The following is a 57,671-nucleotide window of genomic DNA, read 5'->3' as shown; positions in this document are numbered from 1 at the left end:
GCGTCAAGCTGGCTCCTGCCGTGGTGGCTGCATCCGCAGCGGCGGCCACGGCCGCTGAACAGGCGCCGGTAGAGCCTGCGCCGAAAGCCGTTGAGCCGAAGCCAGTGGTGAAGGCTGCTCCAGTGGTTGAGGATGAGCCAGAGTTGGTCGCTGAGCCCGAAATTGTGGCTGAGCCAGTAGACCCCCTGTTGGCTGAGGTTGACTTGAGCATTGCGCGTGGTCGTTTGAACCATGCTGCCGAGTTGCTTGAACCAGCGGTTGAGCAAGCGCCGCAGCGCAGCGATCTGCGTTTGAAGTTGATGGAGGTCTACGCGCGCCAAGGTGATCGCGATGCCTTTACCGGTCATGAGCGTCAACTGATCGCCACGGGGCAGAATCACGCCGATGTTGAAGCGCTGAAGAGCCGCTTCCCGGCGATGGTCGCCCTTGCAGGTGGTGCGGCTGCCCTTGCTGCAGAACTGGACGCACAGTACGTCAAGGAACTGCTCCAGGATGAGTCACCGGCCGAGGTTGCGCCGCAGGTGCCTGAGGATGACCTGGGTGATGCCTTTGACCTGAGCCTGGATGATCTGGAGGGGTTGGACCTGGCGGATGCCACGGGTGTCGAAGAGGCCGTTGTGCCGGAGTTGACCGAGCAGGTAGCTGCGCACACTGAAGATGATCTGAGCTTTGATTCGGTGCTGCAGGAGCAGGTGGCCGCACCGCAGGTACCTGAACCAACGCCGCAGCCTGAGCCGGAGCCTGCAGCAGTGCCTGAAGTGGTTGTCGAAGCTGAACCCGAGCCCGAGCCCGAGCCACTGGATGACCTGGCTGATTTCGACCTGGATGTGGGTGATCAGCCATCGCCTTCGGTCGCCCAGGCGCCTCGGGATATCGAGGCTGAACTGGCGGCATTTGATGAGTCGCTAGGGCTTGAAGCCGACCTGCCAGAGCTTTCAGGCTTGGGTGATCTGGACTTCCCTGATGATTTCGACCTGAGCGTGTCGGGGGATTCGGATGCGGCTTCCGCCAGCTTTGCGTCCGAGCTGGAGGACGTCAATGCCGAGCTCGACAAGCTGTCGCAGGGTTTCGAGCTGCCGCCGGTCGCGCCGCGGTTTACCGCTGAAGATGCCGCCAGTCTGAATGACGAACCCGAGTTCGACTACCTGGCTGGCACCGATGAGGTAGCGACCAAGCTGGATCTGGCTCGGGCGTATATCGACATGGGCGACAATGAAGGTGCTCGCGATATTCTTGATGAAGTGGTCAAGGAGGGTGATCAGGAGCAGCGCCGCGAAGCCAGCGAAATGCGTTCGCGACTGGCCTGAGTCTTTTCCTGCAAGTCCAACGGCAGCCCTGGTGGCTGCCGTTGTCGTTATACTCCCCGCCATTGCGTAAATCGACAGGTTGTATCCCCTTGGACATCATTGATAACGCGGCCGCCGAAGCAGCGGCCGAAGGCTTTTTCAGAATTGCCCTGGGCGTCGAGTACAAAGGCTCGCGCTATCACGGCTGGCAGCGTCAGCGAAGCGGCGTATTGAGCGTGCAGCAAACGCTTGAGGAAGCCCTGTCGAAGGTGGCGGACTCACCGGTTTCCCTGGTCTGTGCAGGACGTACCGATGCCGGCGTACATGGTTGCGGCCAGGTTGTGCACTTCGACACTCAGGTCGTGCGCAGTAGCAAGGCCTGGGTCATGGGCGCCAACATCAACTTGCCCCATGACATCAGCGTTGCCTGGTCGCAGGAGATGCCGGCGCATTTTCATGCGCGCTTCAAGGCCACGGCCCGGCGCTATCGCTATGTGATCTACAACGATCAGATCCGTCCGGCCCACCTGGGGCAGGAAGTGACCTGGAACCATCGTCCGCTGGATGTTCAGCGTATGGCCGAGGCGGCTGCGTACCTGGTCGGGACGCATGACTTCAGCGCGTTTCGTGCGGGGCAGTGCCAAGCCAAGTCGCCGATCAAGGAAATCCATCATTTGCGCGTGACCCGTCACGGCAAGATGATTGTGCTGGATATTCGCGCCAGTGCCTTCCTGCACCATATGGTTCGGAATATTGCAGGCGTGCTGATGACCATTGGCGCGGGCGAACGCCCGGTGGCCTGGGCGCGAGACGTGCTGGAAAGTCGTGACCGCCGTAGTGCGGGCGTTACGGCCCATCCTTACGGGTTGTACCTGGTACAGGTCGAGTACCCCGAAGAGTTCGCCTTGCCTGAGCGTTTTATCGGTCCGCACTTCCTGACCGGCTTCGAAGCATTGGCGGCTGACGACCGGCAAGTCATTTGCTAACATCCGGTGCTTTCCGGTTCAGCTGAGGTTTTACCGAGTATGTCAGCAGTTCGCAGCAAAATCTGCGGGATTACCCGTGTAGAAGATGCGCTGGCAGCGGCCGAGGCGGGCGCTGACGCCATTGGGCTGGTCTTTTACGCGAAGAGTCCGCGGGCGGTTGATGTGCATCAGGCGCGAGCGATCATTGCCGCGTTGCCACCGTTTGTTACCACGGTGGGCTTGTTCGTCAACGCCAGCCGCTGTGAACTCAACGAAATTCTCGACGCCGTACCGCTGGACCTGTTGCAGTTTCATGGTGATGAAACGCCTGAGCAGTGCGAGGGATTCAATCGGCCCTGGATCAAGGCACTGCGGGTGCGCCCGGGGGACGACCTGGAAGCCAGTTGCCGCCGGTATCACAACGCTAGCGGGGTTCTGCTTGATACCTACGTGGCGGGCGTACCGGGTGGTACGGGTGAGTCTTTCGACTGGTCGTTGGTGCCGGCGAAATTGAGCAAGCCGGTGATCCTGGCCGGCGGCCTGACGGCAGACAACGTGGCATCGGCCATTGCCCAGGTTCGGCCTTATGCGGTGGATGTCAGTGGCGGGGTCGAGCAGGCCAAGGGGATCAAGGACCCGGCCCGTATCGAAGCGTTTTTACGTGCGGTGCGTCAGGCGTGATACGCGGATGTGACGGTTGGCGGCGGGCCATCGTCCATAGCTATCGCAGCCTGATGCTGCCTGGCTGTGCCGCAAGGCCGGTCGAAATTACCGGGTGGTGCCTGTGGCATCGCCTGTAAAGAGTGAATGGGGTGCGGGATCGACGCGAGACCTCGCGGGTCCGCGCCACCTTCTTATAAACACGAATTGGCTCAAGGGCATACGCGTGACCCGACAGTGCGCTGTCTGCGGTCGCCGCTACTGGAGAAAGAAAGCATGAGCAACTGGTTGGTAGACAAACTGATCCCTTCGATCATGCGTTCCGAGGTGAAGAAAAGTTCCGTGCCTGAAGGGCTGTGGCACAAGTGCCCATCCTGCGAAGCGGTGCTTTATCGTCCGGAGCTGGAAAAGACCCTGGATGTCTGCCCGAAGTGTAATCACCACATGCGTATCGGTGCGCGGGCGCGCCTGGACATTTTCCTCGACGCCGAAGGCCGTGCCGAGCTGGGCGCCGACCTGGAGCCGGTGGACCGTCTGAAGTTCCGTGATGGCAAGAAGTACAAGGACCGCCTGAGCGGTGCGCAGAAGCAGACTGGCGAAAAAGACGCGCTGATCTCCATGAGCGGCACCCTGTTTGGCATGCCGATTGTGGTCAGTGCTTTCGAGTTCTCCTTCATGGGTGGCTCGATGGGTGCCATCGTCGGTGAGCGTTTTGTTCGTGCGGCCAACTATGCCCTGGAAAACCGTTGCCCAATGGTCTGCTTCTCGGCTTCCGGTGGTGCGCGCATGCAGGAAGCGCTGATCTCGCTGATGCAGATGGCCAAGACCTCGGCCGTGCTGGCGCGTCTGCGTGAAGAAGGCATTCCGTTCATTTCGGTGCTGACCGACCCGGTGTATGGCGGCGTCTCTGCCAGCCTGGCAATGCTGGGGGATGTGATCGTTGGTGAGCCCAAGGCGCTGATCGGTTTCGCCGGCCCGCGTGTCATCGAGCAAACCGTACGTGAGAAGCTGCCAGAAGGCTTCCAGCGCAGCGAGTTCCTCCTTGAGCACGGCGCCATCGACATGATCATTCCGCGTCAGGAGTTGCGTGCACGTCTGGGCACGCTGCTGGCCCAGATGATGGGGCTGCCGACGCCGAAGATCGTTGCTGCGGTTGCCGAGCCTGTGGTTGTTCCGCCGGCGCCAGCCACGGTATGACCTCGCGTACCCTTGGCGACTGGCTTGCCTACCTGGAGCAGTTGCATCCGTCGGCCATCGACATGGGCCTGGAGCGCTCGCAACAGGTTGCGGCGCGGCTCGGGTTGGGCAAGCCGGCGCCACGGGTAATCACCGTGACCGGCACCAACGGCAAGGGTTCGACCTGCGCCTTCGTGGCGGCACTGTTGCAGGCGCAGGGGCTCAAGGTGGGTGTCTACAGCTCGCCGCACCTGCTGCGTTACAACGAGCGCGTGCAGATCGACGGTGTCGAGGCCAGCGATGCGCAGTTGTGCGAGGCGTTCGTGGCGGTCGAGGCCGCCCGTGGCGATATTTCCCTGACCTACTTCGAGATGGGTACGCTGGCGGCGTTCTGGCTGTTCCGGCAGTCGGCGCTGGATGCCGTTGTGCTAGAAGTCGGGTTGGGCGGTCGGCTGGATGCTGTCAATCTGGTCGATGCCGACCTTGCTGTTGTCACCAGTATTGGTGTCGATCATGCCGACTGGCTGGGCGATACCCGCGAATCGGTCGCCTTTGAAAAGGCCGGGATCTTCCGCCAGGGCAAGCCGGCCTTGTGTGGTGATCTCAATCCGCCACAGCCCTTGCTGGATAAGGCGCGTGAGTTGGCCTGTCCGTTTTTCCTGCGTGGTCGTGACTTCGATCTGTCCAGTACTGACCTGTATTGGCAGTGGCGCGGCGTTGATGCGCGCGGCAATGCAGTCGAGTTGCAGGACTTGCCGTTGCTTGACCTGCCGATGGAAAACGCGGCGCTGGCCTTGCAGGCTTACCTGTTGCTGGATTTGCCATGGAATGCCGGGCAGATCATCGCTGCCTTGAAGGCTACCCGGATCGTCGGTCGCCTGGACCGTCGGCAGTTTACCTGGCAGGGCAAGCGTCTGAGTATTCTGCTGGACGTGGGGCACAACCCTCATGCAGCGCAATACCTGGCTCAGCGCCTGGCGGCGCGAGCACCTGAAGGCAAGCGCCTGGCGGTGTTTGGCCTGCTCAGTGACAAAGACCTGGCGGGCGTTATCGAACCGTTGTGCAAGCAGGTTCACGGCTGGGCAGTGGCGCCGCTGCAGAGCGCCCGTAGCCGACCGGCTGTCGAGTTGCAGGTAGCGCTAGAGAATCTTGGTGCGAACGTGCAGTCTTATCCAAGTGTCGCAGCGGCCCTTGAAGGGCAGTGTGCGCACGCAACGGCAGATGATGAAATCCTGCTGTTCGGATCATTTTTCTGTGTCGGTGAAGCCCTTGAGTGGCTCGCTCGGCAGGCCAAGGAGGACGAGGTAGATGGCGTCGCTGGATAAGGTCGTCAAGCAACGTATGGTCGGCGCATTGGTGTTGGTTGCGCTGGCGGTAATCTTCCTGCCCATGTTGTTCTCGCGTGAGGATGAGTTGCGTCAGGTGCGGGTCGAGGCGCCGGAAGCGCCTGGCATGCCGAATTTGCCGCAGGTTCAGGTTGAACCGGTGCAGGTGCCCGAGCCGCAGCCGTTGCCTGAGGAGCCGGTTGTGGTGCAGCAAGTGCCTGCGTTATCGGCCCCGAGTACGCCGGTCGCACAGGTAGCAACGCCTGTTCCAGCGCCCGCTCCCGCGCCGGCCACCACGCCTGTGCCGGTGCCTGCGGCGGCCAAGCCGGTCGCGCCAGCGGCAGCGCCGGTGAGTAAGCCAGCGCCGACGACTGCTCCGGTTGCGGCTGTTGCAGCGGCCAAGCCGGTTGCGCCGAGCAAGGTCGATGTCAACGGCCTGCCGGTCAGCTGGTCGGTGCAGTTGGCCAGCCTGTCCAACCGTGCCAGTGCCGATACCTTGCAGAAAACCCTTCGTAGCCAGGGCTATAATGCTTACATTCGTTCGTCCGACGGCATGAATCGGGTGTTTGTCGGGCCGTTGATCGAGCGTGCCGAGGCTGAGCGCTTGCGTGATCTGCTGGGGCGTCAGCACAAGCTCAAGGGCTTTGTCGTTCGTTTTCAGCCAGAACGCAGCTAAGCCTTGCCGTCCGGTCGTTACCGGACGGCAAATCACCGCTTACCGATAGCGCATCGCTCTGGTAAAATGCGCCGCCTTATCCGTTTGCAGGCAGCACCGTGGCATTTACCTGGGTCGACTGGGCGATCATCGCGATTATCGCCATTTCCTCGCTGATCAGTTTGAAGCGCGGCTTTGTCAAAGAAGCCTTGTCGCTGCTTACCTGGATCATCGCCGGGGCTGTGGCCTGGATGTTTGGCGGCGGTGTATCGCAATACCTGGAAAGCTATATCCAGACGCCGTCGGCCCGCGTCATCGCCGGCTGCGCCATTCTTTTCGTCGCCACCTTGCTGGTGGGGGCAATGATCAACTTTATTATCGGCGAGCTGATTCGTGTCACCGGGTTGTCCGGGACCGATCGTTTCCTCGGCATGGCCTTCGGCGCCGCGCGGGGTGGCTTGCTGGTTGTCGTGGCGGTCGGGCTGCTGAGCCTGGGGCCGGTACAACAGGATCCGTGGTGGCAGGAGTCCCGGCTTTTGCCACAATTTCTATTGGTCGCTGACTGGTCGAAAAACCTTATTCTGGGGTTTACCAGCCAGTGGCTCGCCAGCGGGATCAGCGCACCGGTTGATCTCCCGTTCAAGGAGCAGCTCCTGGGGCCCAAGACGCCTTGAGTGCTGTTCAGTCCAGTTTCATTAAGTAGGGGTTGCGTCGCATGTGTGGCATCGTCGGTATCGTCGGTAAGTCGAACGTCAATCAGGCGCTGTATGACGCGCTAACCGTCCTCCAGCACCGCGGCCAGGACGCTGCCGGTATTGTGACCAGCCATGATGGCCGGTTATTTCTGCGCAAGGACAATGGCCTGGTGCGTGATGTGTTCCAGCAGCGCCACATGCAGCGCCTGGTGGGGCATATGGGTATTGGTCATGTGCGCTACCCGACTGCGGGCAGCTCGACCTCGGCCGAGGCTCAGCCGTTCTATGTCAACTCGCCTTACGGCATTACGCTGGCGCACAACGGTAACCTGACCAACGTCGAGCAGTTGGCCAAGGAAATCTACGAATCCGATCTGCGTCATGTCAACACCAGTTCCGATTCGGAAGTGCTGCTGAACGTCTTCGCCCATGAGTTGGCGGTGCGTGGCAAGTTGCAGCCGACTGAAGAAGACGTCTTCGCTGCCGTCACCGACGTTCACAATCGCTGCCGTGGTGGCTACGCCGTAGTGGCCATGATCACCGGTTACGGGATTGTCGGCTTCCGCGACCCGAACGCCATCCGTCCGATTGTCTTCGGTCAGCGTCATACCGACGAAGGCGTCGAGTACATGATCGCCTCCGAAAGCGTTTCGCTGGACGTACTGGGTTTCACCCTGATTCGTGACCTGGCGCCGGGCGAAGCGGTGTACATCACCGAAGATGGCCAGTTGCACACCCGTCAGTGCGCGACCAATCCGAAATACTCGCCGTGCATTTTCGAGCACGTTTACCTGGCGCGTCCTGACTCGATCATCGACGGCGTTTCGGTCTACAAGGCTCGCCTGCGCATGGGTGAGAAGCTCGCCGAGAAGATCCAGCGCGAGCGCCCGAATCACGACATCGATGTGGTCATCCCGATTCCCGACACCAGCCGTACCGCTGCGCTGGAACTGGCCAACCACCTGGGCGTCAAGTTCCGCGAAGGTTTCGTCAAGAACCGCTACATCGGTCGTACCTTCATCATGCCCGGCCAGGCCGCGCGCAAGAAGTCGGTTCGGCAGAAGCTCAACGCCATCGAGCTCGAGTTCCGTGGCAAGAACGTCATGCTGGTCGATGACTCGATCGTGCGCGGCACCACCTGCAAGCAGATCATTCAGATGGCCCGTGAAGCGGGTGCGAAGAATGTCTACTTCTGCTCGGCGGCGCCAGCGGTACGTTACCCTAACGTCTACGGCATCGACATGCCGAGCGCTCATGAGTTGATCGCACACAACCGCACCACTCAGGACGTCGCTGACCTGATCGGCGCCGACTGGCTGGTCTACCAGGACCTGTCGGACCTGATCGACGCAGTGGGCGGCGGCAAGATCAAGATCGAGAATTTCGACTGCGCGGTGTTCGATGGCCAGTACGTGACCGGCGATATCGACGAAGCCTACCTCGAGAAGATCGAGCAGGCGCGTAACGACGCCTCCAAGGTCAAGAATCAAGCGGTCAGCGCGATCATCGACCTCTACAACAACTGAGTGGGAGCAGCGGCATGACACAGGAATGGGATGCCGGGCGCCTCGACAGCGACCTTGAAGGGGTTGCGTTCGATACCCTGGCCGTACGTGCCGGTCAGCATCGCACGCCGGAAGGTGAACACAGCGACCCGCTGTTCTTCACCTCCAGCTATGTGTTCCGTACGGCGGCTGATGCCGCCGCGCGGTTCGCGGGTGATGTGCCGGGCAACGTCTATTCGCGCTACACCAACCCGACCGTTCGGGCTTTCGAGGAGCGCATCGCCGCCCTTGAAGGCGCCGAGCAGGCGGTTGCGACGTCGACGGGTATGTCGGCCATTCTCTCGACGGTGATGGCCCTGTGCAGCGCTGGCGATCATGTGCTGGTGTCGCAGAGTGTGTTCGGTTCGACCATCAGCCTGTTCGAGAAGTACTTCAAGCGCTTCGGTGTGCAGGTTGACTATGTGCCGTTGACGGATCTGGCTGCCTGGGAATCGGCGATCAAGGCCAATACCAAGCTGCTGTTCGTCGAGTCGCCGTCTAACCCGCTGGCCGAGTTGGTGGATATCGCCGCGTTGGCCAGCGTGGCCCATGCCAAGGGCGCGCAACTGGTGGTCGACAACTGCTTCAGCACGCCGGCCTTGCAGCAGCCGCTGAAGCTGGGCGCCGACATTGTCGTGCACTCGGCGACCAAGTTCATCGACGGCCAGGGTCGTTGCATGGGCGGTGTGGTTGCAGGTCGCGCCGAGCAGATGAAGGAAGTGGTGGGTTTTCTGCGTACGGCAGGCCCGTCGCTGAGCCCCTTCAATGCCTGGATCTTCCTCAAGGGCCTGGAAACCCTCAACCTGCGGATGCGTGCCCATTGTGCCAACGCACAGGCACTGGCCGAATGGCTGGAGCAGCAGGATGGCATCGAGAAGGTTCACTATGCCGGGCTCAAGAGCCATCCGCAGCATGAACTGGCCGAGCGTCAGATGAAGGGCTTCGGTGCGGTGGTGAGCTTTGAGGTCAAGGGCGGCAAGGAAGGAGCCTGGCGCTTCATCGATGCCACCCGCTTGATTTCGATCACCGCGAACCTGGGCGACAGCAAGACCACCATCACGCACCCGGGCACCACCTCGCACGGCCGTCTGTCGCCGCAGGAGCGTGAGGCGGCGGGTATCCGCGACAGTCTGATCCGTGTTGCGGTCGGCCTGGAAGATGTGGCTGACCTCAAGGCCGATCTGGCCCGCGGGTTGGCGGCGCTGTGATCGACTGGTCAACCCCCGAAAGCAGCCATAACGGTCGTGTCGCACTGGTCACCGGTGCGGCACGGGGGATTGGCCTTGGCATTGCTGCCTGGCTGATCTGTGAAGGCTGGCAGGTGGTGCTGACCGACCTTGACCGTGCGCGTGGCTCCATGGCCGCCAAAGTGCTGGGTGACAATGCCTGGTTCGTTGCCATGGATGTCGCCGATGAGGCCCAGGTCGCCGTCGGTGTGGCCGAGGTGCTGGGCCAGTTCGGCCGGCTTGATGCCTTGGTGTGCAATGCCGCCATTGCCGACCCTCACAATACGACCCTGGAAAGCCTCAGCCTTGCGCACTGGAACCGTGTGCTGGCGGTCAACCTGGGTGGACCGATGCTGCTGGCCAAGCATTGTGCGCCTTACCTGCGTGCGCATTGTGGCGCTATCGTGAACCTGGCTTCGACCCGGGCGGCGCAGTCCGAGCCTGATACCGAAGCCTATGCCGCGAGCAAGGGCGGTTTGCTGGCCTTGACCCACGCCCTGGCGGTGAGCCTTGGCCCGGAGATCCGGGTCAATGCCGTCAGCCCGGGCTGGATCGATGCCCGTGACCCCTCCCAGCGCCGTGCCGAACCGCTGACTGAATCCGACCATGCTCAGCACCCGGCGGGCAGGGTAGGGACGGTAGAGGATGTGGCGGCTATGGTGGCCTGGCTGTTGTCGAAGAATTCCGGCTTTGTTACTGGGCAGGAGTTCGTGGTCGACGGTGGCATGACCAAGAAGATGATTTACCAGTAACAGGTTTTACGCTGGGCGCTTCATGAGGTACACGGCGGTTTCTGCTTTTGCGGGCAGCTTGTCGCTTAAGGGTGAAGCAACTTTTTTGCGGTTTTTTAAAAAAACTTCAACAGGGGTATTGACTTAGGTTCGATACCTGCGTAAATTTCGCCACCTCAGCGAAGCACACGGGTGATTAGCTCAGCCGGGAGAGCATCTGCCTTACAAGCAGAGGGTCGGCGGTTCGATCCCGTCATCACCCACCACTTCCTGAGATGTTCCTGACCCAGGCGCTTTTGAAAGAAGGCACCTAATTGAGAGGAACAGGACGCAAGTCCATATGCGCAGCGGTAGTTCAGTCGGTTAGAATACCGGCCTGTCACGCCGGGGGTCGCGGGTTCGAGTCCCGTCCGCTGCGCCACTTTTCTCCAGATCGGTTTAACAGCCGGTTTGAGGTCGGAAGGTACCGAAACCTTCAGGCCAGATCCCAGTTTCAAACGGACGAAAGTCTGTGCGATACGCAGCGGTAGTTCAGTCGGTTAGAATACCGGCCTGTCACGCCGGGGGTCGCGGGTTCGAGTCCCGTCCGCTGCGCCATATCCGCTTCGAGGCCCTTGAACTCCTCGAAGCAACAGAGAAAGCGACCTTAGGGTCGCTTTTTTTGTTTGGGTCACTGCTTCAATCTCGAAAGGCGTCTCCGGGCAATTTACCGCCCAATCTTGCCTCGACACTTCAGTGATGCGCCGATGTGTAGCACAATAGGCGCCGAACGTTCTCCCCAGGATTTGCAATGTCAAAGTCAACCGTCTTTGGTGCGCTCGGGCTGGCCCTAGTGCTGGCGGGTGTTTCCGGCTGCTCCTCGAAAAAAGCCGCCATTTACGAACACGAGAATTTCGACGATTCGGGCACCTTCTCGCGCAGCTTTCCGGTGAGCGAGGCCGGTTCGTGCGAAGCTGCGCGGCGTGCCTTGCTCAGTCAGGGCTACATCATCACTACCAGCAGTGCTGGTCAGGTCACGGGTAACAAGAGTTTCCAGCAGACTGGCGACACTCATATGCAGATCAGCTTCAACGTGGTCTGTGCGGCTGACAACAGCAGCGCCAAGCGCTCAACCATGTTCGCCAACGCCCTGCAAGACCGCTATGCGCTGAAAAAATCCAATACCTCGGCCAGTCTTGGTGTCGGTGTGCTGGGTTCGGTGTCGATGCCGATTGGCTCTACCGATGACTCGATGGTCAAGGTGGCCAGCGAGACTGTAACCTCGGCCAAGTTCTATGAGCGCTACTTCGCGCTGGTTGAGAGCTTCTTGCCCAAAGAGCAGAAGAAGCCACAGAAGAAGGCGACTGAGCCAGAGAAGGCGCCAGAGCACGCACCAGAGCCGGCGCCTGCGGCTGCGCCAGCCGTTGAACTGGGTGTGCCGGAAAGCAACCCGGCGCCGGCCCCGACTCAGGCCCCGACACCGCCAGCTGCAGCCAGCGTGCCTGAGCCTGCTCCTCTGGCGCCTGCACCCGCTGCGCCGCCCGCCGCGCCATCTGCCACGCCGGTAGTCGATGACGGTGCAGCTTCGAAGCCTGTTGCCCCTCCGGTTGAGGCCGCGCCAATCACGGTTCAGGAGGTGCCTGCCGCTCCGCTCGCGCCTGCACTCAGTGAGCCGACACCTGCGGTCAACCCTACGGTGAGTGCGGAGCAACCGGTTCAGTAGGCGGCGCGGATAAATCGTCCGGCGTCTGCTACGTTTATTTCAAACAGCGGTCTTGTCATTTTTTCGTCACTGCGCAACTTTAAGGTGAGTGACGAATCAATGAGATGAATGAGAAAAACGGAGCAGACAATGGACGACTATCAAGAAGAGCTTCTCGACTACAACGCCTACGAACTCGATCTGCCAGAGCCTGCAGATGACGCTACAGAGCTCTAGGCAGTGCGCCGCTGACTGCGACGGAAGTCGCCAGGGGTAACCCCGCTCCAACGCTTGAATGCACGCTGGAAGGCCTCTGCCGAAGCAAATCCCAACAGGTAGGCGATCTCGCCAAAGGCCAGCTCCGTATCGCGGATGTAGGCCATCGCCAGGTCGCGCCGCGTGTCGTTCAGAATCGTTCGGAACTGCGTGCCTTCTTCAGCCAGTTTGCGTCGTAGCGTCCAGGTCGGAAGCTGCAGACGGTTGGCGATTTCTTCCAGGTCCGGCTCATGCCCACCGCTGAGCAGCGGCCCCAGCAGTTGCACGATGCGCTCGCTGAGGCTGCGAATGCGCGTGCGCTGTTCCAGTTCAAGTTCGCACAACTGCAACAGGTGCTGCCAGGTGCTGGGGCAGTGGGTGCTGTTGCGCAACTCCAACTGGTTACGGTTCAGGCGTAGCTGGTTGGTCTCGGCAGCAAAATGAACCGGCGTCAGGCACAACCCCTGATACTGCTCGGCATAAGCTGGGGCCTCGAATTCGATATCGATACGTTCGGCGTGTAGCGGCATGCCCGCCACGCTCGACAGTTGCGCCAGCCAGCCCGCCAGGAGTGAGTCGACCACGAAGCGGTTGTAGGCGTTGTATGGGCTGATCGAGTAGAAGCGCAGCCAGGCACCTTGCGGGTCTTCATGAAACGTCGACTGACCGCGGTAGTTGGCGGCATACAGGGGTTCAAAGCGCAGCAGGGTGCGAGCGGCTTCGCCGACGGTGGGCGCCTGGGCTGCGGTCACCCCGGCAAGGCCTGTCTGGCTCAGGCGGCTCAGGCGGCCCATGTGCAGGCCCAGGGCCGGGTTGCCTGTGAGGGTGATGGCGGCATGGCCCAGGTGCATGTAGCGCGGTATCGACAGCCGGGCACATGGCTCGGCCAGGCGCGCCGGCTCCAGGCCATAGTGCGCAAGCAGAGGCGCGGGGTCGTGGCCGAGGTAGCGGACGGTTTCCTCCAGGCTCTGTACGAACCCTACCGAAAGATCTCCCAGGCGTACCCGTGGACGAGGCATCGTCTTACAGCCAGAGGTTGAGCAGGCGCGCGCCAGGTTTGGCGCTGACACTAAAGTTCTGGCCGTTACGGCTGGCAAAGCCCTCGCCGTCGGCGCTGACTTCCCAGAAGCGCCCCTGCAGGAACACGCTCATGCTCGCCTGTTCGCGGCCTTTGTTGGCAAGTATCAGACGCTGCCAGGCTTCGCCCTCGCTCACTTCACCGGGTTTGAGTGGCAGTTGTGTCGCCAGCGGCTGATGGCGGTTGCCACGCCAGGGCGCGCGCCAGCCATGCTTGACGCCGATGAAGGCCGGGTTGGCGATCACCTGCACCGCCTGTTGCTCAAGCTGGCGGTAGTTGTTCGGGTACCAGCTGTCACTGCCCACCAGGACGCCCAGGCGTCCTGCCGGCGTCTCGAGTACTTGCAAGGGTTGTGCGCCGGCATGAATGAAGCGGCGTACGCCGTTGTCCGGGTGTTTTTGGCGTACTGGTTGGCCCAGTATTGAGCCGTCATTGGCGAACACCAGGCTGCTGTTGTACAGGGCACCTGAGCCCACCCGCAGAGTGCCGCCGTCTACATACGGCTCGGGCAGGACGATGGAACCTGCTACGAGGGTGATGTCGAACTCGCGTGCCAGGCCGCCGAACAGTTGCTGGTAGTCGCTCGCCATCTGGGCCGCCTTCATGCGCAAGTGTGCGTCAGCGCGGCGGTCATCCCCTGTGGCGCCAAGCATCGCCAGCCCATAGCGCAACGGGTTGCTCAACTCCAGCCACTGCCGGGCCTGATCAAGGTGGGTGACCTGGTACATCTCGCTCTTTTCGCCAAGCGCCCAAAGCCAGGTGCCGATGTGTTCGGGCAGGATGACAACGGTTTTACGGCTGATCAGGCCCTGCTCACGTGCGTGCTGCAAGTAAGCCGCCAGCTTCAGGTGCAAGCGTTGCAGGCTTTGGTAGTCACCGGGGAACAGCTCAGGCTCGATACCGAGCAGGTTGCCCTGGTTCGCGGGGATGCCCTGGTTCAGTGTCAGTTCGACACGCAGGTCGGACAGGTAATGGCCGGCGGGACGTTGTTCTGTCCATAGCCCGTAGCCGCAAAGCATGGTGATGACAACCAGGGCGAGAGCCCCGAGCAGGAGTTTTTGCATGAGGCGGGCAAGGCCGACTGAGGATTTAAGCCGTTAGGGTAGTCGTGCTGCGCGGTTGGATCAATAAGTTGTCACTTTCGGTCATTGAGCGACGGGTAACAGCTCTTTAATGTCGACCTCAGATAACTGACGGGTTCCACCTCCGGGTGAGAGGCCTGCATTCCGTGATTAACGCTTGTTGTGGAGTACGTTATGGCCGCTGCCCAATACCCGCATCTGTTGGCTCCGCTGGACCTGGGGTTCACCACGTTGCGCAACCGCACCCTGATGGGCTCGATGCACACCGGCCTTGAAGAAAGACCGGGTGGTTTTGAGCGCATGGCGGCCTATTTTGCCGAGCGCGCCCGGGGTGGGGTGGGGCTGATGGTGACCGGCGGTATTGGCCCGAACGAAGAAGGGGGCGTGTATGCCGGTGCGGCCAAGCTGAGCACGCCGGAGGAAGCCCAGAAACACCGTATCGTGACTCAGGCGGTGCATGAAGCCGGTGGCAAGATCTGCCTGCAGATCCTTCATGCCGGGCGTTATGCCTACAGCCCCAAGCAGGTCGCACCCAGTGCCATTCAGGCACCGATCAACCCGTTCAAGCCCAAGGAGCTGGACGAGGAGGGGATCGAGAAACAGATCCGGGACTTCGTAACCTGTGCGACGCTGGCACAGAGCGCCGACTACGATGGCGTCGAGATCATGGGCTCGGAAGGTTATTTCATTAACCAGTTCCTCGCCGCCCATACCAACCATCGTACTGACCGCTGGGGTGGCAGTTACGAGAACCGCATGCGTCTGGCGGTGGAGATCGTTCGTCGGGTGCGTGAAGCGGTCGGGCCGAACTTCATCATCATCTTCCGCCTGTCGATGCTCGACCTGATCGAGGGGGGCAGCGATTGGGACGAAATCGTGCAGTTGGCCAAAGCCATCGAGCAGGCTGGCGCCACGCTGATCAACACCGGTATCGGTTGGCACGAAGCGCGTATTCCGACCATTGCCACCAAGGTACCGCGTGCCGCCTTCAGCAAGGTCACCGCCAAGTTGCGCGGTTCGGTGAAGATTCCGCTGATCACCACCAACCGTATCAATACCCCGGAAATCGCTGAGCAGATCCTCGCTGAGGGCGATGCCGACATGGTCTCCATGGCGCGTCCGTTCCTGGCGGACCCGGAGTTCGTCAACAAGGCCGCTGCCGGTCGTGCTGACGAAATCAACACCTGCATTGGCTGCAACCAGGCGTGTCTGGATCACACCTTTGGCGGCAAGCTGACCAGTTGCCTGGTCAACCCGCGTGCCTGTCATGAAACAGAGCTCAACTACCTGCCGACCCGCCTGTTGAAGAAAATTGCGGTGGTCGGTGCAGGTCCGGCGGGCCTGGCGGCTGCCACGGTGGCTGCAGAGCGGGGGCATCAGGTCACCCTGTTCGACTCGGCCAGTGAAATTGGCGGCCAGTTCAATGTGGCCAAGCGTGTGCCGGGCAAGGAAGAGTTCTATGAGACCCTGCGCTACTTCAAGCGCAAGCTGCAGACCACCGGTGTCGAGGTTTGCCTTGAGCAGCGCATGAGTGTCGAGCAACTGCTCAAGGGCGGCTACGATGAGGTCATTCTCGCTACCGGTATCGCACCGCGTCTGCCGGCTATTCCCGGTATCGGGCACCCTAAGGTGTTGAGCTATCTGGACGTCTTGCTGGCGCGCAAGCCGGTAGGCCAGCGCGTGGCGGTCATTGGTGCCGGTGGGATCGGCTTTGATGTGTCCGAATACCTGGTTCACCAGGGAGTAGCGACCAGTCAGGATCGTGAGGCTTTCTGGAAAGAGTGGGGCATTGATACCACCTTGCAGGCCCGTGGTGGCGTTGCCGGGATACATCCGCAACCTCATGCGCCGGCCCGTCAGGTGTTTCTGTTGCAGCGCAAGAAATCCAAGGTGGGTGATGGTCTGGGCAAGACCACCGGCTGGATTCATCGCACGGGTTTGAAAAACAAGCAGGTGCAGATGCTCAACAATGTCGAATACCTGAGCATCGACGATGAAGGGCTGCATATCCGTATTGGCGAGGGCGAGCCGCAGGTTCTGCCAGTCGATAACGTGGTTATCTGTGCCGGCCAGGATCCGCTGCGTGAGCTATACGATGGCTTGCACGCCGCCGGTCAGTCGGTGCACCTGATCGGTGGTGCCGATGTTGCGGCCGAGCTGGATGCCAAGCGCGCAATCAATCAGGGCTCACGGCTGGCTGCCGAACTCTGATGCGGCAGGTACGGCGGGGTGCGCTAGACTGCGCTTCCCGCCCTGTACCGAGTTTGTTGTCGGAATGTTCGATTCACTTCCCTTGGCCCCACTCCAGCCGCTGTCACTGCCCTGGTTGAGCCGTGCCGGTGTTGAAGCGGCGGTGCTGCGCCTTGACCTCATCGACCCGCTGATCAGCGGCAACAAGTGGTTCAAACTGCTGGAGCACCTGCGTGAGGCCCGTGCGGCAGGGGCTCCTGGCGTCATCAGCCTCGGTGGCGCGTACTCCAATCACCTTCATGCACTCGCGGCGGCAGGCCTGCGCTTTGGTTTCGCTACTGTCGGGTTGCTGCGCGGTCATCCGCAGGACACACCAACGGTACGTGACCTGCGCGCCTTCGGCATGGAGCTGCACTGGCTGGGTTATGGCGGCTATCGGGCGCGGCATGAACCGGGCTTCTGGGCGCCTTGGCACGCCCGCTATCCTGGCTGGCATTGTGTACCGGAAGGCGGCGGTGGTGCGTTGGGGGTCAAAGGGTGTGCGCAGATTGTAGAGCAGGCGCGATGTCAGCTCTCGGCACTGGGTTGGCCTGACTACGATGGCTGGTGGTTGGCGGTCGGGACCGGTACCACATTGGCCGGTCTGGTGGCGGCTGAAACAGGCGCGCACTGGGTGCAGGGTGCTTTGGCTGTGCCCGGGGATCATGGTGTTGCCGCACAGGTCGATGGGCTGCTGGGAGCAGGCCAGGCAGGTTACGTGCTGCACGACGCCAGCCGCGCAGGTTTTGCCAGGGTCGATGCAGAACTGTTGGCGTTCATTGAGGCGAGCGAAGTGCAGTCGGGCCTTCCTCTGGAGCCGCTGTACACGGGGAAAGCCCTGCTCGCCTTGCACGAGCAGGTGGAACAGGGCGCCTTCGCGCCCGGCACGCGGCTGATATTCCTGCACACCGGTGGCCTGCAAGGCCGTCGGGGGCTGGTTTAGTCGCCTTTTGGCAGCATGCGCCGCAGCGTGTTGTCGCGGCTGACATAGTGGTGATACAGCCCAGCCAGGGCGTGCAGGCCGATCAGCCAGTAGCCCAGCGAGGCAATCAGCTCATGCCAGCCCTTGATCTGCTTGCCCAGGTCTGGATCTGGCGCAATCAAGGCGGGCAGGTTGAAGCCATAGAAGGGGATCGGTTTGTCGCTGGCGCTGAGAATCAGCCAGCCGGCCACAGGCAAGCCGATCATCATCGCGTACAGCGCCCAATGCATCAGTGTGGCCAGGCCGCGCTGCCAGGCCGGTGGGTTAGGTTCGATACGGGGTGTCGGGCTGATGACGCGCAGCAACAGGCGCAGCCAGACCAGCACAAAGACACTCAGGCCGAGCATGAAGTGCAGGTCTTTCATCAGGGCGCGCTCGGCGCTGTCCTTGGGGAACATACCCCGTAGCTCGATACAGGCGTACACCGCTGCCAGCAGTATCAGCATCAGCCAGTGAAGGGCAATCGACAGACTGCCGTAGCGGTCCCGGGTGTTGGTTAGCGTCATATGAGCTCCTCGTTATCAGGTCGTGTTTCGCGCTCTTGCTTGGCGCTGGGCATTAACTGTAATTGTTTGTTTCAGAGATCATAGGAGAAATAGCAGCAAAATTTCGTTAGTGACCAAACGAACACTCGTTAAAATCCGCCGTCTTTTCCCCTCTACTTTCTGCAAGGCTGTTGTCTCATGCTGATGGCGTCATTGATCTTCCTGCTGACCATCACCCTGGTGATCTGGCAACCCAAGGGCCTCGGTGTCGGCTGGAGCGCGACGTTCGGGGCGTTGTTGGCGCTGATCAGCGGTGTGGTGCACTGGAGCGATATTCCGGTGGTCTGGCAGATCATCTGGAACGCTACCGGTACCTTCATTGCGTTGATCATCATCAGCCTGCTCCTTGATGCAGCGGGGTTCTTCGCCTGGGCGGCCCTGCATGTGGCGCGTTGGGGGCGTGGCAGCGGGCGGCGGCTGTTCGCTTACATCGTGTTGCTGGGGGCGCTGGTGTCGGCACTGTTTGCCAACGACGGCGCAGCGCTGATCCTTACACCTATCGTTGTCGCCATGTTACTGGCCTTGCGTTTCTCGCCAGCGGCGACTCTGGCATTCGTCATGGCGGCGGGCTTCGTGGCCGACACCGCCAGCTTGCCATTGGTCGTGTCTAACTTGGTGAACATCGTTTCTGCGGATTTCTTCGGCATCGGCTTCAACCGTTATGCTGCCGTCATGTTGCCGGTGAACCTGGTTAGCGTGGCGGCCACCCTGGGTATCCTGATGTGGTTCTTTCGACGTGACATTCCGCGCGATTACGACCCGTTGCAACTGGATCGGCCACGCAGTGCGATTCAAGACCCGGCCACCTTTGTGGCCGGCTGGCTGGTGTTGTTGATCTTGCTGCTGGGGTGTTTTGCCCTGGAGCCGCTCGGCATTCCCATCAGCGCGATCTCGGCGGTGTGTGCGGCTGTCTTGCTGCTGGTCGCCGCCCGCGGCCACACCATTTCCACACGCAGGGTCCTCAAGGAAGCCCCTTGGCATATCGTGATCTTCTCGCTGGGCATGTACTTGGTGGTGTATGGCTTGCGTAATGCCGGGTTGACCGGGCAACTGGCCACCTGGCTCGACACGTTCGCCCGCTCCGGTGTCTGGGGGGCGGCACTGGGCACCGGGCTGCTCAGCGCCGTCCTGTCGTCGATCATGAACAACTTGCCGACCGTACTGATTGGCGCCTTGTCCATCGACGCCAGCCAGGCCACTGGGGTCGTCAAGGAAGCGATGGTCTATGCCAATGTGATTGGCAGTGACCTGGGGCCGAAAATTACCCCGATCGGCAGCCTGGCGACCCTGCTCTGGCTGCATGTGCTGGAGCGTAAAGGGGTGCACATTGGTTGGGGGTACTACTTCAAGGTCGGCATCGTGCTCACCGTGCCGGTGCTGCTACTCACCCTGATGGCGCTGGCACTGCGTTTGACGGTTGTCTAGACGTCGCCAGGGGTGTGTCAGCCGGGCAGATTCGGCCAGGTATCCGCCACCAGAAACACGCGCTCGGCTTCTTCCCAAGCGCCGGGCCCGGTTTCCACCAGCCTTACCATGAGTTGCGCAGGGGCCATTGGATCGAGGGCGCTTAGCCAGGCCTGCAGGTGCTCGGCCGTCCAGGTCTGTTCAGTCGGGTAGCGCGCCGGTGCCAGCCAGGCATGGCGCGGCAGGTGTTGCCAGCGGCCGCTTGGGCTCTGCGCAAAGAACGTCGGCCAGTCGCGTTGGTGCAGCCAGCGCCCCTTGAGGTGCTCGGGGTGGGCCCCGCGTGGCGATACGGCATGACCCGGCCAAGGGTAGAGCAGGTAACCGCCCAGCCATAGGTGTGCGCTGAGCTGCGCGATGTCCAGCGCCGCCAAGGCTTCGCGGCTCTCGGCGCGGGCCGAGATGGGAAGCTGGTGCTGTGCCAGATGGGCCAGTTTAAGATCAAGGCGGTCATGACAGCCGGGGCCAAGCCACTGCGCCGGATCGCTGCCGTCGCCTGCCTGTGGTCCGAGGTAGAGTTTGATGGCCAACTCCAGGTGATGTACCCCGTCGCGGTCACGCAGGAGGATATCCAGTTCGCCCAGCGTGTGCCCACCGTCACGGATCGGCAGGTTGGCGGCCAGCAGTTCGATCCCGGGGGCGTGATGCAGGGCAAACTGCCAAAGGCGTTCGTAGTACAGGCCAAGTCGACGGTTGGCGGCCTGTGCCAGCCAGAGCAGCAGTGCGCTGCTGTCCTGGTCCAGGCGCTGCAGCCATTGGCTCAGGTGCGTCGGTTGTTGTACCCAGTCACTGCCCTGCAGCGGGTGGCGTTGAGGCCACGGCGTGGCGCTGAGCATGGGCGGGGCCAGGATGACCCAGGCCAGATCACGCACTTGCGCTTGGCGCAGTTGGCGGGGCAGGTCGGTCAGGTCAGGAAATGGGTTCATTCTGCGAGCATAGCCCTGATGCCCGCTGCAGTGCGAAAAAACGCCAGCGTTTGCCGCTGCACAGCGCTTTCGCCCATAATCGGTGTCTTTCGCCCACTGGCCATTTCACCCGCCGCAGAGCCTTGCAGGAGCCCCATGGAGCAATTTCGCAATATCGGTATCATCGGTCGCCTTGGCAGTTCCCAGGTACTCGATACCATTCGCCGACTGAAAAAATTCCTGTTGGCGCGGCATCTGCACGTCATCCTTGAGGACACCATCGCCGAAGTGCTGCCAGGGCATGGCCTGCAAACTTCGTCGCGCAAGCTGCTTGGCGAAGTCTGCGACATGGTCATCGTGGTCGGTGGCGATGGCAGCCTGCTGGGTGCTGCCCGGGCCTTGGCCCGTCACAACATTCCGGTATTGGGGATCAACCGCGGCAGCCTGGGTTTTCTCACCGATATCCGGCCCGATGAGCTGGAGGTGAAGGTCGCCGAAGTGCTTGATGGCCATTACCTGGTGGAAAACCGCTTCCTGCTTCAGGCTGAAGTCCGTCGGCATGGCGAGGCCATTGGCCAGGGTGATGCACTGAACGACGTGGTGCTGCATCCGGGCAAGTCGACACGCATGATCGAGTTCGAGATCTACATCGATGGCCAGTTTGTCTGCAGCCAGAAGGCCGACGGCCTGATCGTGGCCACCCCGACCGGCTCGACCGCTTATGCGCTGTCGGCGGGCGGGCCGATCATGCACCCCAAGCTCGACGCTATCGTCATTGTGCCGATGTACCCGCACACGCTGTCCGGGCGACCGATCGTGGTCGATGGCAACAGCGAGCTGAAGATCGTCGTGTCCAAGGACCTGCAGATTTACCCGCAGGTTTCCTGTGACGGCCAGAACCACTTTACCTGCGCCCCAGGCGACACCATCACGGTGAACAAAAAGCCGCAAAAGCTGCGCTTGATTCATCCGCTGGACCACAATTACTACGAGGTGTGCAGAACCAAGCTCGGCTGGGGCAGCCGTTTGGGCGGTGGAGGCGACTGATGCTCGATCCCGCGCGCAGTTACGATCTGATCGGTGATGTACATGGGTGCGCCCAAACCCTTGAACACCTGCTGGAAACCCTTGGCTACAGACGCCTGGGAGGTGTCTGGCGGCATTCGCAGCGTCAGGCACTGTTTCTGGGCGACATCATTGACCGTGGGCCACGGATCCGCGAGGCGCTGCACCTTGTTCATGACATGGTCGAGGCCGGTCAGGCCCGTTGCATCATGGGCAACCACGAATTCAGCGCGCTGGGCTGGAGCACGCCGGCCTTGCCGGGCAGTGGCAAGACCTATGTGCGCGAACACACCCCACGTCATGCCCACCTGATTGACGCAACACTCACCCAGTTCGCCCAGCATCCTGGTGACTGGCACGATTTCCTCGGTTGGTTCTATGAGCTGCCGTTGTTCCTCGATGCCGGGCGTTTCCGCCTGGTTCACGCCTGTTGGGACGCCAACCTGATCGAGCCGCTGCGCCAGGAGCGTCCGAACGGTTGTATCGACGAGCGTTTTGTCCAAGCGTCGGCGGTGTCCGACAGCTTTGCCTCTGTCGTATGCAATCGCCTGTTGCGGGGTACCGACATGCGCTTGCCGGGCGGCTTGACCCTGACCGGTGGCGATGGCCTGACCCGAGCATTTTTCCGGACCAAGTTCTGGGAAGAAGACCCGCAGACCTACGGCGACATCGTTTTCCAACCCGATGCCTTGCCCGAGCAGGTTGCCAGCACGCCACTGACCCACACGCAGAAAAGTAACCTGCTGCGCTACGGTGAGGACGAGCCTATGCTGTTCGTCGGCCATTACTGGCGCAGCGGCAAGCCCGCGCCGATTCGCCCCAACCTGGCTTGCCTGGACTACAGCGCCGTACTGTACGGCAAGCTGGTGGCCTATCGGCTGGACAATGAAACCCGGCTCGATCCGCACAAGTTCGTCTGGGTCGATGTCGAGCGGCCGGAGGCCAATGTATGAGCGTGGTGAATGTGGTCGAGGTGCTGCGCTTGCCGTTGAGCATCGACCTGAGCGGGTTCATCGGCCTGCTGAGGCGCCTGCAGGTGCCTCACCGGGTCAGTGAGGAGGGCGGCGAGCAGGTGTTATGGGTCAGCGAGCCGCTGGCGGGCGAGGTGCTGGCGTTGTATCAGCGCTTCCCTGAAGGCAATGCTGAGTTTGCCGCCGAGTCTTTACCGAACAGTGAACCGACACGCCCCGGCTTTATCGATCAGCTTCGCGCGAGCAAGGCGACAACGGCGATCTTGCTGCTATGCCTGGTGGTGGCGGGCTTGACCGGCCTGGGTGACAACCTCTCGACCTTGAGCTGGCTGACGTTTCTCGATTTCACCGTGCACGGTGACTACCTGTACTTCACACCGCTGGCCGAGAGCCTGGCCGCTGGCCAATGGTGGCGCCTGGCAACACCGATGCTGGTGCATTTCGGCCTATTGCACCTGGCCATGAACGGTATGTGGTTTTGGGAGCTGGGCCGCCGTATCGAGTGGCGCCAGGGCGCTTGGGTCATGCTCGGCCTGACGCTTTTGTTTGGCGTGGTGTCCAACGCTGCGCAGTACCTGTTCGGTGGGCCGAGCCTGTTTGGCGGTTTGTCCGGGGTGCTTTACGGCCTGCTGGGGTATATCTGGTTGTACCAGTGGCTCGCGCCCAACCCGCTCTATCGCATGCCGCGCGGGGTGTTGGTCATGATGTTGATCTGGCTGTTGCTGTGCCTGTCCGGCCTTGTCAGTTTGCTCGGCTTCGGCCAGATCGCCAACGCCGCCCATGTCGGTGGGTTATTGGTCGGTTGTCTGAGCGGGCTCTTGGGCGGGGCGCTGGCCCGGCGTAAACTGACGACTTGATTTTGGGAGACGCTATGTCCACTTTTTCGCAAATGATCGAAAACATTACCCCGGAAATCTACGAGAGCCTGAAGCTCGCCGTGGAAATCGGTAAATGGTCCGACGGGCGCAAGCTCACCGCCGAGCAGAAAGAACTGTCGTTGCAGGCCGTCATTGCCTGGGAAATGCAGAACCTGCCGGAAGAGCAGCGCACCGGCTACATGGGCCCGCAGGAATGCGCGTCGAAGTCGGCACCGGTGCCGAACATTCTGTTCAAGTCGGATGCGCTCCATTGATCGAGCTCGGTCGCGGATCCATCAGCAAAATGTCGGCGCGTCTTGAGACGCCCCTGGTTCAGTACGCGTTTCGTCTTGGCGACAGCGAAGTACCGGTCAACCCCTTGTTGGGAACCACCGTGCGCCTCGAGTACCTGGGGGCAATTCACTGCATCCATTGCGGGCGCAAGACCAAGACCAGTTTCAGCCAGGGTTACTGTTACCCCTGCATGAGCAAGCTGGCCCAGTGCGACGTCTGCATCATGGCCCCGGAGAAGTGTCACTACGACCAGGGCACCTGCCGCGAGCCGGCCTGGGGCGAACAGTTCTGCATGACGGATCATATCGTCTACCTGGCCAACTCGTCCGGGCTCAAGGTCGGCATCACCCGAGCCAACCAGTTGCCCACCCGCTGGCTCGATCAGGGCGCCAGCCAGGCGCTGCCGATCATGCGTGTGGCCACGCGGCAACAGTCAGGGTTGGTCGAGGACCTGTTCCGCGCCCATGTACCGGACCGTACCAACTGGCGTGCGTTGCTCAAGGGCGATGCCGAGGCGGTGGACCTGGTCGCCGTGCGCGATCAACTGTTCGAGCAGTGCGCCGAGGGCCTCCAGGCAATGCACGCACGCTTTGGCCTGCAGGCCATTCAACCGTTGTCAGATGCTCAAACCGTCGACATTCGCTATCCGGTCGAGGCCTATCCGAGCAAGATCGTCAGCTTCAACCTGGACAAGAATCCCCTGGCTGAAGGCACGCTGCTGGGCATCAAGGGCCAGTACCTGATCTTCGACACCGGCGTGATCAATATTCGCAAATACACGGCCTATCAACTCGCCGTGCATCAGTAAAAGGATCGCCACATGCGTACCGAACAGCCGCAAGTGATTTACCTCAAGGACTATCAGGCTCCCGAATACCTGATCGACGAGACCCACCTGACCTTCGAGTTGTTCGAGGACCACACATTGGTCCACGCGCAGTTGGTCATGCGCCGCAACCCGGCGCGGGGCGCTGGCTTGCCACCGTTGGTGCTGGATGGCCAGCAGTTGGAACTGCTGTCGGTGCAGCTCGACGACCGCGAACTGAGCGCTACCGAGTATGAGCTGAGCGACAGTCACCTGACACTGCAGCCAACGGCGGCGCGCTTCACCCTCGACACCTCGGTCAAGATCCATCCGGAAAGCAACACCGCGCTGGAAGGCCTGTACAAGTCGAGCGGCATGTTCTGCACCCAGTGCGAAGCCGAGGGCTTTCGCAAGATCACCTATTACCTCGACCGTCCGGACGTCATGAGCAAATTCACCACCACGGTGATTGCCGAGCAGCATCGCTACCCGGTGCTGCTGTCCAACGGTAACCCGGTCGGCACCGGGCCTGGCGAAGACGGCCGGCATTGGGCGACCTGGGAAGACCCGTTCATGAAACCGGCCTACCTGTTTGCGCTGGTGGCGGGCGACCTGTGGTGTGTCGAAGACACGTTCACTCGCCAGTCGGGGCGTGACGTCACCCTGCGTATCTATGTCGAGCCGGAAAACATCGACAAGTGCCAGCACGCCATGACCAGCCTGAAGAAGTCCATGCGCTGGGATGAAGAGGTCTATGGGCGTGAGTACGACCTGGACATCTTCATGATCGTTGCGGTCAACGACTTCAACATGGGCGCTATGGAAAACAAGGGCCTGAACATCTTCAACTCCAGTTGCGTACTGGCCCGCGCCGAAACCGCCACCGACGCTGCGCACCAGCGTGTCGAGGCGGTGGTCGCCCACGAATACTTCCACAACTGGTCAGGCAACCGCGTGACCTGCCGTGACTGGTTCCAGTTGTCGCTCAAGGAAGGCTTCACGGTGTTCCGCGATGCCGAGTTCTCGGCTGACATGAACTCGCGTACGGTCAAGCGTATCGAAGACGTGGCCTACCTGCGTACCCACCAGTTTGCCGAAGATGCCGGCCCTATGGCTCACGCCGTGCGCCCGGACAGCTTCATCGAAATTTCCAACTTCTACACCCTGACCGTGTACGAGAAGGGCTCGGAAGTGGTGCGCATGGTGCGTACCCTGTTGGGCGTTGAAGGCTTCCGCAAGGGCAGTGACCTGTACTTCGAGCGTCATGACGGCCAGGCGGTCACCTGTGACGACTTCATCAAGGCCATGGAAGATGCCAACGGCGTCGACCTGAGCCAGTTCAAACGCTGGTACAGCCAGGCTGGCACGCCACGCCTGGCGGTCAGCGATGCCTATGACAGCGCAGCGCAGACCTACAGCCTGACCTTCCGGCAGAGTTATCCACAAACCCCGGACAAACAGGAAAAGCAGCCCTTCGTCATTCCTGTAGAGCTGGGCCTGCTTGATGCCCAGGGCAATGACTTGCCACTGCGTCTGCTCGGTGAGGCGGCGGCCGAGGGCACCACCCGCGTACTGTCAGTTACCGAGGCTGAACAAACCTTCACCTTTGTCGATGTTGCGGCCAAGCCACTGCCGTCATTGCTGCGTGGCTTCAGCGCACCGGTCAAGCTGAGCTTCCCCTATGACCGCGACCAATTGATGTTCCTGATGCAGCATGACAGCGACGGCTTCAACCGTTGGGAAGCCGGCCAGCAGTTGTCGGTGCAGGTCCTGCAAGAGCTGATCGAACAGTACAAACAGGGCGCCAAGCTGGTACTCGACCCGCGCCTGGTAACTGCACTGGGCAGCGTCCTGAGCAATGATCAACTGGATCAGGCGATGGTCGCTGAAATGCTTTCGCTGCCCAGCGAGGCCTACCTCACTGAAATCAGTGAAGTGGCGGATGTCGATGCTATCCATGCGGCCCGCGAATTCGCCCGCAAACAACTGTCCGAGCAGTTGTTCGACGCACTGTGGGCCCGTTACCAAGCCAATCGCGCGGTGTCGCGCACGACCGCGTATGTGGCCGAAGCCGAGCATTTTGCCCGTCGCAGCCTGCAGAACATCGTGTTGTCCTACCTGATGCTCAGTGGCAAACCACAGGTGCTGGAAGCGACCCTGGAGCAGTTCGACGCGTGTGACAACATGACAGAGCGTTTGACCGCGCTGGCCGTGTTGGTCAACTCGTCGTTCGAGGCCGAGCGGGCCAAGGCGCTGGAGACGTTCGCCGACCACTTCAAGGACAATCCGTTGGTGATGGACCAGTGGTTCAGCGTCCAGGCGGCCAGCACCTTGCCGGGCGGTTTGGCGCGAGTCAAAGCACTGATGCAGCATCCGGCCTTCACGATGAAGAATCCGAACAAGGTGCGCGCCCTGATTGGTGCGTTTGCCGGGCAGAACCTGGTCAACTTCCATGCGGCAGACGGTTCCGGCTACCGCTTCCTGGCGGACCTGGTGATTGAACTCAATGCACTCAACCCGCAGATCGCCTCGCGGCAACTGGCACCGCTGACTCGCTGGCGCAAGTACGACGCTGCGCGTCAGGCGCTGATGAAGGGTGAGTTGGAGCGCATTCTTGCCTCCGGCGCGCTGTCCAGTGATGTCTATGAAGTGGTCAGCAAAAGCCTGGCTTGATCGGGTTTTTGACACGCTTGTCGGCGTCTGCTTTCGCTGATGCCGTCGCCGGCAAGTTGGCGCCCACAGGGCTACACAAGGCCCTGTGGGCGTTGGCTTGCCAACGATGCAGGCGCCACGCGCCCGCAGCCTCCTTTCCCGCGCTTAACAAAAGATAACGTCTTGTTCGTTGTCAGCCCTTTCTAAACCCCGATAGGATGGTTCTCAGCTATTGCGGGGCTCTGGAACAGGGTTTTTGGCTGTGCCCGCAACTGGATTTGACCCAAATAACAATTAAATCGGGGGAGAGATCTATGGGTGAGCCCGTCATGGCGCGCACCGGGTATGGTGCAGGACAAGGGCGCAGGGGGCCGACCGTGTTGGTTGGCAGCAGCCTTCTGGCGTTGGCCCTGGGCATGTTTGCCAATGCTATCGAGGCGGCGCAGGCGCAGGAGTCTGCAGCCTCGGCAACGGTCTACGCCATTGAGTCCGATAAGGCCGCTCGCAGTCTGTTGCTTGACGTCACCAAGGCCGGCGCCCGGCTGGTAGCGGTTGGTGACCGTGGCCACATCCTTTTCTCCGATGACCAGGGGCAGACCTGGACCCAGGCACGGGTGCCCACCCGGCAGATGCTCACTGCGGTTTACTTTGCCGATGCCCTCCATGGCTGGGCGGTAGGCCATGATGCGCAGATCCTCGCCAGCAGTGACGGCGGCGCGACCTGGAGCAAGCAATTCGAAGACCTCAAGCGTGAAGCGCCCTTGCTGGATGTGTGGTTCCAGGACGCGCAGCACGGTTTTGCTGTGGGGGCTTATGGGGCTCTGCTTGAAACCGTTGATGGCGGCGCAGCCTGGCAAGAGGTCAGCGACCGTCTGGATAACGAAGATCAACTGCACCTCAATGGCATCGCGGCGGTGAAGGATGCAGGGCTGTTCATCGTTGGAGAGCAGGGCGTGATGTTCCGCTCAGCCGACGCTGGGCAAACCTGGAACCGGGTGGAAGGGCCCTACCAGGGCTCGTTGTTCGGTGTGGTCGGTACGGCGCAAGCACGCACGCTGCTGGCCTATGGCTTGCGCGGCAACCTGTTCCGCTCCACCGACTTTGGCGACACCTGGCAAACCATTCCCCTGCATGCCGAACGCGGGCAGTTGGAGTTCGGCTTGTCCAGCGCGACGCTTCTGGACGATGGCAGCCTGGTGCTGGTCGGTAATGGCGGTAGCGTCCTGCGCAGCACCGACGATGGTGCAAGCTTCAGTGTCTATAACCGGGCCGATCGTATCGCGCTGGCGGCTGCCAGCGCAGTCACGGATGGAAAGCTGATTCTGGTAGGCCAGGGCGGCGTCCATGTTGCCACGTCATCTGGCGCTGAGAGGGTACAACCATGACCAGTCGGGAATCGTTCGGCACCCACCAGCACCATCACGACAAGGCGTCGGTTCTTGAACGCCTGATTTTCAACAACCGGCCTGCTGTCATCTTCATCTGCCTGGTCGTCAGCCTGTTCCTGTTCTGGCAGGCCACCTTGATCCGCCCCTCGACCAGCTTCGAGAAAATGATCCCGCTTGAGCATCCGTTTATCGAGAAAATGCTCGAGCACCGTAACGACCTGGCCAACCTTGGCAATACGGTGCGTATCTCGGTGGAGGCAGTCGATGGCGATATCTTCGACAAGCACTACATGGAAACCCTGCGTCAGATCCATGATGAGGTGTTCTACATTCCCGGTGTCGATCGTTCTGCGCTCAAGTCGTTGTGGAGCCCGAACGTTCGCTGGACCGAGGTGACCGAAGAAGGTTTTGCCGGTGGCGAGGTCATTCCGAAGACCTACGATGGTTCCGCCGACAGCCTGGATGAATTGCGCAGCAACGTGCTCAAGTCCGGGCAGATAGGCCGTCTGGTGGCCAACAACTTCAAGTCCAGCATTGTCGATGTACCGCTGCTGGAGTCCTACCCCGACCCGCAGGACCAGGGCAAGCAGATCAAGCTGGATTACCAGCAGTTCTCCCATCAGCTGGAAGAGAAGATCCGCGACAAGTTCCAGGCACAGAACCCCAATGTAAAAATCCACATCGTCGGTTTCGCCAAGAAGGTTGGCGACCTGATCGATGGCCTGATGATGGTCGCGATGTTCTTCGGCATCGCCCTGGCCATCACCTGGGTGCTGCTGTACTGGTTTACCTGGTGTATCCGTAGCACCATCGCCGTGCTGATCACCACCCTGGTGGCGGTGGTCTGGCAGTTGGGCTTGATGCACGCAGTGGGCTTTGGCCTGGATCCGTACTCGATGCTGGTGCCGTTTCTGATCTTCGCCATCGGCATTTCCCATGGGGTGCAGAAGATCAACGGTATCGCCTTGCAGTCCAGCGATGCCGACAATGCCCTGACCGCTGCACGGCGAACCTTCCGCCAACTGTTCTTGCCGGGGATGATTGCCATCCTGGCCGACGCGGTGGGCTTCATCACCCTGCTGATCATCGATATCGGGGTGATTCGCGAGTTGGCCATTGGTGCCTCCATCGGTGTGGCGGTGATCGTCTTTACCAACCTGATCCTGCTGCCGGTGGCGATCTCCTATGTCGGCATCAGCAAGAAGGCTATCGAGCGCAGCAAGCGCGATGCCACGCGTGAGCACCCGTTCTGGCGGCTGCTGTCCGGTTTTGCCAGTGCCAAGGTAGCGCCTGTGTCAGTGGTGCTGGCGCTGTTCGCGTTCGGTGGTGGCCTCTGGTACAGCCAGAACCTGAAGATCGGTGACCTCGACCAGGGAGCGCCTGAACTACGTCCTGACTCGCGCTATAACCTGGACAACCGTTTCATCATCAGTAACTACTCGACCAGCTCGGATGTGCTGGTGATCATGGTCAAGACGCCACCCGAAGGCTGCTCGGTCTATTCGACCATGGCGCCGGTCGATGAGTTGATGTGGACCATGGAAAACACCCCGGGCGTGCAATCGGCGATTTCACTGGTGACGGTGTCCAAGCAGGTCATCAAGGGCATGAACGAGGGCAACCTGAAATGGGAGACCTTGTCGCGCAACCCGGATGTGCTGAACAGTTCGATCTCCCGTGCCGATGGCTTGTACAACAGCGACTGTTCGCTGGCCCCGGTGCTGGTGTTCCTCAACGATCACAAGGCCGAGACCCTTGATCGCGTGATCAAGGCGGCCCAGACCTTCGCCGATGAACACAACAAGGACGGCCTGGAGTTCCTGCTGGCAGCGGGCAATGCCGGGATCGAGGCCGCGACCAATGACGTGATCAAGTCGGCCGAGCTGACCATCCTGATCCTGGTTTACATCTGTGTGGCCGTGATGTGCATGATCACCTTCCGCTCGTTTGCCGCGACCTTGTGCATCGTGCTGCCGCTGGTGCTGACTTCGGTGCTGGGCAATGCGCTGATGGCCTTCATGGGCATCGGTGTGAAGGTGGCGACCCTGCCTGTGGTGGCGCTGGGGGTGGGTATCGGTGTGGACTACGGCATTTACATCTACAGTCGCCTGGAGAGTTTCCTGCGCGCCGGGCTGCCGCTGCAAGAGGCCTACTATCAAACCCTCAAGTCCACCGGCAAGGCGGTGCTGTTCACCGGTTTGTGCCTGGCCATTGGCGTCGCGACCTGGATCTTCTCGGCAATCAAGTTCCAGGCTGACATGGGCTTGATGCTGACCTTCATGTTGCTCTGGAACATGTTCGGCGCATTGTGGTTGTTGCCGGCACTGGCACGTTTCCTGATCAAGCCGGAGAAACTGGTGGGCAAGGAGGGTGGGTCGATTTTCGCCCATTGATCGCCTCGGTTGAGCGCATCGCCGGCAACGCCGGCCCCTACGGGGGCTGGGGTGCCGGCGATGTTGTTTGCATTGGAGTATCATTGTGCTTTTCCGCACGATGATACCTCTCTCATGACGACCCTTTCCCACGCCCTGCAAGCCAGCGACATGCTGTTGATCGACGGCCTGCATGCCTTTGATTTCACCTTCGATGAGACCGGTCTGCAGGTTGAATGCATGGATGGTCGTGCACTCAAACGCTGGCAGTTCAGCATTGAGCAGATCAATGCCGCCCGCGCGGACGGCGGCGACTGGTTGATCGCGGCCGACGGTGTCGAGCACCGTCTGGTGTGCATGAGTGCCTTGCGCGCCTCGGAAGAGGATGACGATGAAACGTCTGCTGACGTGTCTATTGATCAATAGTGCTGTTGCCATGACGGCTACGGCGCAAGGCCACGAACTGCTGGTCGGTAGCTACACCCAGGGCAGCAGCGAGGGGATCTATCGCTACCGCTTTGACAGCCAGAGCGGGCAGATCGAGCCAGAGCCGCTGCAGGTGGTGCAGAGCGTCAACCCGTCCTGGCTGGTCGTGTCCAGTGACCGTCGCCTGTTGTTTGCGGTCAACGAAAACGGCGCCGGGCATGGCCAGGTCAGCAGCTTTGCGCTTGCCCCCGGCAGCGGTGCGATAAGCCCGCTGAGCCGGCTCGACAGCCTGGGTGACGAGCCGACCCACGCCAGCCTCAGTAATGACGGCCGCTACCTGTTCGTTGCCAACTATGCGGTGCAGCCAACCCCGGGCGGGAGCCTGTCGGTGCTGCCCGTGGCGGCAGACGGGCGCTTGTTGCCGGTGGTGCAGCAAGAACGCCATCCGCCCAGCTACGTCAACCCGGAGCGCCAGTCCGGCTCCCATGTGCATGCGGCGGTGTCGTCGCCGGATGGGCGCTACCTGTATGCCTGCGACCTGGGCGCCGACAAGGTGTTCATCTATCGCTACGACAGCGCCAACCCCGAGCGCCCCTTGAGCCCGGCCCGCCCTGCGGCGGTCAACCTGCCGCCGGGCAGCGGGCCACGCCATCTGGTGTTCGCAGCCACTGGCAAACAGGCTTACCTGACCCTGGAGATGAGTGCCGAAGTGGTGGTGTTCGATGTACAGGATGGCGTACTCATCGAGCGTCAACGGCTGCCCTTGAGCGACTCTCAGGCGCCGGCCAGCAAAGCGGCGGGGGCCTTGCACCTCTCGCCGGACGGGCGCTTCCTGTACGTGAGTAATCGCGGTACCGCCAACGAGCTGTTGGTGTTCGCAATCGACTCGGCCCTGGGTACGCTGACGCCGCTGCAACGGCGCTCGGTGGAAGGTGATCATCCTCGCGAGTTCAGCCTCGACCCGAGCGGTGGCTATGTGCTGGTTGCCAACCAGAAGAGCAACCAGATCGTGGTCATCCAGCGTGACCGGCACACCGGCCTGCTGGGCAAGACTGTGCAGAAGCTTGCCCAGGATGCGCCTTCGGACCTGAAGTTCGTCAATTGACCATCGCGGGCAAGCCCGCTCCCACAGGTGAACTGCCCCCAAGAAGTTGGACACAAATCCAACCCTTGGTGGGCAGTCCAAGTTGTAGGAGCAGGTCTTGCCTGCGATGCGGGCGCCGCGCACCTGCTGATACACCACGGCCCCCATCGCGGGCAAGCCCGCTCCCACAGGTGGACTGCCCCCGAGAAATTGGACACAAATCCAACCCTTGGTGGGCAGTCCAAAGTTGTAGGAGCAGGTCTTGCCTGCGATGCAGACGCCGCTAACCCACTGACACCCCACCGGCGCCATCGCAGGCCAGCCTGCAACAACAGGGCGGGTGGCTTCAGCGGGCCATGATTGCCTTGAACAGCGCCGAGTCCAGCCAACCCTGCAGCCAAGCTCGCAGCCTGGGGTAGGGGGCTTGGGCAAACCAGTCTGGTTCGACCCCGGCGAACTGGCGAATGAACGGCATCAGGGCTACATCCGCCAGGCTTGGGTGCGAGGTGAGCAGGTAGTCGTGCTGCGCCAGGTGTGCCTCCAGGTCATCAAGGATTTCACAGGCCAGCTGTCGGTATTCCTCACGCGAATGCGCCGGGTAGCGCTCGGCATACTTGTAGTGGTTGAGTCTGACTTTAAACAGGCTGTCGTTACGCGCTATCAGTGCGTTGGCCTGTTGCGCAGCCTGTGAGTCGGTACTCAGCAGCCAGTCTTGCGGGTCATGCCGGGCCAAGGCCCAGCGCATGATGTCCAGGCTTTCCTCCAGCACCTTGCCCTCGACACTCAACACCGGCACCGTACCTTTGGGCGACAAGGCGAGCATGTCGGCCGGTTTTTCCTTGAGGCTGACCTCGCGGATCTCGACCGGGCATTGGCTGTAGCGCAAGGCCATGCGTGCACGCATGGCGTAAGGGCAGCGCCGAAACGAGTAGAGGATCATCCACTGACCTCCAGGGTACTCAGGCCATTGCCTTGGCGACGAACCTGGATCTGTACCGGAATCCGCTCGTGCATTTCCTGCACATGAGAGATCACCGCGACCTTGCGCCCTTGAGCCTGCAAACCGTCCAGTGCATCCATGGCCAGTTGCAGCGATTCGGGGTCGAGGCTGCCGAAGCCTTCGTCGATGAACAGCGACTCGATCTTCAACGTGCTCGAGGCCATCGACGCCAGCCCCAGGGCCAGCGCCAGCGAGACCAGGAAGGTTTCGCCCCCGGACAAGGAGTGCACCGAGCGCAGTTCATCCCCCATCTCGGTATCCTGCACCAACAGGCCCAACAGGCTGCCGCCGCGCTTGAGCCGGTAGCGGCGGGCCAATTGACGCAGCTGTGCGTTGGCATGGTGCACCAGCAGGTCGAGGTTGTAGCCCTGGGCGATCTTGCGGAAGGTATCGCCAGTGGCAGAACCGATCAGGGCGTTCAGGCGCGCCCAGCGTTGCCACTCGGTATAGGCCTGGGCAATCTGTTCTGCCAGCGCTTGGTTGGCCTGTTGGCGGCGCTGGTCGTCGGCTTGCTCGGCGCGCAGTTCGGCACACTGTTGCTCGCGGGTGTGCAGCTGTTGCTGCAACGCGGCCATGGCTTGTTCCAGCTGATCGGCTGGCAGTTCCCCGTTGGCTTGGGCCTGATGTTGCTGAAGGCGCTGTTCGCGCTCTTGCACCAGCACCTGAGTGTGCTCGATGGCTTTTCTGGCGTTTTGCAGGCGCTGACGCAACTGGCTGATCTGTTCGTCATCGAACGCCAGCAATTGCGTCAGGCCGGCATCGTCCAATTCAGGATGGGCGTGTCGCCATTGGCCGATGACGGCCTCCAGTTGACGGCATTCCTCTTCCAGGGCATCTCGCTGTTGCGCTTTGGCCTTGAGCTCGGCTGTCAGCTCGATCGAGCGGGCGAGGCTGTCCTGCAGTTGCTGCTGGGTGGTCGCTTCGACGCTGCGCGCCTGTTCAACGGCCTGCTCCAGTTGCTGTTGCCAGTGCTGGGCGTTTTCGTGCTCGCCAAGCAGGCCGTCTAGCGTTGCTTTTGCCTGCTGCTGTTGGGTTTGCCGGGCAACGACCTGCTGCTGCAGCTCCTCCAGCTTCTGTACCCGTGCCTGTTGTTGCAGGCTGGCCTTTTCCAGTTGCTGCTGGCGGTCGTTGTAGTCCTGTTGCTCGTCTTTTTGCCGGTCTACCAGTTCCAGGCGCTGCGCCAGTTGCTGGTCGAGTTGCAGGAAGGCGGCTGACGTTTCCTGACGCAGGGCTTGCAGGATGTCGGCGGGCAGCAGGCCGGCGAAGCTTGCCAGTGCCTGTTCCAGGCGTTCCTCGTCGTCACTCAGCGCCTGCTGTTGCTGGCTCACGTGCAGCGTGGCCTGCTGGCTGGCCTCGATGGCCACCTGCAGTTGTTGCTGCAGGCGGGCGGCGTCCTGCTGAAGCGTGAGCAGTGTCTGCTGGCGTTGCTCGTCCCGGTTGATGTCATCGTTCAGGCGGCGCAGTTGAAGCTCCAGCCAGGCCGAGCAGGCGTTGCTGTCCTGATCGGCCAACTGAGCGTAGAGCGGGTGAGCATCGAGGCTGGGGGCCAACGCCTGCTGTTGAGTGACAAGGTGCTCGTGCTGGTGCAGGTACTCCTTGATCTGGCTATTGACGCCGGCCAGTTTCGCTCGCAGTTCATCCAGTTTGTCTTTCAGCCCGTCGACCAGGCGCTGGGCGTTGGCTTCTTCATCCTGGTCATGTCGGCCAAGGCTTTGCAGCAGCGCTTCGGGCTGGTGGTACGGGTGTTCCTGGCTGCCGCAGACGGGGCAGGGCTGGTCGTCCTGTAGCTGCGCTCGGAGCTCTTCGACGCTGGCACTGCGGGCCAAACGCTGACGCTCAAGCAGCTGTCGTGTGAGGTTCAGTGCCTGCTCGGCGGCAATCAGCTCTTGTTTGCCTTGCAGCCCCTCGCTGATCAATTGTTCGCGTTGCTGCTGCGCGGCCTGCTGGCGTTCACGCAAGGCGTGGATTTGTTTGTCCAGATCCTGCTGGCTGTTCCAGAGCCGGGTCAGTTCTTCGACCGCACGCTGTTGCTTGCGGTTGTCTTGCAACAGCGTTCCCAGCAGGCTGATCTGCTCTGCCAGGGCCTCGGGTTCAGCGCCGGCTTCGTGGTAGATCTGCGCCAGGTGAGTGCGCTGTTCTTCCAGTTGGCGGGCCGCATCCGTGGCGCGTTGCTGCAGGGCGGGCAGTTCCTCGCGGCCTTTGTTGAGCCGGTTGCCAATGAGCATCAGTTGCTGCAGTTGGCCCCGGTAGGCGCTCCAGGCGTCGCCCAGGCCGGACAGGTGCGCGCTGTGTGCGAGTTGCTCGTCAAGTTGCTGCAGACGCTCGCTGTTACGCTGCTGTTGTTCGATCAGGGTGTGTAGCTGCTGCTGGCCCTCGCGGGAGGCCTGTTCGGCCTGTTGGTGCAGGGCAAGGCTGTCGGCCAGTTCCTGTTCCAGGCGCGCCAAGGTGTCTTGCTCGGCGAAGGCCTGGCGCAGCAACGGCGCGTTTTGCGCCTGCTGAGCCAGTGCCTGGCTCAGTGCCTCGCGTGCGTGGTGCAGGTGTTGTTCCAGTTGTTGCTGGGCAGCCTGCAACTCAACCTGTTGCTGGCGCTGTTGTTCAATGGCAACGGTCAGTGGCGAGCGCTGGCCGGTCAGCTCCAGTTGTCGGGCAAACTGATGGCGCTGCGGCGCCAACTGCTCCAGCCGCTCCAGGTTCAAGCGTTCTGTGGCCAGTTGCTCCCAGTGCTGCTGGGCACTGTGGGCGTCCTCGGCGGCGGCACGTTGTTGTGCCTGCAAGTGGCCTAGCTCTGTCAGCCAACTGCGCTGCTGCTCGAACTGGCGCAGTTGCGCCTGTTCGGTCTTGAGTTGGCGTTGTGCCTGTTCAACACGCTGGTCGAGTTCAGCGCGTGCCTCCGGGCTGAGCGGCGTGATACCACTGACCTGTTGTTGCAAGGCCTTGTGGATATCTTCGGCTTCTTTGCTCTTGCTGTAGGCGCGTCGGCCCAACTGGCTGTAGATCGCTGTGTTGGTGAGTTTTTCCAGCAGTTCGCTGCGGTCCTTGTCGTCGGCCTTGAGGAAGGCGCTGAACTCGCTTTGGGCCAGCATGACCGCACGGGTGAACTGTTCGAAGTTGAGCCCCAGCTTGGCCTCGATCAGCTGTTTGTACTCGCTTTTGCTCTGGCTGCTCAGTAACTGGTTACCGTCCAGGTCATGCAGGCTCTGACGGCTGCCTTGCAGCTTGCCGTTGGCTTTATCGCGGGCGCGGTTGGTCTCCCAGCGTGCCCGGTAACGGTGGCCGTCGATACCGACGAAATCAACTTCGGCAAAGCCGCTGCCGGTGCCCCGGCGTAGCAGCGTGCGCGGGTCGCTGGTAAGGATCTCGCTGTCGACTTCTGGCAGTTTGGTTTCCCGGCCAATGCTGTTCAGGCGTGGTACAGCGCCGAACAGTGCCAGGCACAAGGCATCGAGCAAGGTGCTCTTGCCCGCGCCGGTGGGGCCGGTGATCGCAAACAGGCCAGCACTGGCCAAGGGCTCGGCGGTGAAGTCGATTTCGCAAGGGCCGGCCAGGGACGCAAGGTTTTTCAGGCGAATGGCGAGAATTTTCATGGGTGCTCCTCCTCCTGTTGCACGTCCTGCAGCAGTTGGGCGAAGTCGGCCAGTGTCTGCTCGTCCACGGCATTGCCATAGGCCTGCTCCCAGGCGCGGCTGAACAGGTCTTGCGGGCTGAGTTGGCCCAGTTCAATCAAGGGGCTACTGTCGTCGTCATCCTGTTGAGCGCCGGCGTACTCGACGGCGATCCGTACCAGGCGCACGGCCTTGCCGTTCAGCGCGAGTTCGATTTGCTGGCGCAGGTCCGGTTGTGGTTCATCCAGACGCACGCGCACTTCCAGCCAGGGCTGGCGTTGCAGGTCAGCCAGCAGGTCGACTTCCGGCAGCGCTGCCAGGTGTTCCAGCACCTCGTTCAGGGAGGCAGGGCCCAGGCGTTGCAGGTGCACGGCCCGCGGTACCAGCCGTGGCTCGACGCTGCGCAGTGCCGCGCCGTCCAGTTCCACCTCGAGTATCTGGTGTTGATAGCCAATTTCCGAGAACGACAACGGCAGCGGCGAGCCGCTGTAGCGAATGCGTTCCTCGCCGTTGACCCGCTGCGGTTTGTGCAGGTGGCCCAGGGCGACATACGCCACCGAGTCGCTGAACAGCTTGGCCGACAGTGCTTCGGCGTTGCCGATGATCAGGCTGCGCTCGGAGTCTTCCGAAATCGACCCGCCAGCCATGTGCGCATGGCTGATGGCGACCAGCGCCTGCCCCGGTTTGCGTCGGCTTTCAGCTGCAGCGATCAGGCGTTCATGTACCTGGGTGATGCCGCGCAGGTAATCGTCACCCACGTGTGCGCCGGTCACTTCGGCCGGGCGCAGGAAGGGCAGCGCCAGGCACCAGGCGCGGGTTTTACCCTTGGCATCGGTCAGCGGGATCAGCAAGCGATCACTGTCGAGCTGGCCGTCATCCAGCCACTGCACACGGCCCAGGGCATGGGTGCGCAGGCGGCGCATCAACGGTGCCGGCAGTTCGATACGGGCACCGGAGTCATGGTTGCCGGCGATGATCACGATATCCAGCGCAGGCTGCTGTTCGTGAGCGCGGACGATGAAGTCGTACAGGCGTTCCTGGGCTTTGACCGGAGGGTTGACCGTATCGAAGATGTCGCCGGCAATCAGCAGGGCATCGGGTTGACGCAGGGCCAGTTGGCCGAGCAGCCAGTCGAGAAAGCAGGCATGTTCGAAGTCACGTTCCTGGCTGTGGAGGGTTTGCCCCAGGTGCCAGTCGGAGGTGTGAAACAGACGCATTGAAAGTCCTGTGCAGAGGAAACCGGGTCGCTCTGGGCAGCGTTGGCCAGCAGGGGCGGTCGGCTATGGTAGCGCGACTACGCCCAGGGGTTGCCAGTTTCCGGGATCAGCAGGGCCGAGACAACCGGCGGCATGCGAACTTCAGGCATGCGCCAGGGGGAAGTGCACGCTTGCACACAGGCCACCCTGCGGCAGGTTGTCCAGGCTGACTTTTGCGCCGAGGCGCTTGGCGATGGTTTGTACAATGGCCAGGCCGAGGCCGGCGCCTTGGTCGTTGCCACGGCTGAAGAAGCGCTCGAACAGGCGATCACGGTGTTCAGGGTCGATGCCAGGGCCTTGGTCTTCGACGCTCAGCAGCACTTCGCTGGCGGTCTCCTCCAGGCGCACGGTGATCAGCCCGCCTTTGGGTGAGAAATTCGCGGCATTGGTGACCAGGTTGTTCAAGGCAATATCGAGGGTTGCGCTATCGCCCAGTATCCGCAGGGGCGCCTCAGGCGCTTCCAGGCTCACCTCAAGGCCCCTGTCGAGCAGCCAGGGGGTCAGTTGTGCCAATGAGTCACGCACACTGGCAGTCAGGTCGATGGGCTGTAGTGGTGCGCTGCCAAGCCGTGGCTCCAGGCGTGCCATGGTCAAGAGTTGATTGACCAGGCGCGAGGTTCGGTCCACACCGGCAATCAGGTTGTGCAGGGACTGTTGGCGTTCCGCGTCGTTGCGCGCTTCCTGCAGATTCTGCGCGTGTACCCTTAGCACTGCCAGCGGGGTACGCAACTCGTGGGCCGCATCGGCGATGAAACGTCGCTCCCGGCCAAGGACTTCCTGAATCTGTCCCAGCAGCCGATTGAGTGCGGCTTGCATCGGCTCCAGCTCATTGGGCAATGGTGACAGTTGTATGGGCTCCAGCGACCCGGGGTGGCGGGCGCGCAGTGTCGTGGCCATATTGGCCAGTGGTTTGAGCCCCCAGCCGATGGCAAACCAGATCATCGTCGCTAACAGCAGGCTGCCAATCAGGTTGGGGCCCAAGGTGTGGCGGACGATGCGGTTGACCAGGTCGTTGCGCACATCGTCGCGCTCGCCAACCCAGATTCGCAGGGAATGCTCGGTGTCGACCAGCACGAAGGTACGCCATTGCTGGTTCTTCAGGTCGACCACATCATTGAAGCCGGCATCGCTCGGCGGTGCAGTGAAGCTCGGTGCACTGGCGGTATGCACCAGTAACTGGCCATCGAGGTTCCAGACCTGAAAGGCCATTTTGCTTTCGTAAGGGTGCCCATCGACCTTAGGGGATGCCTGACCCAGCGCCTCGTTGAACGCACGGTACAGTTCGCTGTGATCGCTGCTGTGCATTGGCATGCGCATGATGCCCTGCAGCAAGCGGGCATTTTGTGCCAGTTGGGCGTCATAGACTTCGGCAATTTCGTGGTTGCTGTCATGCAGGTTGAGTACAGACAGGGTCATCAGGCCGCCGATCAACAGGCCAATGATCAGGGTCAGGGTTCGCCGCCGGATGGATTTCATCGTGCTTCTTGCACCAGGTAGCCAACGCCGCGAATGGTCCGGATCAAGTCACTGGAGAGCTTCTTGCGCAAGTGGTGGATATGCACCTCAAGCGTGTTGCTTTCTGCTTCGTCGTTCCAGCCGTAGAGCAACTGGGTCAGCCGTTCGCGGGTCATGACCCGGCCTGGGGGTGACAGCAGCTCGTACAGCAGTTGGTACTCTTTGGGGGTCAATGAAACTGGCTGCCCCAGATAGGTGACCTGATGGCTGACAGGGTCCAGGCTGATTCCAGCATGTTCGATGCGCAGTTGGGCCCGCCCGGCACTGCGTCGCATCAAGGCGCGCAGGCGCGCCTTGAGTTCGGCCAGGTCGAAAGGTTTGACCAGGTAGTCGTCGGCACCGGCATCAAGGCCGGCAATGCGGTCTTCGGTGGCATCACGCGCGGTCAGGATCAGCACGGGCAGGTTCGAGCCGCTGCTGCGCAGACGCCGCAACACCTCCAGCCCGTCCATGCGCGGCAGGCCAAGATCGAGGATGGCCAGGTCGAAGGTTTCACTCAGTAACGAGTGCAACGCGCTGCTACCGTCTTTGATCCAGTCGGTGGTATAGCCGTCGCGGCTCAGTGCCTGGTAGATACCTTCACCCAGCGAAACATCGTCCTCAATCAGCAGCAGTCGCATGCCGGCTCCTTGGTCAGTTGAGTTTTTTGTCTATTTCAACCAGCAGCGCCTGTATGTCCTTGTGTCGCCCTTTATCGGCGCTTTCTCGACCCGGACGAGCAGGAGCCTGTTGTGCCTTGAGCAAGGCAGCCTTGGCTTCAGCGTAGTGCTTCTGGCGGTAGAGATGGTCGCCCCAGAAGTACAGGTTGTCTATACCGTTGGGGTTAATCTGCAGTGCTTGTTTGAGCAGCGTATCGGCCTTGTCACTATCACCGAAGCCGACTGGCCAGCCAGGCACTCGATCATACAGTGCAGCGAGGCTGGCGTAGGCGGAACCCTGCAGCGCCGTCGGGTCGATCGACAAGGCTTTTTCCAGGTCGCTGCGCGCCTCTTTGACCTTGCCCAAGGCACCGAGCCCGCCTTGGGCGCCTGCCCAACTGCTGGTGACGATGCCAGACCAGATCCAGGCCTCGGCTGCGGTTGGGCGCTCCTTGGAGAAGGCATTGGCCTTGGCGGCCAACTGCTCGAAGGCATCGGCGCGTTTACCCTCGGGTGTTTCGTACTGGATTTTTGCCCATTGCTGTTGAATATCGCTCAGGCGTTGTTGGTCGGTGGCGTCCATGGCCCACAGTGAGGTGCTTGATACGGTGGCCAGCAGGGCGATCAGCAGTTTTTTCATGGTTTGTTTTTCTCCGTGGAGCCAATATGGCTGAAGCGTCTGATCAACGGCAGCTGCTTGCGCAGGGCGCGGTCTACCAGGCTTGGCAGCAGGTTATTGAGGCTTACAAAAAAACGCTCAGGCCAGCCCAGGTAAAGGTCGCGACGGTCACCGGCAATGGCGTGGATCACGGCGTTGGCGACCATTTCCGGGTCGTCGGTATTGGCTTTCAGGGCGTCATTGAGCGCCTGTGCAGCCGCGCTGTTCATGCGTGTCTGGGTCGCTCGTGGGGCCACATAAAGTACGTTCACCCGGGTATCGGCCAGCTCTCGACGCAGTGCTTCGGAAAAGCCGCGCAAGGCGAATTTGCTGGCGCAGTAGGGGGAGTACCCGGGGTAGCCGATCGAACCATAGGTTGAACCGACATTGACCACCATTGCTGCTGGGGCCTCTCTGAGAAGTGGCAACAGCAAGCGTGTCAGCGAAATCGGGGCGATGATGTTCAGGTCCAGCATGTGGCTGATGTCGCTGTCTTCCAGTTGCTCAAGCATGGCGAACTGGTTTACCCCGGCGGCGTTGATCAGCAGGTTGATGCCGCCCATGGCCTGGGCGGCATTCTGCACTTTATGCCGGTCTGTGGCGCTGGTCAGGTCTGCCGACACCCAGCGCAGCTGGCTGGGGTAACGCGTCATGCTTGGGCGCAAGGCGTCTTCATGGCGAGACACCGCCAGTACCTGAGCGCCGCTGGCGAGCAGCGCATTGGTGATTGCCAGACCAATGCCACCACTGGCACCGGTGAGCACGACTCGGGCTTCATTGAGCCGCATGATTGCTCTCCAGCAGGGTTGGCGCCTGGGTGTTTTGCGGCAGTGCCCGGAACATGTCCGCGTACAACCGGTAGACCACTTTCGAGGCATGAATGACGGCGGCCTGATCAGCTGGGTCGTCGAGACGATCCATCAGCTTGCGGTAGGTCTGCATGTGCCCGATATCCAGCGCGCCATGGGAGTTCAGGTAGCTGAAGGCCTCCTCAGGCAGTGCCAGGCGGTCGCGAATGCGTTCGGCGGCATGGGTTGCCAGGGCGATGCTGGTGCCTTCAAGCACGTTGACCATCCCGAACAGGCCCACCGGGTTGCCACGTGCGATCAGGTCATAGAGAAACGCAACCATCAGCTCGATGGGTTGATCGGGTTGGCCGGTGCGCACCGCTTCACGGTCGCCGCCGCAGGCGACGATATCGTTCAGTACCCACTGCTCATGGCCGTACTCGTCTTCGATGTATTCGCATACTGCGTGGCGCAACCACTCCAGTCGCTCGGGCAGGCGTGCACCGCAGGCCATCATCAGCGGTACGGTATGGCGAACATGGTAGTAGGCCTGAATCAGGAAGGCCCGATAGCTCTCCAGTGTGACCTCACCGGCCAGTGCCTTGCGGATGACCGGCACTTCAAACAGCGCGCTGCGTTCTTGGGCGGTTGCAGCTTGCAGGGTTTCAAAAAAACTCATGACGACAGTTCCTCAGAACGATTAAAGGAGTCCAGTGCCGCGTGGTATTGCTCAAGGATGGCATCGCGGCGTGGTCGGCCATTGGCGGTCAGCAAGCCATTGGCAGGGGTAAAGGGTTGAGGCAAACGCAGCCAGTGATGAACGCGTGCGTAGTCGGGCAGGGCTGTATTGGCCTTGGCTACGGCATCGGCAAGGGCCTGGTCGCTGCAGCTCGGGTCATGAGGCCAGAGCAGGGCTGCGTTATAGGGCAGGGCTTCGCCATGCACGAATGCCTGGGCAATGACCCCGCCTTGGGTGAGTTCTGCTTCCACCCACTCGGGATTGACGTTACGGCCGTAGCTGGTGACGAACTGATGCTTCTTGCGGCCCTTGATGTACAGAAAGCCTTCGTCATCGAACTCACCGATGTCGCCACTGGCCAGCCACGTTGTCGGTTGGGCCGGGTTGCCCAGGTAGCCGAGCATGGTCGAGCCTTGAATCAGTACTTCGCCGTCATCAGCCAGCTTGACCTCTACATGGGGCAATGGCCGCCCAACGCTTCCCGGCCTGATAGCGCCAGGTACGTTCAAGCACACCACCGAGGCGCACTCGGACAAGCCGTAGCCTTCATAGGCCGGTATGCCGAGTTGGTGTGCACCTTGAAGCAGGCCTGGGGATACCCGCGCACCGCCTACCGCGGCAAAGCGCAGGCAGGAAGGATCGAATGCCTGCGCTTGCGTGGCGCCGACCAGCAGTTGCAGCAATTGCGGGACCAGAATCAGGCTGTGTGGGCGGCGTTCTGCCAGGCAGCGCAGGAAGGTGGGGGTATCGACGCCGCTGGCGCCACGAATACCCAGGCGGGCCTGGCTAGGCAGGCTTAGCACCGCACCTGCAAAGAGGGCGGCATAGCAACCGAGGTTTTCCAGCAGGATCGCCAAGGGCAGCAGTGCCAGGTGATGATCAGGCTTTACAGGCTCACTGGCCGCCGCCAGCTCTCGGGCCACCCGCAGGAAACTGTCGGCACTGAGGCACACGCCTTTTGGGGCGCCGGTTGTGCCCGATGTGAAGGTGATCTTCGCGGTTCCCTCTGGCAGTACTACGGCTGAGACCGCGGCCTTGCTCCACAGGGTGCCCTGGAAGCGGTAGCCTGCCGCTTCGAGTTCGCTTGCCATGCTGGTCTCAGCGACGACCAGCGGTGCCTGGCATTGCTCCAGGCAGTGCAGGCGTTGCGCAGGGCTGAAAAAGGGTGGCAGGGTAAGGCATGGGCGCTCTTCAAAGAGCACGGCCAGGTCCCACAGCATCGCCTCGGGGCTGTTGTCCAGCGCGAGCACTACACAGCCTTCAGGCTGCTCGCTGAGTAACCGGCGGCGATAATTGACCTCTGACCACAGCGCTTCATAGTCCAGGCGCAGTTCGTCACCCCATAGGGCCAGAGCAAAAGGGCGCTCCTGTGCATGGCGTTGCAGTTGATTTTCAAACAGGCTCAGTTCAGGCGACATTGCAGGTCTCCCGGTCGACGGGCGGCAGGCCAAGTCGTTTGAACAGCCCGGCCTTGGCCAAGTGTTGGAAACCACTGCAGATGTTGCCGATGTGGACACTCGGGCGGCTGTCGTAATACTGGCCCCACGTGTGGCGCTCATCGCCCAGGCGCTGAGGATCTGCTGCGCACAGGGTGGTAGGTTTCAAACCGAGGCGATGGAAACTGTTGACCAGGCCGGTACTGCCGGTAAACGAGACCCACTGAAAGCCTGCAGCACCTAGCAGCCAGGTCATGGTGATGATGCTCAGGCGGGCGCTGCCGGTATCGCTGGCGGCCAGATTGCCGACTTCGACAATGCAGTCGCGCTGCGTCGGTTGCTCGTTCTCTGACGGGATGTAGTGCTCGATTGGCGCATCCAGATACTGTTCCAGAAACAACCGTGAGGTGCTGGCGCGGCGAAGGCCTGCGACGGCACACAAGGCATTGTTCTGGTCTTTCAGGCCAAACAGCTCAGGCATGAAGTGACGTATGTCGGCGCCATGTACCAAGTGAAAACGCTGGCGGATGAAATCCTCGAACAGTGGGCGCTCATCGCTGTTGGGCAACGCGTGCGCCAGGCTCAACATCGCGCTGTTCTCAGGTGCCAGCCGAAGCGGTAAAGCGAAGGGCCAAATGGTGTCGGTGGGCTCAGGCATCGTGCTTGCTCCTGTATATCGTTGGGAGCAAGTGTCGACGAGTTTTCTTAAGGAAGCCTGAAGGTGCGCAGGCTAGAGCGGCTGATTACTTGGGATAGAGGGGTGGCAGGCTACTACTTTCGCCGGGTGTCGGTTGAGTCTGTTCAGCGGTTGGGATAGTGCCAATGGCCCGCCACAGCTCTTCGCCTTGCCAGTATTGTCCGGTTTCGCTGTAAAGCGCGCCGTTCAGACCATCCAGGGCATCGGACAATGGAACGAAGCGAGCCGCCATTTCGGCAAGGGTTTCGGGTTGCTGGCGCGCCCAGGCGTCGAGGGCCTGCCGGGTGGCCTGCGGGTCGTTGGCCTGGCAGGCGCGTTTGAGGTCGTCGAGCAGGGTGCGCGGGCTCGGGCCGCTTTGAGCCGCACGCAGCACGGCCGGTTGTGAGCGGGCCCGCCACCAGAGGGCAAAGCCACTCAAGGTGGTCAGGGCCAGTATCAGTGTGCTGAGTTGCCAGGGCCAGAGCGGGCCGTTTTCAAGGGGAATCGACGTGCTCGGCGTTTCAGCGCTGAGTGCCGGGTTGTCCTGAATCTGCAAGGTTCGCGCGGGCAGACTGCTGCGTTCCAGATGGTCTTCTCGGGTGTTCCACCAAATGACCTCCTGGTTGGGCAGCTCCAGTGTGCCCGCGTGCGTTGGCACCAGCGCCTCGCGCTCTTCGCGACTACCGAGCAGGCCGCGGTCGTTGATCTCGTTACGCAGTTGCGGTTGGTCAGGGTAGTGGCGCAGGCCTATGACCTCAGTGTTCGCCAGCGGTGGTATCTGTGTGCTGGACAGGCCTTCGGCCTTGATGGTCACTGTACGGGTCAGGGAGTCGCCAATCTGGGTTGAGGCTTGCGTCGGGTCCGGGCTCCAGTGTTCTTCCAGGGTCAGGTTGCGCGCCGGTAGCCAAGGCGTGTTGGCGGGGTAAGTGGCTGGTATGGGGTTGGCCAACAAGGTAATCGGTGCAGAGCTCACGTGGGTCTGTTTGCCACTGCGCGGGGCGCTGTCTTGATCTGTCGCCGGTTCTACGGTGGTGGCACTGAAGGTCAGGGACGGAATGGTCACGTTGCCGCTTTGCTGTGGGTAGATCGCATAGCGCATTTCGATCACGCCATGGCGTACACCGTTGATTTCCTTCTCGTAGGTCCGTGATTCGCCCAGTGGTTCTACCTTCGCGCCCTCCAGCTGGAGCCGGCTCAGGCTACTGTCATCGTACAGGGCTACCGAGTGGTAGATCCTCAGGGTTAAAACGGCTTGGGCCTGCACATAAATGCTGTCCTGGTCGAGGCTGGCTTCGATGAACACCGGAGCCAGGTTCTCGACCACGTTATCCTGTGCTTGCAGCACCTGAAGCTCAATCGGCTGGCTGCTGACCTCGCCCAGCTGCAGCGCGGGTATTTGCAGGCTGCCACTTTGGCGCGGAAGCAGGGTGATGATCCAGCGTGTACTGGCTTGGGTTTCGCCATTGAGGGTGGTCAGGTTGTTCACCTGGCGAGTGTCGCGAACCTCAAAATTGGCCTGCAGGGGCTCCAGGTCTGGCTTGCCAAACTGGGTGATGTCCTGCGTTTGAAGGGTCAGTTCGAGCGTTTCACCGGCGTTCAGGCGTGTGCGGTCTACGCTGGCAAGCAACGCGGCGGCCTGTACCTGCAGGCTGAGGGCAAGGCTGAAAACGAGGGCGCAGGCGCGTCTCATCAATGAGTTTCCTGGTGTTGTTGCTGTTCATACCAAAATTTTCGGCGCAGCAGTTCGGCAGGGTTGTCCGGGATCTGCCGCAACCACTGCTCAAGGGCCTGGCGCTGTTCGGCGCCAAGGCTTGCGTCGCTTGGCCGTTGCGGCGGATGAGTGGTTTCATCATCCTGGTCGCCGCTGTTCCCTTGCGGCGTTTGTTCTGCTCCCGACGACGGGTTCTGGCCTTGCTGTTCTTGTGCGCTTTGAGTGTCTTGCTCGCTGTCAGCCGCGGCGGTACTGCGGCTATCCGTGTTGCTGTCAGTCGTTGTGCCGGGCGCGTTCTGTTCGGTTTCCGTTTCAGTGGCCGCCGCCTGTTCCTGTTCGGCAGCTTTTTGCTGGCGCAGCAGTTGCTCGACCAGTGCTTTGTTCGTAATGGCCGGCTGAAGTTCCGGTTGGCGCTCCAGCGCCTGTTCATAAGCATCCACGGCAGCCTCCAACTCTCCGCTGCGTGCGAGGGCGTTACCGCGATTGTAGTGGGCAGCCGCCGTGTTGCCTTCAGCGAACAGGCGCACCGCGCCGGCATAGTCACCGGCCTCGTACAGTGCCAGGGCTTTCCATTGCGGGTTCTGGAAGCGTTGTGCTGCCTCGGCGGGGCGTTGTTGTTCAAGCAGGCGCTGGCCTTGTTGGTCCGGGCGTAGCCACAGGTCATCAAGTTCAAAGGCATGGCTGGGTTGTGGCAGCACCCACAGCAACGGCAGGCAGAACAGCCAGCCGCGCCGGCCCGCACAGGCCGCCAGCAACAAGAGCGGCAGCAGCAGCCAGTAGCCCTGATCGGCCCAACTGTCCAACTGCACCGTCTGGCCATCGTCATGCAATGCCCGGGGCGGGGCGAACAGGCCGAGGCCGCGCAGGTCCAGGTCGTCGATTCGGGCATGGCGGTACTTGCCGCCGGTTTCCATGACAAACTCCCTCAGGCTTGCGCTGTCCAGGCGGGGCATGAGAATCGTGCCCTCGGCATCCTTGAGGAATTCCCCATTACTCTGTTTTACCGGTGCGCCTTCTGCGCTGCCAATACCTAGCATCAGCAGCTTTGGTCCCTTGCGGCCCAGCGCCTGGACGATGCCTTGCCGTTCCTCGGTGCTCAACGAGGAGCCAATCAGCAGCAAACGGCCTTGGCCAAGGCCTGCTTGTGACAGCAGGGCCAGGCCTTTGCGTACGGCCAGGTCAGCGCGCTGCCCGGTTTGCGGCATGATCGAGGGGTCCAGGGCTTCAAGCAGGTTGCGGCTGGTGTCCAGGTCGTCGGACAGCGGCACCAGTGCATGTGCGCTGCCGGCATAGACGATGATCGCGGTCTGGCTGTCGCGGCGATGCTCGAGCAGGTCGAGCAGTTTTCGTCGTGCCTGCTCCAGGCGATTGGGTGGGCTGTCAGTCGCAAGCATTTGCGGTGTCAGCTCCAGCAATACCACCAGAGGATCGGCTGGGCGCTGTCGGGTTTCCTCCAGGCGCTGCCAGCTTGGTCCAAGCAAGGCGATGACCGTCACGAGCCACGCCACCCCCAATGCCACCCACGGCAACTTGCTGTCGCGACCGCTGCCACCACCCAACAGTACAGCGTGGAATGCCGGAGGCAAGATCATCTGCCAGCGACCGGCACGCTTTTGGCGATGCCAGAGCTTCCACAGCAACCAGCCTAGCAGCGGTAGTACCAGCAGCCAGGCAGGGCGTAGCCATTGTGGCCAGAATTCGATCATCGACGCCTCCGCAGGCGCAGACGCTTGAGGCGTTCGCGCCATTCAGGGTGCGGTTGCAGGAAGCGTCGGTTGCTGAGCAGGCGTTGCAGTGGATTGTCGTGCCAGCGCTCACGCACCACCAGCAACACGCTCAGCAACAGCGCCAGTGCCAGTGGCCAGCTGTACAACGCCTCGGCGGTGCGGGCCTGCGTCGGTTGTTGGGCGACGGGTTCCAGGCGGTCGAGTGTTTCGCCGATAGCCGTCAATTCCTTGCCGTCGCGCGCGCGGAAATAGGCGCCATGGGTCAACTCGGCAATCTCCTTGAGCGAGGCTTCATCCAGGTCCAGGCTTGGGTTGATGCCAAGCAGGCCAGCAGTACCGCTCTGTTCGGGGTCTGCGCCGATGCCGATGGTGTAGATTTTCACGCTCTCCTGAGCCGCCAGGCGTGCTGCGGTCAGCGGATGGATCTGCCCGCCATTGTTGGCGCCGTCGGTGACCAGAATCAGCACCCGGCTTTGTGCCGGGCGCAGCCGCAAGCGCTTGACGGCAAGGCCGATGGCATCACCGATGGCGGTGTTCTTGCCGGCGATGCCAATCTGCGCTTCATTGAGGAAGGTATGCACGGTGCGCCGGTCGAACGTCAGGGGGGCCTGAAGGTAGGCCTGGCTGCCGAACAGGATCAGGCCGATTCGGTCACCCTGACGGGCCTGGAGAAAATCGCCCAATAGCTGCTTTACCAGGGTCAGGCGGCTGACGTCGTCGTCCTGCCAGCGCATGTCGGGAAAGTCCATCGAGCCGGAAACATCCACGGCGACCATAAGATCACGGCCGCTGGCAGCCACGGGCACAGGCTCACCGAGCCATTGGGGCCGCGCGGCGGCCAGTAACAGCAACAGCCAGACGACGATAAACGGCGTCTGTTGCCGCCACGTGGGCAGGTTCAGCCGGGCGCGGCGTCCGGCCAGGCCTTCCAATTCATCGAGGAAGGCAACCTTGAGCACCGGTTCGCCGCTGTCGGCGGCGGGCAGCAGCCAGCGCGCCAGCCAGGGTAGCGGAAAAAGGGCGAAGACCCACGGCCATGCCAGCTCAAACATGTTTGCGGATCCAGATCTCAACCGCCTGGGTCAGCCCGGCGATTGCTTTGTCATCGAGCTTGCACTCGGGTTTGTAGGCACCTTCGACCAGCACCATCCAACGCGTCAGGCCCGCAGCCGGGCAGCGATTGTCGAGAAATGCCAGCCATTGCCGACCATTGAGGGTGTGGCTATGGCTGCCTGGGTAATGATTGCGGCAGAGCCGTTTGAGCAGCGCATTGATCTGCTGCAACCAGGCACCGGCAGGCGCGCCGTCGTAGGGTTTGGTCAGGCGCGCCAATTCGGCCAGGGCCTCAAGGCGTATTGGGTCAAGCGGCAACTCGGCACGCACGATGGGTTTTTTCCCCGGCCGCCAGTGACGCAGGCGCCAGACGCCCCAGCCGAGCAGCGGCAGGAGCAGGAGCAAGGCCCACCAGCCAGGTGCGGGTGGCCACAGACCAATCGGCTCCGGCGCGATCAAGGGCTGCAACTGTTCCAGGCCGTTCATCGTTTTTGCCCTGGACGTTGCGGATTGAGGTACTCGCGCAGTTGCTCGATCATTTCACTCTGGGTGCTCAAGGGCATGAGTACCACCCTCAGCTTCTGTGCCAGCAGCTCCCAGCGCTCGATGCGCGCCTCGCCCTGGCTGCGGTAGCTCTGGCGCAGGTTGGCGTCGAGGGTGTCCAGCTCCAGTTGCGCCCCCCGTTGGGCGAAGCGCAACAAACCGGCTGCCGGCAGGGCATGATCCAGTGGATCGGAAAGCGGCAACAGCAGCAGGTCGCAATGGCGTGAGAGCAGGCTCAGTTGTTGTTCGACACTGGTGCTCAGCGCCCGCTCGTCACAGATGACGATGGCCAGGCTGCCGGGGCGCAGAACCTCCCGCGCGCGGCGCAAGGCCATGCCCAGGGTATCGCCTTGCGGTTGCGCTTCGGTGTGCAACGCCTGGTTGGCGCGGGCCAGTCGGTTGAGCAACTGCAGCAGGCTTTGCTTGCTGCGCCGCGGCTTGATCTCGTAATAGGCGTTGTCGCCGAACACCAGGCCACCGATACGATCATTGTGGCCCAGCGCCGCCCAGCCAATCAGTGCCGCAGCCTGGGCGGCAAGTACCGACTTGAACATCAGGCCGGAGCCGAAGAACAGCCGCTGGCTCTGCTCCACCAGGATGTAGATGGGGCGCTCGCGCTCTTCGTGGAACAGTTTGGTGTGCGGCTCCTGGGTGCGTGCCGTCACTCGCCAATCGATATTGCGCACATCGTCTCCGGCTTGATAGACCCGCACCTGATCGAAGTCCACGCCACGTCCGCGCAGCTTCGAATGGTGCAAGCCGATCAGCGGGCTGCGTTGGCCGGGGGCGGCAAACAGCTGCACCTCGCGCACGCGATGCCGCATTTCGATCAGTTCTGAAAGACCGATGCGAATCCCTGGGGCCGCCAGCAGTTGAGAGGGCATGGGATCAGGCCACGGCAACGACGTCGAGGATGCGCTGGATCACCCGGTCCTGGTCAATACCGGCGGCTTCGGCTTCAAAGGAGAGAATGATGCGGTGGCGCAGTACGTCGAACAGTACCGCCTGAATGTCTTCGGGGCTGACAAAGTCTCGGCCCGCCAACCAGGCGTGAGCCCGTGCGCAACGGTCCAGAGCGATGGAGCCACGAGGGCTGGCGCCATAGGCGATCCAGTCGGCCATCTCGGTGTCGAATTTGGCTGGAGTGCGGGTGGCCATGACCAGTTGTACCAGGTATTCCTCCACCGCATCGGCCATGTACAGGCCGAGGATTTCCTTGCGTGCGGCAAAAATGGCCTGCTGACTGACGCGACGTTCCGGCTTGGTTTCGCCGTTGAGGGCTTCGCCACGAGCCTGTTGAAGAATGCGTCGCTCGACGGCGGCATCCGGGAAACCGATTTTCACGTGCATCAGGAATCGGTCGAGCTGTGCTTCAGGCAGCGGGTAAGTGCCTTCCTGTTCGATCGGGTTCTGGGTGGCCATCACCAGGAACAGGGGTGAGAGCTCATAGGTGCTGCGCCCGACGCTGACCTGACGCTCGGCCATGGCTTCAAGCAAGGCCGACTGTACCTTGGCCGGTGCCCGGTTGATTTCATCGGCCAACACCAGGTTGTGAAAGATGGGGCCTTGCTGGAAGACAAAACTGCCGGTTTCCGGACGGTAGATCTCGGTGCCGGTAATGTCGGCCGGCAGCAGGTCCGGGGTGAACTGGATCCGGTGGAACTCGGCTTCGATGCCCTCGGCGAGTTCCTTGATCGCCTTGGTCTTGGCCAGGCCCGGCGCGCCTTCCACCAGCATATGGCCATCGGCAAGGAGCACGATCAGCAAGCGCTCGACCAGTTTTTCCTGGCCAAGAATCTGGGTTGAAAGAAAGGTGCGCAGCGCGATCAGCGCTTCACGATGTTCCATCGTCGAGGGTTCCTGGATAAAGAGCCGAGGTGCAGTCTGAAAAAGCCGTCGGCAGGGGTTGATACTTTAATCTATCCAGGGGCCCGGCGACTAACCTCCTTACAGTTCGCTGACGTAGGTGCCGGTGCCCTTGAGGATGTTCTGCAGGGTTTCTTCGACTTCAGCCAGGTCGCTGTCCGGCGTGCTGTGAGTGATTTCCAGGTGATCGTCACCGCCCAGTGCATCCGCGTCGCCAGGCGCAACCTCGATCAACAGGCGTTTCGGGCCGAGGGTGATCTTCAGGCCGTCGAGGGTCGAAGGCTCGTCATCGAGGGTGATTTCCACCTCGTCTTCGTCCGGGTAACGGGTCATCAGGAACATTTCGCCCTTGTCACTGATGCAACACAGCGTCGCCATGTTGTCTTCTTCGTCGTCGCACGGGGTGGCCATCAATTGGGCGGTGGTCAGTTGCATGGAAGGCTCGATCAATAAGGTGAGGCATGATTCTGCCAGTGTTCAGCTGGCGGATAAACGTCAGCCTGCACGTCAATGACCGAATATGTCGCAGCGGCGCAAGCAGGCGCCTCCCAGGCCTCGTTAAGCTGCGTTGTCGATGGTCACCCGTAAAGACACAGCCTAGCTCTGGAGCGGCAGTCGTTTTTGCAGATGCTCATCCGTTGAATTGGTGAATGTGACCAATGGTTTTACCGTCTTCCTGCTCAGGGTTGGCTATCGTTGACCCGTATCAGGCGCACGCGCACGACGCTTCTCTCAATAATAAAGCCCAAGCGGAGTACCACAGATGGCGTTCTTCACCGCAGCCAGCAAAGCCGACTTCCAGCATCAACTGCAAGCGGCCCTGGCGCAGCACATCAGCGAACAGGCACTGCCACAAGTGGCGCTGTTCGCCGAGCAATTCTTCGGCATCATCTCTCTGGACGAACTGACCCAGCGTCGCCTTTCCGACCTGGCGGGCTGCACCCTTTCAGCCTGGCGCATGCTGGAGCGTTTCGATCACGCCCAGCCGCAGGTTCGTGTCTACAACCCCGACTACGAACGTCATGGCTGGCAGTCCACGCATACCGCCGTCGAAGTGCTGCACCATGATCTGCCGTTTCTGGTCGACTCGGTACGCACCGAGTTGAACCGGCGCGGCTACAGCATCCACACGCTGCAGACCACGGTATTGAGTGTCCGCCGCGGCGCCAAGGGCGAACTGCTGGACATTCTGCCCAAGGGCACCCAGGCAGAGGGCGTTCTGCAAGAATCGCTGATGTACCTGGAGATTGATCGCTGCGCCAACGCCGCCGAGCTGAACCTGCTGACCCGCGAGTTGGAGCAGGTGCTGGCTGAAGTACGGGTTGCCGTTGCCGATTTCGAGCCGATGAAAGCCAAGGTCCGAGAAATGCTCGCGCTGGTCGAGCAGACCGCCTATGCCCCGGCCGAGGCTGAAAAGGCCGAGGTCAAGGGTTTCCTCGAGTGGCTGGTGGGTAACCACTTCACCTTCCTTGGCTACGAGGAGTTCGTGGTCGGTAATGATGCCCAAGGCGCTCATCTGCAGTACGACGAGCAGTCCTTCCTGGGCCTGGCCCGCTTGCTGCGCACCGGCCTGACCGTCGATGAATTGCGCATTGAAGACTATGCGGTCAACTACCTCAGGGAACCGTTGCTGCTGTCCTTTGCCAAGGCGGCACATCCGAGCCGGGTACACCGTCCGGCCTACCCGGATTACGTGTCTATTCGCCAGATGGACGCTGACGGCAAGGTGATCAAGGAATGCCGCTTCATGGGCCTCTACACCTCGACGGTGTACGGGGAAAGCGTGCGGGCAATTCCTTATATTCGTGGCAAGGTCGCCGAAATCGAGCGTCGTTCGCTCTTCGACCCCAAGGCGCACCTGGGCAAGGAACTGGCGCAGGTGCTGGAAGTACTGCCCCGCGACGACCTGTTCCAGACGCCAGTCGACGAGTTGTTCACTACCGTCATGTCGATTGTGCAGATCCAGGAACGCAACAAGATCCGCGTCTTCCTGCGCAAGGATCCTTACGGCCGCTTCTGCTACTGCCTGGCCTATGTGCCGCGTGACATCTACTCCACCGAGGTGCGGCAGAAGATCCAGCAGGTCCTGATGGATCGCCTGAGAGCCACCGATTGCGAGTTCTGGACCTTCTTCTCCGAGTCTGTGCTGGCGCGTGTGCAGCTGATTTTGCGGGTTGACCCGAAGAACCGCATCGAAATCGATCCGCAGCAACTGGAAAACGAAGTCATTCAGGCCTGCCGTTCGTGGCAGGACGACTACGTCAGCCTGACCGTAGAAAGCTTTGGTGAAGCTCAGGGTACCAATGTCCTGGCGGACTTCCCGAAAGGCTTCCCGGCCGGTTACCGCGAGCGCTTTGCCGCCCATTCGGCAGTGGTCGACATGCAGCACCTGCTGGCGCTGTCCGAGCACAAGCCGCTGGTAATGAGTTTCTATCAGCCGTTGACCCAGACCGGTAAGCATCAACTGTTTTGCAAGCTGTACCACGCCGATACGCCGTTGGCGCTGTCTGACGTGCTGCCGATCCTGGAAAACCTTGGCCTGCGCGTACTGGGCGAGTTCCCGTATCGCCTGCGTCATGCCAATGGTCGCGAATTCTGGATCCATGACTTCGCCTTCACCTACAGCGAAGGCCTGAACCTGGACATCCAGCAACTCAACGACACCTTGCAGGATGCCTTTGTCCATATCGTCAATGGCGATGCGGAGAACGATGCGTTCAACCGCCTGGTACTGACTGCCGGCCTGCCATGGCGCGATGTTGCGCTGCTGCGAGCCTATGCCCGCTACCTCAAGCAGATTCGCCTGGGCTTCGATCTGGGCTACATCGCCAGCACCTTGAACAACCACACTGATATTGCCCGCGAGCTGGTGCGACTGTTCAAGACCCGCTTCTACCTGGCGCGCAAACTCACTGTTGAAGACCTGGACGACAAGCAGCAGCGGTTGGAGCAGGCGATCCTCAGTGCCCTGGACGACGTTCAGGTGCTCAACGAAGACCGCATCCTGCGACGCTACCTGGACCTGATCAAGGCCACCCTGCGGACCAACTTCTACCAGCCTGATGCCAATGGCCATAACAAGTCCTACTTCAGCTTCAAGTTCAATCCGAAGCTGATCCCGGAACTGCCAAAACCAGTGCCGAAGTTCGAGATATTCGTCTATTCGCCACGGGTCGAGGGTGTACACCTGCGTTTCGGCAACGTAGCGCGCGGTGGCCTGCGCTGGTCCGACCGTGAGGAAGACTTCCGTACTGAAGTGCTGGGCCTGGTGAAGGCGCAACAGGTGAAGAACTCGGTGATTGTCCCGGTCGGTGCCAAGGGTGGTTTCCTCCCGCGTCGCCTGCCGCTGGGCGGCAGCCGTGATGATATTCAGGCTGAAGGTATCGCCTGCTACCGCATCTTCATCTCTGGCCTGTTGGACATTACCGACAACCTCAAGGACGGCGCCCTGGTGCCGCCGGCCAATGTGGTGCGCCACGACGACGATGACCCGTACCTGGTGGTCGCGGCCGACAAGGGCACCGCGACCTTCTCCGACATCGCCAACGGCATTGCCATCGACTACGGCTTCTGGCTCGGCGATGCCTTCGCTTCGGGCGGCTCGGCCGGTTACGACCACAAGAAGATGGGCATCACGGCCCGCGGCGCCTGGGTTGGTGTGCAGCGGCATTTCCGCGAGCGCGGTATCAACGTTCAGGAAGACCCGATCAGTGTGATCGGCATTGGCGACATGGCCGGCGACGTCTTCGGTAACGGCTTGCTGATGTCCGACAAGCTGCAACTGGTCGCGGCATTCAACCACCTGCACATTTTTATCGATCCGAACCCGGAGCCCGCCAGCAGCTTCGCCGAACGCAAGCGGTTGTTCGACTTGCCGCGTTCAGCCTGGAGCGACTACGACACCAGCATCATGTCCGAAGGCGGCGGGATCTTCCCGCGCAGCGCCAAAAGCATCGCGATTACCCCGCAGATGAAAGCGCGCTTTGCCATCGAAGCAGACAAGCTGACCCCGACCGAGCTGCTCAATGCGTTGCTCAAGGCGCCGGTTGACTTGCTGTGGAACGGCGGTATTGGCACTTACGTCAAATCGAGTGAAGAGAGCCACGCCGATGTGGGCGACAAGGCCAACGACGCCCTGCGCGTCGACGGTAACGAGTTGCGCTGCAAAGTGGTGGGTGAGGGCGGCAACCTCGGCATGACCCAGCTTGGCCGTGTCGAGTTCGGCCTGAACGGCGGTGCAACCAACACCGACTTCATCGATAACGCCGGTGGCGTGGACTGCTCTGACCACGAGGTCAATATCAAGATCCTGCTCAACGAAGTGGTGCAGGCTGGCGACATGACCGAGAAGCAGCGCAACCAGCTGCTGGGCAGCATGACCGAGGAAGTCTCCGCGCTGGTGCTGGGCAACAACTACAAGCAGACCCAAGCGTTGTCGCTGGCTGCACGCCGTGCCAAGGAGCGCATTGCTGAGTACAAGCGCCTGATGGCTGACCTGGAAAGCCGTGGCAAGCTGGACCGCGCCATCGAGTTCCTGCCGAGCGAAGAGCAACTGGCTGAGCGTCTGGCGGCAAACCAGGGCCTGACCCGCGCTGAATTGTCGGTACTGATCTCCTACAGCAAGATCGACCTCAAGGAAGCGCTGCTCAAGTCGCTGGTACCGGACGACGACTACCTGACCCGTGACATGGAGACGGCGTTCCCGCCGTCGTTGGTCAACAAGTTCGCCGAGGCCATGCGTCGCCATCGCCTGAAACGCGAGATCGTCAGTACCCAGATCGCCAACGACCTTGTCAACAACATGGGCATCACCTTCGTCCAGCGGCTCAAGGAGTCCACGGGCATGAGCCCGGCGAACGTTGCCGGCGCCTATGTCATCGTGCGCGACATCTTCCATCTGCCGCACTGGTTCCGCCAGATCGAGGCACTGGACTATCAGGTTTCGGCCGAGGTGCAGTTGACCCTGATGGACGAGCTGATGCGTCTTGGGCGTCGGGCTACTCGCTGGTTCCTGCGTAGCCGTCGTAACGAACAGGATGCCGGGCGCGACGCGGCGCACTTCGGGCCGAAAATCGCTGCGCTGGGCCTGAAACTGGACGAGCTGCTGGAAGGTCCGACCCGTGAACGCTGGCAGGCCCGCTACCAGGGCTTCGTCGAAGCCGGTGTGCCGGAGTTGCTGGCGCGAATGGTTGCTGGTACGACGCACCTGTACACACTGTTGCCGATCATCGAAGCGTCCGACGTAACCGGGCAAGACCCGGCCGAAGTGGCCAAGGCCTTCTTCGCCGTGGGCAGCGCCCTGGACCTGACCTGGTACCTGCAGGAAATCAGCAACCTGCCGGTGGAAAACAACTGGCAGGCCCTGGCACGCGAAGCGTTCCGTGACGACATCGACCTGCAGCAGCGGGCAATTACCATCTCGGTATTGCAGATGGTCGATGCACCGCAGGACATGGACGCCCGCGTGGCATTGTGGATGGGGCAGCATGCGGTGATGGTGCAGCGCTGGCGCGTCATGCTTGATGAGTTGCGTGCGGCGACGGGGACGGACTACGCGATGTATGCCGTGGCCAACCGTGAACTGGTGGATCTGGCATTGAGCGGGCAGTCGACGCTCTGATGCCGGGGTAACAGAACCCGGCTGCTGACAAACCCCCGCTTTTTAGCGGGGGTTTGTTTTTAGGCTAACGATGCAGGCATCCCAGAGGCCGCGCTAGCTGTGGGAGCGGGTCTTGCCCGCGATACAGGCGCCGCGCACTCACGGGCACCGCGTTGAGGCCATCGCAGGCAAGCCTGCTCCAACAGAGTCCGCGCTAGCTGTGGGAGCGGGTCTTGCCCGCGATACAGACGCCGCGCACTCACAGGCACCGCGTTGAGGCCATCGCAGGCAAGCCTGCTCCAACAGAGTCCGCGCTAGCTGTGGGAGCGGGCCTTGCCCGCGATACAGGCGCCGCGCACTCACGGGCACCGCGTTGAGGCCATCGCAGGCAAGCCTGCTCCAACAGAGTCCGCGCTAGCTGTGGGAGCGGGTCTTGCCCGCGATGCAGGCGCCGCGATCTCACGGGCAC

46 protein-coding genes and 3 tRNA genes (1 of these 49 running past the window's edge) are annotated in these 57,671 nt (G+C 61.5%); 28 read left to right on the top strand and 21 right to left on the bottom strand.

The genetic code is table 11. The annotated features are described in order from the left end of the window. The 14 genes from CYD26_RS19450 to CYD26_RS19385 all read left to right on the top strand — a co-directional run. A protein-coding gene (locus tag CYD26_RS19450; protein ID WP_102053358.1) for a FimV/HubP family polar landmark protein crosses the window boundary here: on the top strand, positions 1-1,307 show its end. Its footprint begins 1,381 nt before the window's first position; only the last 1,307 of its 2,688 coding nucleotides appear in the window; its start codon lies beyond the left edge, outside the window; it ends in the stop codon at positions 1,305-1,307. An 83-nt stretch (positions 1,308-1,390) separates the two neighbouring features. Continuing rightward, the gene (truA, locus tag CYD26_RS19445; RefSeq protein WP_371917248.1) at positions 1,391-2,272 is read left to right on the top strand and encodes a tRNA pseudouridine(38-40) synthase TruA; all 882 of its coding nucleotides are present in this window, start codon (positions 1,391-1,393) and stop codon (positions 2,270-2,272) included. A gap of 39 nt (positions 2,273-2,311) precedes the next feature. Next, positions 2,312-2,932 carry a phosphoribosylanthranilate isomerase gene (locus CYD26_RS19440; protein WP_065758560.1) on the top strand — a complete coding sequence of 207 codons (621 nt, stop codon included), beginning with the start codon at positions 2,312-2,314 and terminating at the stop codon, positions 2,930-2,932. Between the two features lie 255 nt (positions 2,933-3,187). Next, positions 3,188-4,108 (top strand): acetyl-CoA carboxylase, carboxyltransferase subunit beta, encoded by a 921-nt coding sequence (gene accD, locus CYD26_RS19435; RefSeq protein ID WP_065758561.1) that lies wholly within the window; start codon positions 3,188-3,190, stop codon positions 4,106-4,108. Further along, a complete protein-coding gene (folC, locus tag CYD26_RS19430; RefSeq protein ID WP_065758562.1) occupies positions 4,105-5,412 on the top strand; it encodes a bifunctional tetrahydrofolate synthase/dihydrofolate synthase in 1,308 nt (435 codons plus the stop codon). The genes accD and folC overlap by 4 nt, the downstream gene beginning before the upstream one ends. Then, complete coding sequence (locus CYD26_RS19425) at positions 5,396-6,088, top strand: SPOR domain-containing protein (RefSeq protein WP_102053357.1); 693 nt, start codon at positions 5,396-5,398, stop codon at positions 6,086-6,088. Before folC ends, CYD26_RS19425 begins: the two co-directional genes overlap by 17 nt. A gap of 98 nt (positions 6,089-6,186) precedes the next feature. After that, positions 6,187-6,741 carry a CvpA family protein gene (locus CYD26_RS19420; protein ID WP_102053356.1) on the top strand — a complete coding sequence of 185 codons (555 nt, stop codon included), beginning with the start codon at positions 6,187-6,189 and terminating at the stop codon, positions 6,739-6,741. Between the two features lie 41 nt (positions 6,742-6,782). Next, positions 6,783-8,288, top strand: coding sequence for an amidophosphoribosyltransferase (purF, locus tag CYD26_RS19415; RefSeq protein WP_065758565.1), 1,506 nt, complete (start codon positions 6,783-6,785; stop codon positions 8,286-8,288). Positions 8,289-8,302: 14 nt separating this feature from the next. Next, positions 8,303-9,514: an O-succinylhomoserine sulfhydrylase gene (locus CYD26_RS19410; protein WP_065758566.1), complete on the top strand. Its 1,212-nt coding sequence runs from the start codon at positions 8,303-8,305 to the stop codon at positions 9,512-9,514. Next, the gene (locus tag CYD26_RS19405) at positions 9,511-10,284 is read left to right on the top strand and encodes an SDR family oxidoreductase (RefSeq protein WP_065758567.1); all 774 of its coding nucleotides are present in this window, start codon (positions 9,511-9,513) and stop codon (positions 10,282-10,284) included. The genes CYD26_RS19410 and CYD26_RS19405 overlap by 4 nt, the downstream gene beginning before the upstream one ends. A 169-nt stretch (positions 10,285-10,453) precedes the next feature. Beyond that, a tRNA-Val gene (locus tag CYD26_RS19400) sits at positions 10,454-10,529 on the top strand. A gap of 78 nt (positions 10,530-10,607) precedes the next feature. After that, positions 10,608-10,684: transfer RNA gene (locus CYD26_RS19395), tRNA-Asp, on the top strand. A gap of 99 nt (positions 10,685-10,783) precedes the next feature. Beyond that, positions 10,784-10,860: transfer RNA gene (locus CYD26_RS19390), tRNA-Asp, on the top strand. A 193-nt stretch (positions 10,861-11,053) separates the two neighbouring features. Further along, positions 11,054-11,965, top strand: coding sequence for a DUF2242 domain-containing protein (locus CYD26_RS19385; protein WP_065758568.1), 912 nt, complete (start codon positions 11,054-11,056; stop codon positions 11,963-11,965). 212 nt (positions 11,966-12,177) lie between these two features. Here CYD26_RS19385 and CYD26_RS19380 read toward each other — a convergent pair whose 3' ends face one another. Together CYD26_RS19380 and CYD26_RS19375 are read right to left on the bottom strand one after the other, a co-directional pair. Next, a complete protein-coding gene (locus CYD26_RS19380; protein WP_065758569.1) occupies positions 12,178-13,218 on the bottom strand; it encodes an AraC family transcriptional regulator in 1,041 nt (346 codons plus the stop codon). 4 nt (positions 13,219-13,222) lie between these two features. Further along, positions 13,223-14,341, bottom strand: a complete 1,119-nt coding sequence (locus tag CYD26_RS19375; protein WP_102053355.1) for a nitrilase-related carbon-nitrogen hydrolase — start codon at positions 14,339-14,341, stop codon at positions 13,223-13,225. Positions 14,342-14,533: 192 nt separating this feature from the next. Between CYD26_RS19375 and CYD26_RS19370 the strand changes: the two genes are divergently transcribed. Next, entirely contained in the window at positions 14,534-16,570 is a 2,037-nt protein-coding gene (locus CYD26_RS19370; RefSeq protein WP_102053354.1) for an NADPH-dependent 2,4-dienoyl-CoA reductase, read from the top strand. A gap of 64 nt (positions 16,571-16,634) precedes the next feature. Then, a complete protein-coding gene (locus CYD26_RS19365) occupies positions 16,635-17,531 on the top strand; it encodes a 1-aminocyclopropane-1-carboxylate deaminase/D-cysteine desulfhydrase (protein ID WP_102053353.1) in 897 nt (298 codons plus the stop codon). On the opposite strand, the gene CYD26_RS19360 is transcribed toward CYD26_RS19365, so the two are convergent. Next, on the bottom strand, positions 17,528-18,076 hold the full coding sequence (locus CYD26_RS19360) for a cytochrome b (RefSeq protein WP_102053352.1): 549 nt from the start codon (positions 18,074-18,076) through the stop codon (positions 17,528-17,530). The two genes, CYD26_RS19365 and CYD26_RS19360, sit on opposite strands and share 4 nt — an antisense overlap. Before the next feature lie 177 nt (positions 18,077-18,253). On the opposite strand from CYD26_RS19360, the gene CYD26_RS19355 reads away from it, so the two are divergent. Continuing rightward, on the top strand, positions 18,254-19,540 hold the full coding sequence (locus CYD26_RS19355) for an arsenic transporter (RefSeq protein WP_102053351.1): 1,287 nt from the start codon (positions 18,254-18,256) through the stop codon (positions 19,538-19,540). 17 nt (positions 19,541-19,557) lie between these two features. Here CYD26_RS19355 and CYD26_RS19350 read toward each other — a convergent pair whose 3' ends face one another. After that, the gene (locus CYD26_RS19350; protein ID WP_102053350.1) at positions 19,558-20,502 is read right to left on the bottom strand and encodes a DUF1853 family protein; all 945 of its coding nucleotides are present in this window, start codon (positions 20,500-20,502) and stop codon (positions 19,558-19,560) included. 135 nt (positions 20,503-20,637) lie between these two features. Here CYD26_RS19350 and CYD26_RS19345 point away from each other — a divergent pair, with 135 nt between their 5' ends. The 10 genes from CYD26_RS19345 to CYD26_RS19300 all read left to right on the top strand — a co-directional run bounded on the left by CYD26_RS19345 (position 20,638) and on the right by CYD26_RS19300 (position 32,416). Beyond that, a complete protein-coding gene (locus CYD26_RS19345) occupies positions 20,638-21,528 on the top strand; it encodes an NAD(+) kinase (protein ID WP_102053349.1) in 891 nt (296 codons plus the stop codon). Beyond that, the gene (locus tag CYD26_RS19340; protein ID WP_102053348.1) at positions 21,528-22,499 is read left to right on the top strand and encodes a metallophosphoesterase; all 972 of its coding nucleotides are present in this window, start codon (positions 21,528-21,530) and stop codon (positions 22,497-22,499) included. The genes CYD26_RS19345 and CYD26_RS19340 overlap by 1 nt, the downstream gene beginning before the upstream one ends. 5 nt (positions 22,500-22,504) lie before the next feature. Continuing rightward, positions 22,505-23,374 (top strand): rhomboid family intramembrane serine protease, encoded by an 870-nt coding sequence (locus CYD26_RS19335; protein WP_102053361.1) that lies wholly within the window; start codon positions 22,505-22,507, stop codon positions 23,372-23,374. A gap of 14 nt (positions 23,375-23,388) precedes the next feature. Then, the gene (locus tag CYD26_RS19330; protein WP_065758578.1) at positions 23,389-23,649 is read left to right on the top strand and encodes a YeaC family protein; all 261 of its coding nucleotides are present in this window, start codon (positions 23,389-23,391) and stop codon (positions 23,647-23,649) included. Continuing rightward, entirely contained in the window at positions 23,646-24,476 is an 831-nt protein-coding gene (locus CYD26_RS19325) for a DUF2797 domain-containing protein (protein WP_102053347.1), read from the top strand. Before CYD26_RS19330 ends, CYD26_RS19325 begins: the two co-directional genes overlap by 4 nt. 12 nt (positions 24,477-24,488) lie before the next feature. Next, on the top strand, positions 24,489-27,146 hold the full coding sequence (gene pepN / locus CYD26_RS19320) for an aminopeptidase N (protein ID WP_102053346.1): 2,658 nt from the start codon (positions 24,489-24,491) through the stop codon (positions 27,144-27,146). Between the two features lie 293 nt (positions 27,147-27,439). Then, positions 27,440-28,510, top strand: coding sequence for a YCF48-related protein (locus CYD26_RS19315; protein ID WP_102053345.1), 1,071 nt, complete (start codon positions 27,440-27,442; stop codon positions 28,508-28,510). After that, positions 28,507-30,906 carry an RND family transporter gene (locus CYD26_RS19310; RefSeq protein ID WP_102053344.1) on the top strand — a complete coding sequence of 800 codons (2,400 nt, stop codon included), beginning with the start codon at positions 28,507-28,509 and terminating at the stop codon, positions 30,904-30,906. Before CYD26_RS19315 ends, CYD26_RS19310 begins: the two co-directional genes overlap by 4 nt. 114 nt (positions 30,907-31,020) lie before the next feature. Beyond that, a complete protein-coding gene (locus CYD26_RS19305; protein ID WP_102053360.1) occupies positions 31,021-31,311 on the top strand; it encodes a DUF5629 family protein in 291 nt (96 codons plus the stop codon). Then, complete coding sequence (locus CYD26_RS19300) at positions 31,277-32,416, top strand: lactonase family protein (RefSeq protein WP_102053343.1); 1,140 nt, start codon at positions 31,277-31,279, stop codon at positions 32,414-32,416. Before CYD26_RS19305 ends, CYD26_RS19300 begins: the two co-directional genes overlap by 35 nt. Before the next feature lie 325 nt (positions 32,417-32,741). On the opposite strand, the gene CYD26_RS19295 is transcribed toward CYD26_RS19300, so the two are convergent. From CYD26_RS19295 to CYD26_RS19215, 17 genes are all read right to left on the bottom strand, one after another. Continuing rightward, a complete protein-coding gene (locus CYD26_RS19295; protein ID WP_065758584.1) occupies positions 32,742-33,335 on the bottom strand; it encodes a glutathione S-transferase in 594 nt (197 codons plus the stop codon). Beyond that, positions 33,332-36,979: an AAA family ATPase gene (locus CYD26_RS19290; RefSeq protein ID WP_102053342.1), complete on the bottom strand. Its 3,648-nt coding sequence runs from the start codon at positions 36,977-36,979 to the stop codon at positions 33,332-33,334. The genes CYD26_RS19295 and CYD26_RS19290 overlap by 4 nt, the downstream gene beginning before the upstream one ends. Beyond that, a complete protein-coding gene (locus tag CYD26_RS19285; RefSeq protein ID WP_102053341.1) occupies positions 36,976-38,214 on the bottom strand; it encodes an exonuclease SbcCD subunit D C-terminal domain-containing protein in 1,239 nt (412 codons plus the stop codon). Before CYD26_RS19285 ends, CYD26_RS19290 begins: the two co-directional genes overlap by 4 nt. Positions 38,215-38,355: 141 nt before the next feature. Next, on the bottom strand, positions 38,356-39,729 hold the full coding sequence (locus tag CYD26_RS19280) for an ATP-binding protein (protein ID WP_102053340.1): 1,374 nt from the start codon (positions 39,727-39,729) through the stop codon (positions 38,356-38,358). Further along, positions 39,726-40,388 carry a response regulator gene (locus CYD26_RS19275; protein ID WP_099775433.1) on the bottom strand — a complete coding sequence of 221 codons (663 nt, stop codon included), beginning with the start codon at positions 40,386-40,388 and terminating at the stop codon, positions 39,726-39,728. The genes CYD26_RS19280 and CYD26_RS19275 overlap by 4 nt, the downstream gene beginning before the upstream one ends. A 13-nt stretch (positions 40,389-40,401) precedes the next feature. Next, positions 40,402-41,046, bottom strand: coding sequence for a hypothetical protein (locus CYD26_RS19270; protein WP_099775432.1), 645 nt, complete (start codon positions 41,044-41,046; stop codon positions 40,402-40,404). After that, positions 41,043-41,852: an SDR family oxidoreductase gene (locus tag CYD26_RS19265; protein WP_065758590.1), complete on the bottom strand. Its 810-nt coding sequence runs from the start codon at positions 41,850-41,852 to the stop codon at positions 41,043-41,045. The genes CYD26_RS19270 and CYD26_RS19265 overlap by 4 nt, the downstream gene beginning before the upstream one ends. Next, positions 41,839-42,531, bottom strand: coding sequence for a TenA family transcriptional regulator (locus CYD26_RS19260; RefSeq protein WP_065758591.1), 693 nt, complete (start codon positions 42,529-42,531; stop codon positions 41,839-41,841). Before CYD26_RS19260 ends, CYD26_RS19265 begins: the two co-directional genes overlap by 14 nt. Beyond that, a complete protein-coding gene (locus tag CYD26_RS19255) occupies positions 42,528-44,009 on the bottom strand; it encodes an AMP-binding protein (RefSeq protein WP_099775431.1) in 1,482 nt (493 codons plus the stop codon). Before CYD26_RS19255 ends, CYD26_RS19260 begins: the two co-directional genes overlap by 4 nt. Next, on the bottom strand, positions 43,999-44,685 hold the full coding sequence (locus CYD26_RS19250) for a thermostable hemolysin (protein WP_065758593.1): 687 nt from the start codon (positions 44,683-44,685) through the stop codon (positions 43,999-44,001). Before CYD26_RS19250 ends, CYD26_RS19255 begins: the two co-directional genes overlap by 11 nt. Before the next feature lie 85 nt (positions 44,686-44,770). Beyond that, positions 44,771-46,393, bottom strand: coding sequence for a BatD family protein (locus CYD26_RS19245; RefSeq protein ID WP_065758594.1), 1,623 nt, complete (start codon positions 46,391-46,393; stop codon positions 44,771-44,773). Next, on the bottom strand, positions 46,393-48,120 hold the full coding sequence (locus tag CYD26_RS19240; RefSeq protein ID WP_099775430.1) for a VWA domain-containing protein: 1,728 nt from the start codon (positions 48,118-48,120) through the stop codon (positions 46,393-46,395). Before CYD26_RS19240 ends, CYD26_RS19245 begins: the two co-directional genes overlap by 1 nt. Then, a complete protein-coding gene (locus CYD26_RS19235; RefSeq protein WP_065758596.1) occupies positions 48,117-49,193 on the bottom strand; it encodes a VWA domain-containing protein in 1,077 nt (358 codons plus the stop codon). Before CYD26_RS19235 ends, CYD26_RS19240 begins: the two co-directional genes overlap by 4 nt. After that, positions 49,186-49,680, bottom strand: coding sequence for a DUF4381 domain-containing protein (locus CYD26_RS19230; protein WP_099775429.1), 495 nt, complete (start codon positions 49,678-49,680; stop codon positions 49,186-49,188). The genes CYD26_RS19235 and CYD26_RS19230 overlap by 8 nt, the downstream gene beginning before the upstream one ends. Continuing rightward, on the bottom strand, positions 49,677-50,621 hold the full coding sequence (locus CYD26_RS19225; protein ID WP_065758598.1) for a DUF58 domain-containing protein: 945 nt from the start codon (positions 50,619-50,621) through the stop codon (positions 49,677-49,679). The genes CYD26_RS19230 and CYD26_RS19225 overlap by 4 nt, the downstream gene beginning before the upstream one ends. 4 nt (positions 50,622-50,625) lie before the next feature. After that, positions 50,626-51,585 carry a MoxR family ATPase gene (locus CYD26_RS19220; protein ID WP_099775428.1) on the bottom strand — a complete coding sequence of 320 codons (960 nt, stop codon included), beginning with the start codon at positions 51,583-51,585 and terminating at the stop codon, positions 50,626-50,628. A gap of 99 nt (positions 51,586-51,684) precedes the next feature. Beyond that, positions 51,685-52,038 carry a hypothetical protein gene (locus CYD26_RS19215; protein WP_099775427.1) on the bottom strand — a complete coding sequence of 118 codons (354 nt, stop codon included), beginning with the start codon at positions 52,036-52,038 and terminating at the stop codon, positions 51,685-51,687. 328 nt (positions 52,039-52,366) lie between these two features. Here CYD26_RS19215 and CYD26_RS19210 point away from each other — a divergent pair, with 328 nt between their 5' ends. Continuing rightward, complete coding sequence (locus CYD26_RS19210; RefSeq protein WP_102053339.1) at positions 52,367-57,223, top strand: NAD-glutamate dehydrogenase; 4,857 nt, start codon at positions 52,367-52,369, stop codon at positions 57,221-57,223. Positions 57,224-57,671: the final 448 nt, after the last annotated feature.

It is taken from the genome of Pseudomonas sp. FFUP_PS_473 (genome assembly GCF_002858665.1).
In the GTDB taxonomy this organism is placed as follows: domain Bacteria; phylum Pseudomonadota; class Gammaproteobacteria; order Pseudomonadales; family Pseudomonadaceae; genus Aquipseudomonas; species Aquipseudomonas defluvii.
Note: the sequence above shows the minus strand (reverse complement) of the source record. Positions and strands in the feature narration are given on the sequence as shown.

What these genes read in the sequence shown, in the direction of transcription:
- CYD26_RS19240 (WP_099775430.1), bottom strand. Translation starts at nt 48,120, where the DNA reads ATGATCGAATTCTGGCCACAATGGCTACGCCCTGCCTGGCTGCTGGTA.
- CYD26_RS19440 (WP_065758560.1), top strand. Translation starts at nt 2,312, where the DNA reads ATGTCAGCAGTTCGCAGCAAAATCTGCGGGATTACCCGTGTAGAAGAT.
- purF (WP_065758565.1), top strand. Translation starts at nt 6,783, where the DNA reads ATGTGTGGCATCGTCGGTATCGTCGGTAAGTCGAACGTCAATCAGGCG.
- CYD26_RS19410 (WP_065758566.1), top strand. Translation starts at nt 8,303, where the DNA reads ATGACACAGGAATGGGATGCCGGGCGCCTCGACAGCGACCTTGAAGGG.
- CYD26_RS19235 (WP_065758596.1), bottom strand. Translation starts at nt 49,193, where the DNA reads ATGTTTGAGCTGGCATGGCCGTGGGTCTTCGCCCTTTTTCCGCTACCC.
- CYD26_RS19230 (WP_099775429.1), bottom strand. Translation starts at nt 49,680, where the DNA reads ATGAACGGCCTGGAACAGTTGCAGCCCTTGATCGCGCCGGAGCCGATT.
- CYD26_RS19330 (WP_065758578.1), top strand. Translation starts at nt 23,389, where the DNA reads ATGTCCACTTTTTCGCAAATGATCGAAAACATTACCCCGGAAATCTAC.
- CYD26_RS19315 (WP_102053345.1), top strand. Translation starts at nt 27,440, where the DNA reads ATGGGTGAGCCCGTCATGGCGCGCACCGGGTATGGTGCAGGACAAGGG.
- pepN (WP_102053346.1), top strand. Translation starts at nt 24,489, where the DNA reads ATGCGTACCGAACAGCCGCAAGTGATTTACCTCAAGGACTATCAGGCT.
- CYD26_RS19375 (WP_102053355.1), bottom strand. Translation starts at nt 14,341, where the DNA reads ATGCAAAAACTCCTGCTCGGGGCTCTCGCCCTGGTTGTCATCACCATG.
- CYD26_RS19305 (WP_102053360.1), top strand. Translation starts at nt 31,021, where the DNA reads ATGACGACCCTTTCCCACGCCCTGCAAGCCAGCGACATGCTGTTGATC.
- CYD26_RS19255 (WP_099775431.1), bottom strand. Translation starts at nt 44,009, where the DNA reads ATGTCGCCTGAACTGAGCCTGTTTGAAAATCAACTGCAACGCCATGCA.
- CYD26_RS19270 (WP_099775432.1), bottom strand. Translation starts at nt 41,046, where the DNA reads ATGAAAAAACTGCTGATCGCCCTGCTGGCCACCGTATCAAGCACCTCA.
- CYD26_RS19210 (WP_102053339.1), top strand. Translation starts at nt 52,367, where the DNA reads ATGGCGTTCTTCACCGCAGCCAGCAAAGCCGACTTCCAGCATCAACTG.
- CYD26_RS19385 (WP_065758568.1), top strand. Translation starts at nt 11,054, where the DNA reads ATGTCAAAGTCAACCGTCTTTGGTGCGCTCGGGCTGGCCCTAGTGCTG.
- CYD26_RS19250 (WP_065758593.1), bottom strand. Translation starts at nt 44,685, where the DNA reads ATGCCTGAGCCCACCGACACCATTTGGCCCTTCGCTTTACCGCTTCGG.
- CYD26_RS19360 (WP_102053352.1), bottom strand. Translation starts at nt 18,076, where the DNA reads ATGACGCTAACCAACACCCGGGACCGCTACGGCAGTCTGTCGATTGCC.
- CYD26_RS19425 (WP_102053357.1), top strand. Translation starts at nt 5,396, where the DNA reads ATGGCGTCGCTGGATAAGGTCGTCAAGCAACGTATGGTCGGCGCATTG.
- CYD26_RS19310 (WP_102053344.1), top strand. Translation starts at nt 28,507, where the DNA reads ATGACCAGTCGGGAATCGTTCGGCACCCACCAGCACCATCACGACAAG.
- CYD26_RS19225 (WP_065758598.1), bottom strand. Translation starts at nt 50,621, where the DNA reads ATGCCCTCTCAACTGCTGGCGGCCCCAGGGATTCGCATCGGTCTTTCA.
- folC (WP_065758562.1), top strand. Translation starts at nt 4,105, where the DNA reads ATGACCTCGCGTACCCTTGGCGACTGGCTTGCCTACCTGGAGCAGTTG.
- CYD26_RS19370 (WP_102053354.1), top strand. Translation starts at nt 14,534, where the DNA reads ATGGCCGCTGCCCAATACCCGCATCTGTTGGCTCCGCTGGACCTGGGG.
- CYD26_RS19285 (WP_102053341.1), bottom strand. Translation starts at nt 38,214, where the DNA reads ATGCGTCTGTTTCACACCTCCGACTGGCACCTGGGGCAAACCCTCCAC.
- CYD26_RS19355 (WP_102053351.1), top strand. Translation starts at nt 18,254, where the DNA reads ATGCTGATGGCGTCATTGATCTTCCTGCTGACCATCACCCTGGTGATC.
- CYD26_RS19340 (WP_102053348.1), top strand. Translation starts at nt 21,528, where the DNA reads ATGCTCGATCCCGCGCGCAGTTACGATCTGATCGGTGATGTACATGGG.
- CYD26_RS19245 (WP_065758594.1), bottom strand. Translation starts at nt 46,393, where the DNA reads ATGAGACGCGCCTGCGCCCTCGTTTTCAGCCTTGCCCTCAGCCTGCAG.
- CYD26_RS19295 (WP_065758584.1), bottom strand. Translation starts at nt 33,335, where the DNA reads ATGATCCTCTACTCGTTTCGGCGCTGCCCTTACGCCATGCGTGCACGC.
- CYD26_RS19215 (WP_099775427.1), bottom strand. Translation starts at nt 52,038, where the DNA reads ATGCAACTGACCACCGCCCAATTGATGGCCACCCCGTGCGACGACGAA.
- CYD26_RS19220 (WP_099775428.1), bottom strand. Translation starts at nt 51,585, where the DNA reads ATGGAACATCGTGAAGCGCTGATCGCGCTGCGCACCTTTCTTTCAACC.
- CYD26_RS19265 (WP_065758590.1), bottom strand. Translation starts at nt 41,852, where the DNA reads ATGCGGCTCAATGAAGCCCGAGTCGTGCTCACCGGTGCCAGTGGTGGC.
- accD (WP_065758561.1), top strand. Translation starts at nt 3,188, where the DNA reads ATGAGCAACTGGTTGGTAGACAAACTGATCCCTTCGATCATGCGTTCC.
- CYD26_RS19300 (WP_102053343.1), top strand. Translation starts at nt 31,277, where the DNA reads ATGAAACGTCTGCTGACGTGTCTATTGATCAATAGTGCTGTTGCCATG.
- CYD26_RS19380 (WP_065758569.1), bottom strand. Translation starts at nt 13,218, where the DNA reads ATGCCTCGTCCACGGGTACGCCTGGGAGATCTTTCGGTAGGGTTCGTA.
- CYD26_RS19365 (WP_102053353.1), top strand. Translation starts at nt 16,635, where the DNA reads ATGTTCGATTCACTTCCCTTGGCCCCACTCCAGCCGCTGTCACTGCCC.
- CYD26_RS19275 (WP_099775433.1), bottom strand. Translation starts at nt 40,388, where the DNA reads ATGCGACTGCTGCTGATTGAGGACGATGTTTCGCTGGGTGAAGGTATC.
- CYD26_RS19290 (WP_102053342.1), bottom strand. Translation starts at nt 36,979, where the DNA reads ATGAAAATTCTCGCCATTCGCCTGAAAAACCTTGCGTCCCTGGCCGGC.
- CYD26_RS19260 (WP_065758591.1), bottom strand. Translation starts at nt 42,531, where the DNA reads ATGAGTTTTTTTGAAACCCTGCAAGCTGCAACCGCCCAAGAACGCAGC.
- CYD26_RS19345 (WP_102053349.1), top strand. Translation starts at nt 20,638, where the DNA reads ATGGAGCAATTTCGCAATATCGGTATCATCGGTCGCCTTGGCAGTTCC.
- CYD26_RS19280 (WP_102053340.1), bottom strand. Translation starts at nt 39,729, where the DNA reads ATGAAATCCATCCGGCGGCGAACCCTGACCCTGATCATTGGCCTGTTG.
- CYD26_RS19350 (WP_102053350.1), bottom strand. Translation starts at nt 20,502, where the DNA reads ATGAACCCATTTCCTGACCTGACCGACCTGCCCCGCCAACTGCGCCAA.